This window comes from Janthinobacterium sp. (assembly GCF_009923995.1).
GTDB lineage: Bacteria > Pseudomonadota > Gammaproteobacteria > Burkholderiales > Burkholderiaceae_D > Janthinobacterium.
This window is the reverse complement of sequence record NZ_RFSK01000014.1, coordinates 1-52,846: the sequence shown is the minus strand read 5'-3', so window position 1 is coordinate 52,846 and position 52,846 is coordinate 1. Positions and strand designations below refer to the sequence as shown.

The following is a 52,846-nucleotide window of genomic DNA, read 5'->3' as shown; positions in this document are numbered from 1 at the left end:
ATACCCAGTACGGGCCATCTTCGGAGTCGTGAATAGACAGCGTGAACCAGCCATCACCGGCCGGTTCCTCCGGATGCCAGTCGGAGACGTCCGTTCCAGCCTGGTCGAAGTAAACAATATGGGCCGGATGCGTATCATGTTCGGCTTCAAGGGTGGCGTAGGCAGTGTCCAGGCCCTGGGCAGTAAGCCATGCGAGATACTCCGCCTCATGATCTTCATCGAACTCTGGCATATCTGGATGCCTATACCATCCCTCGGCATCGCGCACGACTGGCGCCCATTCAATAAGCTTGCTCATACTTTCCTTTCAGGTTGTCGCGGCCAGGACGCCCGCCAGGGTGGCTGCCACGTAAATCAGGATCAGGGCCGCCGCCACGCGTGCGGCGCCCGGGCTGCGCTCGCTGTTCGGCACTTCGTCGTTGTCGGTCACATTGCCTCCGTGGCTTCAGTTTCGTCGGCAGGCGGCGGATACAGCGCCCGGAAGGCAGGCAAGTCGTCGCCGTGCACCCGGAAGCCTTCTTCGCCGAACACAAACCGCCCTGGCCAGCAACCACCTGGAAAACTGAAGTCGGCATAAGCCCGCATGCCGCCTCCATATCCTGGCTCCAGTTGCCAGCCGTAGACGTACACCTCGGTCAGTTGGCAGCCTGGCAGCTTGGCCTCGACCAGTTCCTGCAGCGCCGCACGCGCCGCGGCATTCGCGCGCTGCCGGGCGAAGTAGCGTGCCATACAGGCTTCGCAGCAATACGGATCGCCGGCAGCGCTGAACGTCAATTCTTCCGTGTCCCGATTTGCCCAGTTGCCGCAGCCGTGGCGGCGGCATTCGAACTGCCACCCGGCCTCGATCAGCGCCCGGGCCGGCACAGGGCCAGGCGCATACTGGTCGTATTCCGGTTTGCGCACGCACGAATCGACCCCATCCCACTCACAGCCTATTTCGTTGCCGCCTTCGCGGCGCGCCGCCGCGCTGCTGGTGGCGTAGCGAATCACGGTCGTATCGTCGCCATCGCTGACCTGGTACGCCTTTAGGAGCTTCATGGCATCACCCGCTTGAAGGTGATTGCCCAGCACCACGGATTGGCTTCCCAGTCGCCGCCGGTCGATTCCCACAGCTCGCGCCAGGTCGTGCGCAGCGTAGCCCGGCCGGATGCGTTGCCATCCTTGGCAATCGCGTCGTAGCGCTCCTGCGATTCCGCCAGCGCTTCCATATCGATGCCTTCGGCAACAATGTCGGCATCGCTGATGTCCTGCAGGCGCTCGACGCGCACCGACACGATCTCCAGCAGGATGCGGCTGGCAGCGCGAGGCATGAAGATAGAGGGGCGCTTGTACCAGCCGGGTAGTGCGCTGCCGCGCCTGGCCGCCAGCGGCACGTCCGGGGATTCGACGTCGTACTGGTATGCGCGGTGGCATTCGGCGGTCATGTCGATGAAGTGCCATTCGTCGCGGCGCTTCTTCTCGCTATAGCGCGTCACCCAGCGGCCGTAGGCGAAAAACGTTTCGCGCACGCGCAGACCGTCACCATGCCCGCCGTGTGGACACGCGTCGCCGGCCATGCCGTGGGCGCCAGGTGCACGCGTATCTGCAACGCTCACCATCGACTGGAACGCGTTGCAAGGCCACTGGTAATCATCTGGGCGGTGCGGGCTGGGTTCCGGCTGCGGCTTCATGACCCGCCGCGTCTGCGTCTTGCTGCCGTCGAGCAGCGCGCGCACCATCGGGGCGCTGAACAAAATAGGGCGCTCTTTCATACTGCCTCCGGAAATTCATCATGAGTACGGCCGTACAATTCGCGGCCGGATGCCTTCTTGCCCACCAGGTACATCGGCTCAGCCTCGAAATGGATATCGTCTGGGCCGAAGCGTCCGAAATTCCAGGTCGTGCCGGCCCAAAGAGCGCAGAGATACTTGCTCAGGGTCGGGTTTGAATCCTTGATCGCCAGCTCGGTGGTGTAATGGCCACCTGGCAACCACTCGCCCCATTGCTTGAACAGGAACGGCACATCGGCGGCCGCGCACTGGTCGCGCAGTTCGCGCGCCCAGAATGGGTGCATTGGCCGTGCGCCGGGGCCGGACTCGCCGCCGACGATCACCCAGTCGATACGGGGCAGGTCAGGCATGGGATTGCCGTCTTCATCTTCGCAGCCGGTTGTGCCCGGGAGCGGGTAAATTTCGCGGTGGCCATCGATATCGATGCGTGTCAGGTTCACGGGCCCCAGTAACGGTTCGATGCTCAGGAACCGGTGCGCCGCCGGCACTGCCAGCAGCTTCGGGACATCACGGTCGGCCTCGGCCTGGTTCACGACAGTGGCGCCGAGCCAAACGTTTGGGAAGGCGTTGTCGCGCCAGTTCCAGCGGCCGTGGTTGATCGCCAGCACGGCCTGATCCAGCATTGCCGCAGCGTTGCCGATTCGTTTCGTCAGCAGCAGCCAATCCAGATTCGGCGTCTGCTCAATGAGGCGCATCAGGTCGAAGCGCCACTGCGGATCGACAGAGTTGTCGAACACATCGGCCAAACTGGCGCAAAACACGCGCTGACGGCGGCCGTGCGCGGCGAAAAACTCGGCGTGCGCCTTTTCCCACGCCAACGGCTTGCGCCAGTTCGCCGCACTGGTGCGCCGGCGCGGCGCGCCCGGACCCCAGTTCACGGCGGCGCCGCCGGCGAAGCGCGCGTTGCGCGTTTCGGCGTAGCAGTGGTCGCGGCCAGGTCCGACTTTCTGGCAGCCTTCCCACGGATTGAAGGTGTGGTCAGCCCACTCTATCTTTGTATTTTCGCTCATGATATTATTTCTATAAGGAAACTATGAAGTCACTATGAAAATCGAACCGGATAACATCGCCAAACTTATCGGCGGCATTTCTTTGTTGGTTGGGCTAGGATTCGCTGTCCCCGCCATCCTGGCCTATTGGACCAAGCACGAAGTCTGTCAGCGAGTGCTTCTAAAATATGCCAACGATGGCGACTCCTTGTCATGCGAAGCTGCTAAGGCGAGAGAGAGTAAGGAGCAACAGGCTGAGAAGAAGGCGAAGCAGGAAGCACCTGTCGTGAGCCATTCGAAGCCTGCGCAGTAACTACACCAGCAATCTCCATCGCCTCCAGCAGCCGCGCTACCCGGTTGTAGCCGATACGCAGATGGCGCTGCACCAGCGATATCGACGCGCGCTGATGAGTGCGCACGACCTCGACGGCATGGTCGTACAGCGGATCGGTCGTGCTGCCGTCACCGGGAGGCACGGCGTCGGCGGCGCTGGGCTCCATGTCGTGCATCGTGAGGCCTCGCTGTGCGAGTTGGCCGGCGATATGATCATTCAGCGACAGCACTTGGCGCTGTTCGCGCACTGGTTCGTGGCCTTTGGCCGGCGCCGCGTCAACGGCCGGGCCCGGCGGCCGCGCATCTACCTCGGCCTCGCCACCCAGCGCCTCCACCAGGTCGACCAGCAGCTTGGCCAGCTCGCCCGACATCAGGGCGAAATCACTGTCGAAACGCTCGTCGTCGTTGCGCGTGGCGCTTTCCTTGATAATTTCCAGCGGCTTGACTGACTTGATGGCCAGAGACTCGTCCAGCACGAAGCTGATCTTGTCGCTCCAGGTCATGGCCAGGCGGGTGCACTGCTTGCCGGCGGCGATGTGGCGGCGGATATCGTCGGCCTCCAGGGTGTGGCGCTTGTACGCCACCTGGGCCTTGCTCTCGCCGGTGGCGCGCATGATCGCGTCCTGGTCGACCGTGAAGCCGGCCGGCGCCTCGTCGCGCTGCAGCCAGCCCGTCATCATCGCCACGGGCGAGCGCATGACGCGCAGGCTTTCCAGCGGCAGCTTGTCGACGGATTTGAGCAGCAGCTTGACCACCTCGTCCGCCTTTGCCGGGCTGGCCGCGTCCACCACCAGCCAGCCATTCACCGGGTCGATCCACACAGCCGTGGTGCTGACCAGCGGGAACGCGCGCGGCAGCAGCTCGTCGGTGACGCGCTCCTTCAATTCCTTCATGGCCTTCTTGCCGGGCGCGAAGCCCTGGGCTTCTTCCATTTCCAGCGCGCGAGCGGCCGCCACCTGGTTGACCACGGTCGACGGCAGCAGCTTCTTCTCGGTTTTCAGCTGCAGCAGGAACTGGCCGCCGACGGCATGCACGAGCGGCTGGCCGGCGCCGCGCGGCGCGGCCCAGCCCTGGCGCACCAGGTCCATGCTGGTGGCGGGCGTGAACAGCTGCTGTGCCAGCGCCTGCTCGAGCACGGCGGCCGACATGGCCCAAGGGGCGGGCAGGCGGTAAATTTGGAGGTTCTTGAAAAACATGGCGCTTCCTTATTCTGAGAACACGACGCCGCGCGCGGCACCGAAGGCATACAAAAATTCAATGAACTGCGCGGCTTCCTTCACGTAGAAGTCGCTGGTCTGGACGCCCAGCTGCACGATCCGGCGCCCGTCGAAGCTGGGCGTCACGCGCCCGTCATGGTGCAGCGGCGTGCCGGCCAGGCGCATTTCGTCGGCAAACTCGTCCACCAGCAGCCGCTTCATGTCATCCGCATCCCACTTTCGCCCGATGTGCTCTACCTGCTTGGCGATCTCGCCGATCATCGCGTGGTACTTTTCTTCCTGGGCGCGCTTCTTCTTCGGCTCGGAAAACACCACCATCCAGCCGGGCGGTGCGGTCTTGGCAAATTCCACCGCCCGGCGCCGCGCCTCGTCGTGCACGAGGAAGTAGGTTTGCTTCGTCATGGTGGCGATCCTGCGGCGGTACTGGCCGCCGGCAGCGCCGTTACGCGTTCCAGGTCATAGCAGCCGCGAATGCCATCCAGCCAGATGACTGCGGTGTGGCCGCTGAGCACCTGCGCCTCGCTGACAGTGATCGTCTCGCGGACTTCGCCGCTATCCAGCTCGACACTGACCGCGACGCCGACCTGATGCGCGGCGTTGAACTTGTCGCAAGCCGCCTGGAGCTTTGCAGTCGCTTGTGCCTGGCGTTCGGCGCGGGTGGTCATACGGCACCGCCCAGGTCAGCCACGTCGATCACGATGCCGCGGCAGTACGGCTCGCCGTCTTCCACGATTTCGAAGGTGGCGTGCGGCACGTCGGTGCGGTAAGTCCAGCTGTAGCCGTCTTCCTTGCTCCACAGGGCGTCCACGGCGCGCACCTGTGGCGCCCGGGCGAAATAGTCCTTGAGGGCATCGTCGTCGTGCTCGATATCTTCGCGGAACGGCAGCAAGCCCTTGGCGTCGAGCAGGGCGATGGTCGGTGCGTCGCGCTCGTCGTGCACGAAGCCACGGAATTCGATCAGGTCATCGCTGCCGCCGAAAATAACGATCAGGCCGGCCGCCTTGGCCTGCTGCTCTTCTTCCTTGACCATTTCCTTACCGTATTCGCGGCCCGTCAGCATGCCGGCCAGCAGTTCCTTGCTCAGCTTGACCGGCGCCAGCTCGACGGCCGGCGTGCCCATGTTCGTGTACGGGTGCTTGTCGGCATGCGGCTTGATGTGCGCGTAGAAGTGCTTGCCGATGGATTCGGCGCCAGCGAAGGCGGCATATTCGGTGGCCGTGACGTTGGCGTAGTGGTACACGTCCGCCGGCGCGCCCTTGCGGAAGAACTGCACGGCCAGGGTCTCGGTTGCCGGGCAATGACCGATGGCGGCGATCTGCGAGGATTGAATGGTTTGCAGGGTGATGCGTGGTGCTGCGACTGCTGAATTCATTGGTTTCTCCAGGTGGTGGGCGGGGTGTTACGCGGCTTCGGTGATCAGGCCGGCGCGCGCGGCGGCGAAGTCGAACTTGGCCAGGCGGTCGATCGCTTCGGCTGGCGTCAGGCCGAACTGCTCGAACATCACATCGAGGATGTCGCTGTCGGATGGGTAGAGGTCATCGGCAGCGGCGTCGAGCAGGTCAGGTGCTGGCGCTGGGCGGCTCGGCGCCGGTGCGGCGGCTGCCGGCGCGCGGCGGAGACCGATAGGGGAGGCCGGCGCGGGCGCGGCAACCTGCGCGGCGGGCGCGGCGGCGCGCTCCGCAGCGATCTGCGAGGCTTGCTCCGCCAGTTGCCGCTGCGTGTCGGCTGCCGCGCGCTCGCGCTCGGCCTGCGCTACCTCAGCTGCCACGCGGTCCGATTCCACCTGGGCCAGCCGGATCCTCTCGGCGGCTGCCTTTTCTGCCTTGACGCGCTCCTCTTCGCGGATCCGTGCCCGCTCGGCTTCGGCCTTCGCCTCCTCGGCGCGCTTGTGATCAGCGATGCGGCTGGTGATGACGAGCTGGAAGTCTTCCATGGGCTTGCCGATGATGTTGGCCATGTCCATGAACAGGAAACCGTAGGTCGCGGCGTGCTTGCGGCACCATGCCTGCTTTGCGCGGTAGTCGGCAGCTTGCGTGTTGGCGGCAATCTTGGCATTGGCCAGCGTGGTGCTGACTGCGTCGCGCAGGCTGCCCAGGGTGCGCTTGTTCTTCATGGCGCCGGCGAAATCCGGCTGGGGCTGCTGCAGGCGCAGCGGCGTGATTTCGGTTTCGAGCGCGGCCACGTGCGCGGTGAAGGCGTGCCGGCCTTCGTTCAGGATGGTTTCCTTGATCTGTTCTTTGCGGGTCTTGACCAGCTTTTCCAGTTCCAGGCGCTTGGCGCGGAACTGCGCCTTGATGTGGTCGACCGTGCGCATCACTTCGTCAATGGTCGCGGTTTGCGCCAGGGCGGCGGCCTTGGCCAGTTCCAGCTTGTCTTCCGCCTCGCCGCAATATTTCACTGTGTTTTCGGCATTGGCGAAGTCTTCGTCGGTTTCCAGCTTGGTGTTGATTTTGGCAATGAACTTCTCGGCGGCGGCCTTGTATGCCACGAGGTTGCTGCTGACGACCTTGCCTTCGGTCTGGACGACCAGGGCGGGCAGGGCGGCGATAGGCTCGGCGGCTGGCTTCTCGACAATGTCCACCTGCGTGTAGTTGGCGACGTCGATATCGAACTGCTCCCAGCCAGCCACGATGCGCGAGAACCATGCGGTGTCCGGATATACCCACATCCACACCATGTTGTCCGCAGTGCCGTCGGACGTCATGAACAGCCACTTCTCGGCGCCGGTCACCAGCAGTTGCTGCTGGACCTGCGGCAGGTGCTCTTCCGGCAGCGCGCCGGCGCCAACCGACGCGGCCAGCTCGGCATTCCACTGCTTGTGCTCGAAGCCGATAGTTTCGGCCATGTTCAGGCCATCGCAGGATGCGCTTTCCTTGCCCAGCGACAGTGTGGCCGGGTAAAGGTCGTCGCCAATGATGCACTCTGCCAGCGGGCGCGCCAGCGCTTCGACTTCATGGCCGTAGTCCAGGATGTTTTCCTGTACCCAGTCGCTGAATTCCTTGGCCAGGCCTGTGGCCTTCATGCGCACCAGTTCGCTGCGAGTGACCTTCTTCGACAGTCCGAGCATTGCGGCCGCCTCGCTGGCGCCATGGTGATCGAAGCGGAAGGCGTGCCAGTCGTCGCTGCCCTGGAGCAGGTTGTGGATTTCGCGGGTGAGAGTATTTTCGCGTTGCATGATGTGTCCTTGGTGATTTTTTTGTGGTGTGGCGATTAGTCGTTTTCGTGCGCCCAGCTGTCGATCGTCATTTTTTGCGCCTCGGTGAAGGTCGCCCGGGTGCTGAGCATGGCAATCAGCTGCGCCGGCGTTTTCTTCTTGCTGTGGATGGTCTGGCGCCATTCCGGCGTTTTTTGCTTGAACAGCTCGTCAGTACATTCCGGCAGCTGGTCGATGGTGCGGTCATCCGTCGTCGCGGCAGCCGGCGTGATGTCGCGGGCCTCGCGGTTGCCTTCGTCCAACTCGTCCGGCGTGTACACGCCCAGGATCACGTCGGGGGAGTAAAGGCGGGTCCAGCGCTTCACGGCCAGGTACGCCAGTTGCTGTTTCGGGTCGGTCGCCCACAGCGGCGAATTGCGCACGCTGGCCTGTACCAGTAGCAGTTCGAGCACGCGCGGCTCAGCCTCGCCTCGTAACGTTGCCCAGATGCGTACGCCCAGGCCATCCTCGTCCTTGAGGTCGTAGTCCGGCACGCGGTACTGGTACTCCTTTTTGTAACCGTTCTCGCCAGGCTTGCCCTTGGCCGGTGCATTGCAGACGCGCGTCTTGCCGATGATTTTTTCCCACGGGCCATACCACTCATAGTTGAAGCGATCCCGTGTAACACCGCTCGACTGGATCACGGCATTGACCAGCTGTGCCTCGTAGCCCAGAGCGCCGTTGACCAAGTGCGTTTTCTGCGCCACCGCGAAGGGATTCATGCGCCACTGGATGGCCTGCATGATGACGGCGGCGCAGTCGGCCGGGCTACCGCGCAGGTGTTCCGGGATGGTGGCGCGGCCTTTGGCCATGATGTCGGCCAGGCGCATCATGCTGTCCATGCTTGCGCTGTCGAGGATCAGGGCGGCGCTGCTGGTGGCCACGACTGGCAGTTCGGCTTGCTCATTTTGCGAAACCTGCATCGCGGCGCTGCTTTCTTGCGTAACTGCGTTCATGACTTTTTCCTTGTTAGTTTTATGATTTCTGCCTTCAACAGCGCCAGGCGGACGGCGTAGACGATGGCGTGGCCGGCATGCCAGTTGCGCAGGGCCTGGCTGGCCACGTCCATCACGGCTTGACTTCCGACGTCCACCGTGCCTCCCGGTGGGCCCGGCCCAGCTGCTTCACGCGCGCGGCGGATGCGTCCAGGTCGATCAGCGCTTCGATCTGCGCGGTGATCAGTTCCTTGCGCATTTCTTCCAACCCGGCCAGTTCGCGGCGCACGCCGGTCAGGCGCATCTTGTTCATGTGGTGCTGGTGCTGTGCCTGGTAGTGGCGGTGGGCGGCCAGCAGGCGGTGGAAGAGGGCAATCATGGGCGCACCATCGCAGTCACGCCCAGGGCACCATCGTCATAGGCCGCGTCCTGCAGCGCACCCAGGTCGCCAATGGCGGGATAGCTGCGCACGCCGTCGGCGGTGCGGATGGTGATGATGTAGCTCACGATGCGCTCCCTTCACGGCCAGCCACCAGCACGCGGATACCGTTACGTGCGGTCGTGGCCTTGGCTCCGTAGCAGGCGCCGGCCGGGATATGGTCGGTCGCGTCCAGGCAGCCGCTGTTCAGCGCCGATTCGACGCCAGCGTCCTGGTGGGCAAAGGCGAGGGCGGCAGACACGGCCAGGCGTGACTGGCGGCCGGCGGTGACATTGCGGGCGGCGTTCACGCTGCGCTCCCTGCGAAAGCTGCGGAGATACCGGCGTCTTCGCCGACCACGTAGCGGCCAGTCGTCAGGCCGCAGAACGGGCAGTGGCTGGCGACGCACGGCATTTCCTTGCCCTTGGCACTGGTGAATCCCTTGCCGGTGCCACGGATGCGGAACGGGATATTGATCACGCTACGCATCCCCATGTCATCCGCCATGACGAAGCCGGTGGCTCGGCACTCAACCTGGATTTCGCTGCCAGCCTTGGCCACGATGAACGGGGCGCTGGCCAGCTTGGTTTCGATTGTTTTTACGCAGTCGCAATTCATGTTTCCGCTCCTCTGATTAATTGGCGCCCCGGCAGGGAATCGAACCCTGCTGATGCCGGCCGCACTGTCCGGCACCCAGTCCACTACGGGGCTTTCAATCCTGCGTACGCCAGGAAGCGCGGCCGGTGCGGGTCGTAACTCCGGCGCTTGATACATCGCGTGCCCGCTGACGCAATTCATGGTGCTGGCGGCCCTGTCGATCCGTCGGGCGTGTGATTCCTGCGGCTGGTGGGCCGCCAACAAAGCAAGGGGCTGGTCACAAATCCAGCTGCTTCAAGGCCGGCCTTCGCTTTTACTGCGCGAAGATCGAGGCGAAGTTCACGCCCATCCCTTGCTTTGTTGGCCGCCGGTTACGCCGGCGAGACGGGCCAGGGCGACTAGCCCGTGCTTAAAATCAGGCTGCCGACACCTGCGAAGGGCGGAAGCGCTGGCTTTGCGTCGAGCCGTCCAGCAGCACCTCGAGGAAGTCGCCGCGTACGCCCGGATGCGTCTTCACGAACTTGCCGGGGCGCGCCGCCGGGGCGGTTTTGGTGCCTTTGACGTTCACTTTCTGGTTTTCTTTGAAATTCGACATGCTGTATTTCCTTTAAGGTTGGTTGTGGCGCCGGGCTTCCCCGGGCGCCTGATCCTCACGAAGATCAATCGGGGCATGCTGATCCCACAGGGCATTTATCCGGCCCGCCGGCCTGTCCCGCCTTGCCTACGGCGGCGGGCGACCGCTAAACCTTTGCCAGCTCCGCGGTCCAGCCCAGCTCGCGGCCATAAAATGTGCCGCTGCACGACGCCATGCGCGCATCTACTCGCGCCAGCTCATGCGCTTGATTCGGGCTGCCCGCCTAAGCTGTCGCTTCAAAAATTCCGTCTGCAAACTTGATCGATACGTTGTACTTACGCAGCGTTGCGCGCGCCGGTAGGGCGGTGAACAGGCCGGGGAGGGCGTCTCGGGCGCTCATGGCGATTAGCCGCGTGCTGGAAGGACGATTGCTGGAATCACTTCGCCGTGGGCGATGAGGACCGCTTCGAGTGCTGCGAGCTCTGCTGGGGACATGTCGTACTCCTGTGTTTGCTTTTGATGGAGTTAAGTTTAGGCATTCCTAAATATCGTGTCAAGGTGTATTTTCGGGATACCTAAATAATTTAGGTGTAATTGACTCGCCTCCTAAAAATCGACCGGAACCCCGGACCAAATCTCGCCGGGTTGCGCAAGTCCTGATAGATGGAGTTGGCAGCGCCTCGCAGTACCCCAGGGGAAACCAGCGAAACGAGCAAGGCGTGTAGGGCGGCAAGAAGGAGTTGAGTGGCCGCAGGCGTGGGTGATAGAGGGTAGAGCGCCAATCGACGGGAGCCGGAAACGGCCGAACGTCTGCCCTATGTGAAACGCGTCCCTGGATACTTAGGAGGCATGTCGCACTTCACGGAGTCAAGTTTATTGCTTGTCTACTGGGAGGTGCTGTTCCCGGTCCTGAAGCCTAGGGGTATAGAGAAAAACGCGGTGCTCTTGACCTTGAAGTGCAAGATCAAAAGCTTACCTCAAGGGCAAGATAATGGACTTTTTTAGTCTATGCAGAGGAGAAATAAGAGTGGAAAGTAATTCAGCCCCACTCGGGCAAAAAACGACCCCGGCTGGCGGGGCGGTTGGCGATGAGGTGATCCATCCGTGATAGCCCATGCAACCATTTCGCGATTGCGAACGCGGGGCATTGCGAATTGATTATCGCGTCTGTAACAGGTGATCTAAATCCCTGCCCAAGCCTCTATTTTCTTTGCGACCTCGATTGGGTTTGGGTCGCAAAATTGTATCGCCCCCATGTCCTCAATTTCAAAAAGTAAGTCAGAACTACGTTTTGAAAGTAAAGATTCTAGCGGAGTCCCTTGCTCGGGCAGAACCACAAAAAGTGCGGGAAGTGCATGGCGGCCAGAGAATTTGTGAGCCGACATAACTTGGCGCAAAGACTTGAAAATATGCCGCTCGACGGTTTGGAACTGTGAATATCGCGCGGAAACAATATTGCCGTAACTGAGGCTATTATCCAGCGCCACTTTAAGGGTTTTCCCACCAAGAAAAATAGATCTAGCTGGCAAAAAAACATCCCTCGGGAGTTGTACTTCCGACAGTGCGTTGATCATCAGCGAATATGCCCAATCGTCGTCCATTGGGCTCTCTCTTGTTCCCCTCTCATCCCATAGAAAACCTGACTGCCTCTTGAGCAATTCGTCCAGTTCGAACTCAACGTCATTTGTCGCGAAGTATCCACAAGGCACAACGCGCACATGAGGTGTGCCACTATCAACTTTGGAAAATGAGCTGTGGGTGCTACCGGTCAGCGCGATTTCGGAGCCTCGCAGAAGCTCCTTCGTCTCTGATCCTGAGATGGCATCGCCATAGAGCGAGCATAGCTTTGAAAGGGATGGTAGCCACCTTACGAATGGCTTTCGTTCTCCCTTTATTGCTGCGGCGACCCCGATTATAAATTCCTGCTGACTTCCAAGGTCAGGTCGAAAGGCAAGCGTCGCCCACTCGCCGGTAGCCATGGGCTCAGGCGAAGGGGTGGCTTGTTTCAATAGCTCAAGAATATTCATTAAATTAGCTTTCCGCAGCTAACGGCAAACTTTGGGCCGTCAGCTCTTTCTTGCATGTATTCTACTATCATATCGATCTCGCCTGACTCTAGGATGCCTGTCAACGCGACCCGCAGTTTACCAAGGAATAGCGACCAAGCGTGTTGGGATCGTTCGTGCTCCATGATCGCCTCTGCCTTCCAGGCGGCAAAGTCAAGCGCGCTAAGCTCGCTCTGTGCAAAGTGGAAAAGTTCATTTCGCGCATGCCTATCTGGCCAAGTTGTATGCCATCGGAGGCCGCCGCCAACACAGCCCTGGTCTATTGCCAAATATTGCAGATCGTCTAGGTAGAGGTAGTTACCATCGTGCCGATCGTTATTTCCCGTCACATGATCTACTGCGGCAAGGATGCGACAAAATCGACTTTTGAAGAATGCCGTTAATTTTTTTGATGAGAAACTAGATAGTCGTCTGACGAACTTAAACGGTTGAGTGCCCTGCTCAAGCGAAGTTGCCCAGCACGCTGTCAGGCCGGTATGGGAGTCTAAAAAATCGTCTAGATCAATACCTAAGTCGGGCAGCTCTCTTTTTGACAGAAGAAGGATTGCGCTTTTTTTGGGTTGATTCACGGCACGCTCGGCATTTGCTGCGTAACCTATAACTTCGTTTGCTGGACCGCACGTATCGCTCCGGTATAGCTTAATTACCGCATCCTCGGGCGACGAACTGCCAGGCCACAGCACGCGGCCAATAAAGATTGGTTGAACCCCAACATTTACCGAGCCGCCCGCAGTTGTTAATGGAGCAGAAAACCCCCTATACGAATCCTGTGTAAGTACTGTAATCATGATTGTTTCTTGTTATGCCACATTTCCCGGCTTCCAGTTTTCAAAGTCGCAACTACCTTCAGCCACGCAATCGCGTCACCAGCCGCACACCCGCCGGCGCGAGCGATGCGGTGAGCTTGCTTTTGCGGTGGGGCGCGGCCTTGCGGGCGCCGCCGGCCAGGCACCCATCACACGGCGCGCATGGTGGGCGAGCATCGTTGCAGAATTTTTACAGAGTTTCTTTTGAGAAAATTTGACCCGTTTTAGTGCTGTACAGCCAAACTTGCGACAACCTCGTTACGATGGAGTCGCCGGACCAAACGATTTCAATAGGGCTATCCATTGTAGGCTTGGCGTAATCGCCATACCGTGCGATAAATGGCGAGTTAAGTGTCGCGATGTAAAGTACGCCAATAGCGCCCTTATTAGCCCTGGCATCATCAGCAGATATTTTGAACGAAAATTCCGATGGGATAACTACTGATCGACTTATGGAGTTTATGTTGATGAATGTAATGCCGCAAACTTCATAAGCCGTACTTCTAATCTCGACCTTTTTTCCGTATCCATTTTCACCCATATAGTTTCGCGAGTTCGACAACTCACTATTGATCAAGCCAGAAGCATAAAAATTTCCATCAACCTTGGTAGATCTACTGCCATGAGAAAGAATGCGAACATTCATAGTTTCAGTGTCGGCATCGTAACGCGGTATGAGCATTGGCTTGTCAGGCGAAAATGAAAGGATGCTGGAGCCGCTTAGCCCGCCATAGAGCACTTCAGTTTTGACGTGTTCGACGCGCTCGGCGTAGACCTTGGTTGCTTCAAATTCATCCTTTTCCAGTTTGAATGACTTAAGCCTCTTTGAAATTTCAATGCAGCTATGCCCACGGTAGCCAATTGGAAGGGAGTCGACATTCGTATCAAACGGCTCCTTGGAGAAGATTGCGAAGTCGCCTGCCTTTTTTTGAGGATGCTTTAGCTCTGAAGTCTTTTTGCCTGCGGTTGATTTTTTTGCGTTTGCGTTCGGCGCATCTTGTGCCTTCAGACGTTCGTGGTAACTACTCAAGAGTAGCAAAATAAGTAATATTTTTTTCATTTCCGTCCTAAATTCGGTAAAACGTGCCGTTGCACCGCATCATTATATGAAATTTCGACAATTGCAAATCTAGCAAATTGTCATTTATCTGTCATCGCCGACGAGCTTTTCTTCTGTGTTCCGCCATGACACCGATAATTTTCAGGGGCGTCTCATCACTGCGCAGGGTTGGGTAGTCCTCATTCAATGGAACCAATTCAAAAATATCGTTGCCGGCCGCATCGGTGCCACGTTGGCGATATTTCTTAAAGGTTGCCTCTTCCTTGCCATTTTTGGCCGCCACACACTCTCCTGGCCGTGGTTCCCACTCTGGCTCGATGATAACTATGTCGCCCGGACGGAAATCTGGGAGCATCGAATCGCCCTCGATCTCAAGCCCGAATGCCCATCCTGAATAGCTGTCATCTACGAATACGGTGGCATATCCACTACCAACTGGATATGGAACAGATATTTCCCTCATGGCCCCAGCCTGAATGGCCGAAATGATGGGTATAGCCCGACTTCCAAGCGCTGCTGGCGTAGCGTTTCGGTCGAAATTGCTAGGGGGCTCCATCGAGATCGCGAGCGCGTTGCTGCTCGGCTCGCCAATTCCATTGAGCAGCCACTCAGGTGAAATCGCCAATGCCGCGCATACCTTTATCAGGTTGGCGCCCTCGATCATCTTGGTATCGCCGTTTTCCCAATCCGTGACGGTGGGCGCGGACACCCCTACCAGCTTCGCAAAAGCTGATTTTTTGATTCCCTTGGCCTCTCGGGCCTGCGTAAGTCGTTTGTGCCAATTCATTAGGCAATCCTAACAATTATATGAAAAGCTATGCCTAAATATGTCTTGCAAATAAATTTAGGAATGCCTAAAATAAGGCATGACTAAAGAATTAACGCCCGATGAGATCATTGACGCCCTGGGCGGGACGTCGAAAACCGCGCGCCTTTGTGGCGTGAAAGACCCATCTGTCTCGGAGTGGCGGAAGGAGGGCATACCTCCAGCGAGGTTGATGTTTTTGCGCCTGGCGCGCCCAAAAGTGTTCGATTCTCTTGAGGCAGACCGCACAGCGAAACCTGAGGATGGCTCGCTTGCTCGCGCAATTACTCGCCGCGCCAGCGACCCCGCGCCCGACCCAGGCCACGTCGGCCACCAACCGCACACCAACAACGTCATCTTCGATGTGGGCGCCAAGCCATGATCCGCCTTATCCCCATTTCCCCGCCGCGCCCGGCGGACGACATCGTGCGCATCCCGCTGCTCGACCCGCACCAACTGCCGCCCGGCGTGCCGCTTGAGGGGTGCGCATTGCCTGCGAGTGAGCGTCCGCCGTAAGGCAGCACCAAGTACCAACCTGCATTTCGCTGTACCCAAACCCTGTAACACCGACCACCAGGAGAAAACCATGAAACAGAAGCAAAAACGCACCGCGCTCGTCAAGGGCTACATCACGGACGACAACAAGGATGCCTTGCAAGCCGCATGCACCGCGATGCGCAAGACCGTCAGCGACGTGCTGAACGAATGCACGATCGTGATCATCCGCAATCACCTGGACGCCAGGCCGAAACGGAATGATACGCCGCCGTTTTCCAGCGGAGCTAGGCCCAAATCAGTAAATAACAGGGCCCAAGTTTTGCCCGCACCGCGCCCGTGCTTTGGCGTCGTCCCGCGCGTCGTGCGGATGCGGGTTTAACGGCATGGAGGCAGCTATTGAATAAACCAGCCGAGGTCACAGCCGAGGAAAAGGAGCTGGTCTTCCAGCGTTCGATGATTTACCGCCAGGCCGAGAAAGAGCTGCAGGGCGCCAAGGACGGGGAGGGCGAGAGCGCGGCGAAGGCTGCGCACAAGGAAGCGCGCCAGAAATGGCGCGATGCCACCGACCGGGTGGCGAAGAAACACGAGGTGCCGCGGCGCGAACCGCCATAACGAACCCGCACCCGACAGCTACAGCATTGCATGGCCGGAATCGGCCACTTTAATCACCATCAATTAGGAATATGACATGACGCAAACAACAGCCACATCGCCGTATCGCTCGCTGGACGATGCCCACGGCAACAACGAATTGCTCGACATGCTGCTGGCCAAAGGCCCGAAGAACGATGCAGCACTGGCCCGCGCGCTGGAAGTGGCGCCGCCCGTGATTTCCAAGATTCGCCACGGCCGCCTGCCGATCGGCGCCTCGCTGCTGATTCGCATGCACGAGGTGTTCGACGTGTCGATCCGCGAGCTCAAGCGCATCGCGCGCGCCGAGGTGACGGCTTGACCTGGACGACATTGCGGCCGGCGCCCGGCGCAAGCACGACGCAGGGCGAGCAGGGCGGTGACGCCCAGCAAGATCCGCACGATGGCGCGTTGCCTGTTGATCCCGGCCACGTCCGGACGCGTCAGCACTACGAAGCAATGCTCGAAGAGCAGCGCGCCAGCCAATAAAAAAGCCCGCTTGCAGGCGGGCTTCCTTGAAACAACAAAAATTCGCGAAAGAATTTATGACCGAAATTGTACAACAGAAAAGTAGCAACATAGCGGATACGCTGAAATGTGTCGTTTGGAGCAGGTCATGAGGCGCCTGACGCCAGGCCACGCCTACGTGGTCGACGGTGGGCACGGACTGATAAAAATAGGGCGCACAAACACGCCTTCCGCCCGATTTAAGGCCATCCAAGCGATGGGCGGCATTCGTGAAATGCGCACCTGGCTCAGTCCTAAGATTGACGATTCGTCAGCCTTGGAGGCGCGCGCTCACGCGGCCCTCGCATCATGTCGAGTAGTTGGGGAATGGTTCGCTTGTGATTACTCAGTAGCCGTAACTGTGGTCGAGGCCATGCTCCCATCGTTTTCGCTGTTTGATGCCGTAGCTCACGCTGAGCGGCTTGTGCGCCAAAGGCAAATGTCCAATGCCATCTGCGAAAAGATGCTTAGTGGCGCGCGCATGGAAGGGATGATTGCTCGTGCTGCAAGCCATTTGCGTATGGCGCTATATGCGGCCGAAGTAATGAACTCCACTATGCAATACCTGGTTCGACTGTGGGGAGTCGCAGATGGTTGCGATGTTTCCTCTGCTCAATTCCTTTTCTTGCGCCTTGTTACTGATCAGCGCGTAACACACGCGCAGATGATTTCGCACATGGCTGCTGGCGCCGTCAACGAGCTTCATCAACTGCGCGGCGCCGAACTGCCAGCCGACAAATTCATTGAAATGGCATTTCTCGCTCTCGACAAAAACTTTGATGAGGCGGACATGCTGCTTTCCGTCACTGATGTGTGGAATTTTTGGCGTGAAATGGACGACGGTGCGCTTTATCTCGCACCAATTGAAGGCGTCGATATCGGATCTGGCGAGGTGGCCGTATGAATAGCCAAACTGATAATAGCCCGCGCCCGACTTTTAGCGTAAATAAGACAAAGCGCCGCCATTCTGGCGTCACGCTCCCGAAACAAGGCTCCCGGTCGTACGCCCTGCTGCAGGCGATGCTGGCCGGTCCCGGCACCTTCTACCAAATCTGCGAGCGCGCCGGCTTCGATATCGAAGAAGCGGGCATGGAGCACCGCTTGCGCATGATTTTCTCGCGCTTCATCCAGGGCAATGTGCGGATGGTGGGCATTCGCTACGTGTTGAAAGACGCCTCGCTCGCGGCTATGCAGGGCGCTGAGCCCGAACAGCCTGGCCAGGTGGCTACACCGCACTTTCGTGGCACGGCGGGCGCAATGCCTGTCGTGATAGTTCGCCGACCATCTCCGGAGGTGCGGCCGTGAAGTGCCCCTCTGAGAAGTCGAAAGCCGCGAGGGTATGCAACTTAGGAGAAGTCCTGAGAATGCAAAACGAGTTCAGAATCTGGGCGCCGTTGCAGAATCAATGTCTTCGCCACACTTTCGATTGCCGCACGATTCTCCTCAAATTTTGCGGGATACGCGCGCGCATCTCTTCCATTCAAGCCGAAGTGGTCTCTGAGGGCTTCTTCCGTGACGAAACAACTGATTACTTGATTATTCACTGTAGCGCGGAACCACACACTACATCTGTCCGGGTCATAAGAAGAGGTCCTTGGGAATTCAATGTCCATACTGCTCTTTCTGTTAATTGTTTTCTTGAACCGCTTAGGCAGCACTGCATCTTGCTATTTGCCAGTCAAATGGATGGTCTCGCCAACTTCGCGCATGAGCGCAAGATTGTGAGGGTGGCGTGACCCCATCAAGGTTCAGGGTAGAAATTCTTTCTTATTGTCTCGTGGCGATCTCGGATTATCAGCACGTGGTTGTATACATTCGCTCGACAGGACGAGAGGTACTGTCCTCGGAGGACTTTCCTAGCAATCGCGACATCAATATCATCAGCCTCAGTAGGTTGATCGAAAGCGTCTATGCATGGAATCAGAAAGCGCACTTGATCCTTCAGTTCGAGTGTAGCAATGACAGCATCGGCCTGGCCAATTTCATGGAGTGGGATTGCATCAAGTGCTGCAGCCACACCAGTCAGAAGAGAGTGGTCATAGTCAAAGAACCTTCGATCACGCTCAGTTTCTGTTCGACAGAATATGCGCTCGACCAATTCTGCGCGGTTCAATGCTGCGGTGCATATGGCAAAAATGGAATCGAGCTTTGTGCTTCGATCTTTGTCCCGAAGATTTATGGCTGCTTCGGCTGCTTTAGTGCTTTGGCGCTCTCCCAAAAAGTATGCTCCAAAGATTGCACCGATCGATCCCAGAGCTTGAACCCAATAGGCCCATTCCGACTTGTTGAGATCGCACAGCAAACCAGTAGAGATCAATGCCGTAATCAAGCAAATGACAATGAGTGTCCCAATCACAAAAGGGCTATTTGCCCACTTCTTAATAGTTTCCATCAAGGAATCTTATCATGATCGCCAATCCTGCCCAAATCACCCGCCATCATTTGTTGAACCAGGCCGCGCCCGCCTATTTGCTGATCCGCAAGGCCTGCGCCTGCGGCAAAGCCAGCACCGCCAAGCAACTGGCCCAGCACGGCAAATGCGCCGCCTGCGCGCTGGCTGCTATCCGCGACGCGATCATGCCAGGCGACTTCGCCAAGCTGCAGCACATGCTGGGCGCCGTGCCGAACAACCTGAAAAGACAGTGGGGCTTGCGTAATTACTATTGCGCGAACGCCACCGGCGCCGCACGGGAGGCCATGCAGCGCTTGGCTGATGCCGGGTTGGTCACTGCCGGCCACGAAAGCGAAACACAGGCCTACTTTCACGCCACCCGACTGGGCTGCAAGTCTGCTGGCCTCGACGCCGCTGGCATCAAGCGCGCCATGGAGGGTCAATCATGACAGCTCTTGCATTTGTCATTGACCTAACGAACCTTCAAGGCGTCAATTTGACTTCGCAGCACAGCCGCAATCGTGACATGCGCAACGTTGAAGTCGCTGAAAAGCATGTCTTTATTGGCCGGGACGGTTTGCCGCACTTTGCTGAGCCATCCGCCAGCGTATGTCTTGGGCTGGACAAGAATGGCGTATCCACTGGCGCAGTATTGCGTCAGGGAGTCGTGGTGGGCATCCACAAGCTCATCCCAGCAAGCGGTGCAGATTTCCCAGCCTTCATAGTAGGCTTTCATTGCCGGAATCATGTGATTCTCCCATGCAAAAATGGGATATTAGCATGAACCAAATTGATATTTTTTCGACAGGCACCACACGCCTGCAAATGACTGATTCCATCGATCTGACTATCCAGTCCCTGTTGGCCTATGGCGCCACGCATGAGCACTGGGGCATTGCTTGGTCGGGGGGCAAGGACAGCAGCGCAACGCTGACATTGATCACCAACCTGCTCGACACCGGCAAGATCGCGCACCCGAAGTCGCTGACGGTGTTTTACGCCGACACGCGCCAAGAGCTGCCGCCGCTGGCCATCGCGGCGCGCCAGATCATGGACGAGCTGGAAGAGCGCGGCATTCGCGTCGAGGTCGTCACGGCGCCGATGGACAAGCGCTTCATGGTCTACATCCTTGGCCGGGGCGTGCCGCCGCCGAACAACAACACGCTGCGCTGGTGCACGCGCCAGATCAAGATCGACCCGATGGAGCAGGCACTACGCGACCGTCTGGATGAACTCGACGGCCAGATCCTGATGATCACCGGCGTGCGCCAGGGCGAAAGCGCCATCCGCGACCGCCGCATCGAAATGAGCTGCAGCAAAGACGGTGCCGAGTGCGGGCAAGGCTGGTATCAGCAGGTGCTGCCGAACGCCAAAGGGCTGCGCGGCCGTCTGTCCACGCTGGCGCCGCTGCTGCACTGGCGCGTCTGCCATGTGTGGGAATGGCTGCGCCACTGGGCGCCACAGGCCGAGTTCGGCGACTGGAGCACGGCCATCATTGCCGACGCCTACGGCGGCGACGAGGCCGAAGAGGTCAATGCACGCACCGGCTGCATCGGTTGCCCGCTGGCGGCCGAAGACAAGGCGCTCGATACCATCCTGCTGAACCCGCAATGGGCCTACCTGGCGCCACTCAAAGGCATCAAGCCGCTGTGGCGCGAACTGCGCGAGCCGCAGCACCGCCTGCGCAAAGCGGGGCGCGAGATCCTCAAGTCCGGTGCAGTAGCAGCAAACCCGCAGCGCATGGGGCCGCTGACGTTCGAAGCGCGACTGATGGGCTTGGATCGCATCCTGACTATCCAGGCCACGGTCAACGCGGTGGCGCGCGCCACCGGCCGGCCGGAGATCGACCTGATCAATGCCGAGGAGGAAGCGCGCATCCGTGAGCTCATCGCGCTGCAGACGTGGCCGCATGGATGGGACGGTGACGAGCCGATCGCCACGACCATTATGGACACCGTCTACGCTAATGGCGCCGTACAGCCGCGGTTATTCGCTGAGGGCGACATATGAAGCGACAACTATCTCAGCGCGGCATTGAGCTGCAACAAGGTCTTGCCAATCTCTTCCTTGGTAAGCAGCCATTGACTCCTCAGCGACGGACCATACGACTCCAGTTCTTGCCGCGCATCCGCTTCTGCACGAACGTCCTCGGTATTTTGCGTACGACGCGCCTGCACATTCAATTGATTCCAAGCAATTGCGAGTCGATTGTTACAAGAGAAATTCATTGCAAGCCCGCTACATGCATGCGATGCGCGGACGATTTGAGCGCGCAACTCAGCGGGTTGGACAGCACCTATTTTGGGGAGAAGAGCGCTAAAGATCTCGACAGGGTTTGCAGGCACTGGATATTCGTTCAAGAAAGCTCCGTTCTGCTGGTTCGCCTCGAGGATTGGCCCGGCATTTTTTTGTATTGCCTCCAAATTCATCAGGAGTTCGATTTCCAAGAGCCCAAGCAAGGCACGCATTTCATTGGCGGCAATATGTTCAGCATTTTGGATAGCCAGGCGATGCTGATGCCAAGGAACCCAGACGGCGATGAAAATAGCAACTATAGAACCGACTGCTTGAACCCAAGCAGGAGCGTTACTGTGTGCCCAATTGAGATTCGCTGCAATGTACCCAACCCCAAAACTCGCGATTGCGATGCAGCAACATGTTTGCCAAGTCTTCATTTTGGTCCAATTTGTTATTGGCGTAATCGTAACATGGTAAAAGTCGGTGGCGGGAAATGAAACGATCACCTATGAAGCCCGGCAAGCCCTTGGCTTGCACGCCATTCAAGCGCACATCTCCCATGCCCAGCACCGGCATGCTCTCCGTGCAGTCGCACCAGCGCACGGCGTCGAAGCGCAAGGCCGGCTTGAAGACCAAAGGCCCGCGCTCGACGCCAATCCGGCGCGCCGCGCGCGGCCAGGACTGCACGCTGCGCCTGGCCGTCTGCAACTTTGACCCTGACACCACCGTGCTTTGCCACAGCAATTTCCTGGCGGACGGGAAGGGCATGGGCCTGAAAGCGCCAGACACGGCCGCCGCGTTCGGCTGCAGCGCCTGCCACGACGTGCTAGACGGCAGGCGCCCGCGCCCGGCCGATCTGTCGCAGGCAGGCCTGGAGGTCGCGTTTCGCACCGCCGTCGACCGCACACACGAAATCTTACGGTCGGCGGGCCTGCTCGATGCAGCGCCTGTCGCCATTCAACCTACATTGGAACACCCATGAGCGCCTTTAGCCCGCAAGAGCAAAAACACCTGAAAGAAGCCGCGTACAGCGAATTCCTGCGCGCCAAGATCAAGCTGGCCCAGCGCAAGGGCTTCGACGTGCCGCTGGCCGATATCCATCCTGGCTTGAAGCCACACACCCGCGACATCGTGCGCTGGGCCCTGGCCGGCGGCCAGCGCGCCATCTTCGCCTCGTTCGGCCTGCACAAGACCAGCACCAACTTGGAAGTGATGCGCCAGATCGGCATCCACCGGCCAGGCCTGCGCCTGATCGTACTGCCCCTGGGCGTGCGCCAGGAGTTCATCCGCGAGGCCGCGAAGCGCTTTACCGGCGAATTCGAAGTGAAGGTGCGCTTTATCCGCACGGACGCCGAGATCGACGGCCAGGATGTCGTCTACTTGACCAATTACGAATCCGTGCGCGAGGGCAAGATCGATGTACGCAAGTTCCGCGCCGTCGGCCTGGACGAGGCCAGTGTGCTGCGCAGCTATGGCAGCAAGACCTATCAGGAGTTCCTGCCGCTGTTCGAGCAAGTCGAGTTCAAATTCGTCTACACGGCCACGCCGTCGCCGAACCGTTTCAAGGAATTGATCCACTATGCCGGCTTCCTGGGTGTGATGGACACCGGCCAGGCCCTGACGCGCTTCTTCCAGCGCGACAGCGAGAAGGCCGGCAACCTGACGCTGTACCCGCACAAGGAGCAGGAATTCTGGCTGTGGGTGGCCAGCTGGGCTGTCTTCATCCAGCGCCCGAGCGACCTGGGCCATTCGGACGAAGGATACGACCTGCCGGCGCTCGACGTGCGCTTCCACGAGGTACCGAGCAACTACGACACGGCCGGCGCCGAGAAGAACGGTCAAGGCCTGCTGATCCCGAACGTGGCCATGGGCCTGTCGGCCGCCGCCGGCGAGAAGCGCGACAGCATGGCCGCGCGCGTCGCCAAGGTGGTCGAGATCATGGCCGAGGATCCTGAGGATCATTTCCTGATCTGGCACGACCTGGAGGACGAGCGCCACGCCATCCAGGCGTCCGTGCCCGGCGTGGTCAGCGTGTGGGGCACGCAGGACCTGGACCAGCGCGAGCAGCGCATCGCCGATTTCAGCGACGGCAAGATCAAGGATCTGTCGACCAAGCCAATCATCGCCGGCAGCGGCTGCAACTTCCAGGTGCATTGCCATCGGGAGATTTTCGCGGGCATTGGCTTCAAGTTCAACGATTTTATCCAGGCCGTTCACCGCGTGCAGCGCTTCCAGCAGCAGCGCGCCGTGCGCATCGACATCATCCACACGGAGGTCGAGCGCAAGGTGCTGGCCGACCTCATGGAGAAATGGCGCCGCCACGACGAAATGCAGGCCAAGATGGGCCAGATCATCCGCGCCTATGGCCTGGACCAGCTGTCGATGCAGGATTCCCTGGCGCGCACCATCGGCGTCGAGCGCGCCGCGGTGGCCGGTGAGCGCTTTTCGGTGGCCAATAACGACTGCGTGCTCGAAGCCATGCAGCAGGCGAACAACTCGGTGGGCATGATCATCACCAGCGTCCCGTTCGCCAACCATTACGAATACACGCCCAGCTACAACGACTTCGGCCATACCCAGGACAACGACCACTTCTGGGCGCAGATGGATTTCCTGACACCGGAGCTGCTGCGCATCCTGCAGCCGGGCCGCATCTATGCCTGCCACGTCAAGGACCGCATCAACTTCGGCAACGTGACCGGCGCGGGCATCCCAACGGTCAGCCCGTTCCACGCCGAGGCGCTGTTCCACGGTATCAAGCACGGCTTCGACTACATGGGCATGATCACCGTCGTGACCGATGTGGTGCGCGAGAACAACCAGACCTACCGCCTGGGCTATTCCGAGGTGTGCAAGGACGGCACGAAGATGGGCGTCGGCTCTCCGGAATACATTCTGTTGTTCCACAAGCCGCAGACGGATCGCTCGCGCGGCTATGCCGATACGCCCGTGACCAAGGCCAAGCCGATGTGTCTGGACGATGCCGGCGACCGGATCCCGTTTGATCGCAAGGCCGCGCCGATTCCCGGTACCGGTTACAGCGTGGCGCGCTGGCAGGTCGACGCGCATGCCTTCTGGCGCTCCAGCGGCGATCGCCTGCTGGGCGCGGCCGAGCTGGCCAGCTTCGGCCCTGGCAAGCTGGCAAAGCTGTTCACCAGTATGTCGCTGGAGAACGTCTACAACTACGAATACCACGTCGAGGTGGGCGAGGCGCTGCTGGCCGGCAAGGCGCTGCCAGCCGATTACCTCAGCCTGGCGCCGGGCAGCGCCGACCCGGCCGTGTGGCACGACATCGTGCGCATGCGCACCTTGAACGGTGAGCAGTCGGCGCGCGCGGTCGAAAAGCACGTTTGCCCCTTCCAGATCGATATTGTTGATCGCCTGATTGGCCGCTACAGCAACCCGGGCGAGGTGATCTACGACCCGTTCTGCGGCCTGGGCACCGTGCCCGTGCGCGCCATGAAACTGGGCCGCCACGGCCGCGGCAGCGAGCTGAACCCGGCATATTTCGCTGACCAGGTGCACTACTGCCAAGCGATGGAGCGCGAAGTCAGCATGCCTACGTTGTTCGATATGGAACTGATGGACGAGGAGAATGCGAAGTGACGCGCGCAAATTTCCGGGAAGCCGTGCTGGGCTCGATGCCTGACCCGAAATCTCGCTCAATTTCTTCTGGGATGTCAACGTCGCGTAACAAGCTTGTTTTGACAGCACCTCCCATTGCTGTGGCTGCTCGCGACATTGTGAGGTCAACGACAGGCGCCCGTGACGCCCCTCATTTTCTGGCATCTTTGACTTGCCTGCGCGCCGTTGGCGCCGCTAAAACAATAGGAGAAAGGCCATGATACCGACACCCCCCGTGAGCATGCGCCGCATTGTGGCCTGTACCACCACTCATGTTCTGCGCCTCAGGGACGACACCGAACTGTGTGACCGTCACAAGGCCCGTAGCCAGGCGCGAAAGCTCAAACCCGAGGGTGAGCCGCTAGTCGCTGCCTTGTTCGGCGCGGCGCATGCGCAGGAGGCTCGCTGATGGGCCGCATTCGCACTGTAAAACCGGAGCTGTTTAAGCATGAAGACCTGTTTGACCTTGAGCAGCAGTCCGGGCTTCCAATCCGCACCGCATTCATGGGCCTTTTCACCTGCTGCGACAAGGAAGGGCGCTTTAAATGGCGCCCGCGCGCGCTCAAGCTCGATATTCTTCCATACGACGAAATTGATTTTTCACGCGTGCTTGACGCGTTGATGACGCGTGGATTTGTAGTGAAATATGAGGTCGAAGGCGAGTTTTTCGGCTTCATTCCGACGTTTTCCAAGCACCAAGTCATAAATAATCGTGAATCTGACTCGGAATTGCCAGCACCGGACGAATCCTTATATATATCAATGACTTCGACGCGTGCGGCACGCGTGGATGACGCGACAGTCACGCCCCTTAAGCATGCTCAAGTGGAAGGGAAGGGAAAGGAAGGGAAAGGAAGGGAAGGGGAACAGGAAGGGAAGGAGACTCTTGTCGAGCAAACCCAGCTCGACCCCGTGACGACGATCTTCGCGTTCTGGCAAAAAGTCATGGACTCGCCCAAGTCAGTTCTGGACGACAAGCGCAAGCGGCTGATCGTCAAGGCGCTGAGGGGTTACTCGCCGGCCGACATCTGCAAAGCCATCCGTGGCTGCTCGAAGACGCCTCACAACATGGGCCAGAACGATGCTAGAACGAAGTACAACGGCCTGGGCCTGATCCTGCGCGATGCCGACCACATCGACCGCTTCATCCGCAACGATGCTGGCCAGGCCCGCGCCAACGCAGGCAACGAGACTATCGAGCAGACGAATGAGCGGGTCATGCGCGAGTTGATGGGCGCCTCCGCGCCAGCTGGCGACATCATCGACATGGTGCCGGCATGAACGCCGTCGACACGCCGCGCTTCATGCAGCTGCTGGCCGAGACCTTGGCTGCCTACGGCAAGCCATTGCCGGAGGCCGCGATGGCGCGCGCCTGGCTGGCCAATCTTGAACCGTACCCGCTGCCCACGGTGGCAGTCGCCTTGCAGGCCTATCGCGACGAGAACGGCGAATTTGCGCCGGTGCCGGCCGGCATCGCCAAGCGCTGCAAGCTCATGGACGGCCGCCCGGGCGCGGAGGAGGCATGGGCTATCGCGCTGACCAGCCAGGACGAAATGGCCAGCGTGGTCTGGACGGCCGAGATTGCTGAGGCCTTCCGCATCTGCCGGCCAGTGCTCGACTCCAGTGGCGCCATCAGCGCGCGCAAGCCGTTCCTGGAGGCATACGAGCGCATCGTCGCGGCGGCGCGCCTGGGTCGTCGCCCTGCGGAGTGGGTGGCCTCGGTGGGCTGGGACAAGACCCGGCACGTCGAGGTGCTGAGTAGTGCGGTGAGGGCAGGGCTGCTGCCGGCACCGGCCGTGGCGGGCCTGCTGCAGGGCAAGCAGGACCAGACGCCGGACGATGCCGCTCGCGCGCAACTCGCTGCGATCAAGAAATTGATTTCCGACGGCGCGGCCGCAAAGGAAGCGGCGCGCTTGGAGCGTGTCGAGCGGCAGCGCCTGGCGGACGAAGAATTCAAACGGTCGACCGCCGAGCGCGTGCAGCTTTACCTGGCTGGCGGAAGAAATGCACCCGGCCCGGCAAGCGCAAATGCCGCTCAGGATTTGCCAGAGGCACCGCCGCACTGCGCAAGGGCCATGGCTGCTACGAAGTGACGTACCCATCAGAAAAAACGGCTTAAAAGGCTTCAAATGAAAAATCAAGAAAACGAAATCGCAGCAAACAAACGCCTGGCCGAGCTGCTGGGCTGGACCAGGATTGTCGAGGTGGGCGGCGCCCTGGTCGGCACGCCGCCGGCCGGCGCCGCCGCAAGTCGCGGCCAGGCGCTGGCACCGGACTGGCTGGGCGACTGGGCGGCGGCCGGGCCGCTGCTCGCGCGATTCGAGATCCGCCTGACGCCCGCGTCGACGTGCGTCGATGCCAGCGGTTTTCTGGCGCGGTACCGTTGCTATCAGGACAGGGATGCTGCGGCGCGCGCCGCAATCGTCAAGGCGGTCACGCATCGCTTGGAGAAAGCGCAATGATGGCCCGTGGCTTGCAGGCCCTGGGCCGCCTCAAGGTCGGCGCCATGAACCAGACGGAGGCGGCGTACGCCAGGACGCTGGAGCTGCGCAAGGCTGCCGGCGAGGTGGCCTGGTACAAGTTCGAAGGCCTGAAATTCCGCCTGGCCGATAACACTTTTTACACGCCGGACTTTGCCGTGCAGCTGGCCGACGGCGCGCTGGAGGCGCACGAAGTGAAAGGGCACTGGCAAGAAGACGCACGCGCGAAGATCAAGATCGCGGCCGACATGTACCCGCTGCGCTTCATCGCCGTGCAGGCGCTGCCGAAGAAGCTGGGCGGCGGATGGAAAGTGGAGGAATTCTGATGGCTGCGAACAAGAAGCCGCGCAAGCGGTACGTGCAGAAGCCGGCCGTGCTGCCGGCAGGCCTGCGCAAGGACATCGCTTTCGAAATGCCTGGCTTCCAGGCCAGCGAGGCCGTGGGCAAGGGCCACTTCCAGGAGCAACACGTCTACGACCTACTGAGCAACGCCGATATGGCGCGCCGCATTGCGCCAGCTGGCCATGCCATCCTGCCGGTCGCCCAGGCCATGGTCGAGGCGATTGCCGAGATCCAGGCGCGGGCCCAGCGTACGGGTACCTTCGGCGTCAACGGCGACGAAATGCGCGTGCTGCGCTATGGCGTCGGTAAGACTATGGTCTTCCTGCGCGGCGTACCGAACGTAGCAATTGCGCGCGCTGGCCTAGCAGCGGTGCGCGAATTCAATCGGACCGGCGTGCTGCGTGTGTGAGCAGCCCCGAGGAGTGGCAGGGCTGGTGCAGGGCAAAAAAGGGTGTTAACGTTGACTTACGGAATGAAAGGGAATTCATGGGTTTCGCGGATAAATTTGTAGCATCGTTGCAATCGTCAAATCTCAGGGATGATGCGTTTCATCACGACTTGGATGCGATCGCGGCAGCAGCGATGGCCGGCGATCTCGGGTCGCTGCTTTGCCGCGTTAAGTACGCGGATGGCACGATCAACAAACTCTTCGAGGGTAATTCGGGAAATTTGGCGCAATTGCTGCGTATCTGGACAGCCCGTGTTGTGCAAAAGGGCCGTGAACGTAAATGGGTGAATGAGCGGGCCGCATGGGATGCGCAGGCTGCCCAAGCGTTGTATCGACGCGTAGCGGAGCGCTCACTGGCGTACTGGCTGGACGGCAAGTGCAACACATGCAATGGCACAGGGACTGCAAACCGAATGATCTGCCAGTCGTGCAAGGGGAGCGGTCGTGGCGAGATCGGTGGCGGTGGTTTCGAGCGCGAGAAGGCACTAGACATGGTCAGCGAATTGGAGGGATTGGTTCAATCGCATAGTGCGCGTGCATCCCGGCGGCTCGCTGATTTTTAGTCTAACTTAATAAATTTCGGTTTTGGCGAAATAATTTTTGGTGCCATTTTTTTTATGTGTAGCCAGTCAGGGGCATTTACACTTAAGAGCTTTTGGGTGTTGGTGACAAGGTCCTGTTGCGCCGCATCGTTTAACGCATCCTCAACCTCAAGTGCCGTTGCATCTGGGTACTTTTCGAGCTGCAGTTGGAGTCGCTCTGCCTTCGCGCTAGGCTTCGTGAAGTAGGGCGGTTTCTCATGTTTTCCCAAAGTGCAGATTGCACGCGCAACAGCATTGTACGCATCGTTGAAAAGACCCATAAATCCGTTTGGATCAGCTAATGACACTACCCATAAGCCAGTATTTGCGTCATGTATAACCCCAGATTTGTTTGCGAAGTGGGCTGATTCCGGGACAATGCCAATGCGCAAGCCTTTACCGCCCTCAAGTTGGAGCACATTTGATTTTACGGTAGCTGCAAGATGTTTTCGGCCGTCAAGCGTAGATAGAAAGAGATCCGTTTTCCAAATTTTTTTAATACGTTCGTTGAGCAAGTGCTCAGCAGTGTGACCTTGCGCTGCAACTGATACCCAGGGGCCGAAGTTAAACGGGCGGCCGTTCCCATGCGGAAGCAAAAAAGAGTCGGCTCCAGCTTCGTCAACAACCGCGTCGAGAAATCCAAGATACTTCGCACGCTCTTGTCCAAATAACAGGGAGGTGGGCACATCATCTTTCAGATATTTTGAAGCCCGACGCATTGCTTGTGAAATTGGATTTATGACGCTGGGTTCCTTACCTAAGATCGCCTCGTGAACAGCCCATTCGAAACCATCGCCTCGCATGCCTTTGTCGCGTTCGAGCCGTGCAATCTTTGATAATTGCCGCATATTTACTCGGTCGAGGGGGGTATTGATGTCACGTAAATCCTCATCGGACAGAGAGTCTATATGGGCTCTAAGTATTGAACGGGAAACAGCATAAAGGGCGCGCCCATATTCATCCACGGGAGCATTTTGCTCAATGAATGTTATCTCTGCCATCAATTACCCCAAAAAGTTATAAAAATATATTTTACCTCGCAGAAATTATTTCTTGTAATTTTGTTTTTTGTTTGTAAGACAGTCGAAAATACAGTATGCTTACATGAATACACTTCCTGCACTCGTAATGATCGCTTCGGCGGCACCGATAGCAGGGATTCGCCGAATACCCCACCCGTTGCTGGGTCTGTTCGAGCGAGTTTTTGCACGGCTCACTTCGCAGTTAGCAAGGGAGAAAAATCATTAGGCCCGGCGCGCAAGCGATGCGGGCTTTTTTGTTTTCTGGCGCCACGTTACGAGGCGATCATGTCCACTACCGAGTCTCTCAGCCGCTTCCGCTGGCGCCGCACACAGCAGGAAATGGCCGCCATTGTTGCAGACGCGGCGCCAGCCGAATCGCCTACACAGCAAGAGATCATCGACAAACTCGACGTTGACGTGGTGCGCCAGTTCCAGCGCATGCTGGATTCGGAGCGCGACTAATTGTGACAGCGCCAACATAGTGTTCTAGATCCATGTCGCTAAAGATTACGTTTTCTCGCTGCTATACACTAGCGTAAGGTTTCGCGCCGATTGGTCTGGTTCACCGCTATTCGTGTTGGCGCCAACGATGTTGATGAGGGCATTTGCCGTTTCTTTCCACTCGGGACTGATTTCCGGCTGTTCGGAAAAGTTTCGCAGGACGCGCAGCAACTCGTCTGGCAACTCAGGGAAAGTCGATGACAACTGATTAAAAAGAGCTAGAGAAAACAGATCAGGCAATGCGCTACGTGCGTCCAGTCTCGTTTCAAGCGCGGCTATCGACTGCGCCTGCTCGTTAATCGTCTCGCCTAAAGACGCCACAACACCCGAGATCAAAGCTACATTTTCGAGTAGCAGGTTATTCATTTCTTCTTGTGTCATCGTTGTATTTGGTTATTTAAGTAATAATTTAATTATATCGCAATAAGTCCAACATCCCGCTCCAATTCTCCTTGCCCGGCACGCCGGGTTTCGCCGCCGACCGCATTACTGCGCTGGCGGCTTTTCTATTTGAGGTGCCACATGTTCGATATCGACTTCCGCCAGATGATCATCACCTTGATTCTGATGGGCGCGCTGATCGGCGGCGCCATCGTCGCACTCGTGCTGCTGGCCTGGCCCTGGTTGTGGGCCATGGCCAAGCCGGCGCGGCACGCATTCACCGCATAAGGAGTCTCCATGCGTATCACAGTAGGCGACCCGGACGCATACCGGGCTACAGTATTTTTCAACGGCGCGCCGATCACCATGTGCACGATGGCCGATGAGGAGCGAGGCGAGGTCACCGTCTACGCGACGGATCGAACCGGGCGCATTCTCATCAGCGAGGCAACCGGCGATGCGCTGGCTGAGACCGCGCACGGGAGCGTGTCGGTATTTATCGCTCAATGCCACGCTGACGACGGCTTTGATGCCTGGATGCGCGAGCGCACCGAGGCTGCGCACCAAGCCATGATGAAGCACGCCCGGTTATGTCATAAGGCTAGATAGCGGCCTGCTCTTTTGCTCGCTCAGCCTGGGCAAGGTCAACTGCGCCGCCGCGAAAGACACATGCAAAAAATACGTAATAACTTGTTTCATCCTTGTATTTCGCTGATTTTGCTTTTTCGAAAAGCTGGTCTCCGGCTTTGTCCCAGAGTTCACTTTCCGAGCGTCCCGCAATTGATGCCAGCAAGAGGCCAACATCCTGCACAGCATTGGGCGCCTTCTCTGCGAGGTCATTGACCAAGAGCGCAAGTGCTAATTTAATATCTTCAATTCCAGGCATGATTTCCTCCAAATGGGCATTGATTAATTGATAAATGAAATCTTACCTTGCAGTTCGTGGTACGAAACTATTTATTTTTAGCTTATTTTGCGGCTGCCAGCGCGCTCCAGTGGCAGGGCTTACAAAAACGGGCGCAGCTCACCGACGTAGCAAAGATCCAGAGGACTCCAGCCGCGATGCATCGCGGCGCCTGCTGGGGGCGGGCGGTGACATATCGAAAGCCGAAATGCAGAAAATACAACACGCATCGAACAACGGTGTGCTCGGCGCACCTGCAGGCTGGGACCAGGCCGAGTTGCCGTGTGGCGCATTGCCGATCACGCGCACGCAAGTTGGCGATCTGCCTGCTGTGGTGTCGTACTGGCGCCCGAGCGTCGAGGAACTGGCCGTGCTGAATTCCGGCGGCTCTATCGCACTGTGGGTGCTGGGCGCGAGCATGCCACCGGTCAATTTAAGCATCGAAGGCGCGTGAGACACTACATTTAGTAGGTCGCGAGCAAAAGTGTCAAAAATTGCCGGGCTGAGACCGCTAGAGTTGCCGTCAAACACTACATCTAGTAGGTCGGAATGAAGAAAAGCCGAAATTCCGCTGCGCCCACCTCAGCGCGCCCGTTGCCACCTGCTGAATTTGTCGACCCGCTGAACAACCGTTACATGCCCGCGCCCGAGGTGCTCAAGTGGGCGCGCGCAACCATCCTCACCGAAGGCGGCACGCTGTACAACGAAGACCACGCGCACTTGGAATATGCCGACGTGCAGTTCCTGTGGGCGCCGATGGGCTTTGTGAAGGCCGGTCGCACGGTGCTGGGACAGTGCGAGGAAGTCACATTCCGCTGTGGGCCGTGGCAGAAAGGCCGCCAGCAACAGCAGATGGCCGACTGGTTCGGCGCGGTGCCGGACTTCCTCATTACTCTGGACGCATCGTATTGCCTTACCTGCAGTGACGCTGAGTTCTGCGCGCTGCTCGAGCACGAGCTTTACCACATCGCCCAGGAGCAGGATGAATTCGGCGCGCCGGCCTTCAACAAGTACGGGCTGCCGAAGCTGTGCATGCGCGGCCATGACGTCGAGGAGTTCATCGGCGTGGTCCGGCGCTACGGCGCAAGCGAGGACGTGCAGCGCATGATTGACGCAGCAAAGACACCGCCAGAAGTGGCGAAAATCAACATAGCGAGGGCGTGCGGAACGTGTCTGCTGAAGGCCGCGTAGGCTTTACGTTGCTTTACAGGAAACTAAAACATGGCCGCACTCAAGGACGAGGTGAAGCTGTACATCGTCACCGCGCTGGCCTGTTTCGACTCGCCGACGCAGGTTTCGCTGGCAGTAAAGGAAGAATTTGGCCTCGATGTGCCGCGCCAACAGGTGTCGCTCTACGATCCAAACACATACGTCGGTCGCAACCTGAGCCAGAAATGGCGAACGATCTTCGAAGAAACGCGGGCGAGCTTCCGTGCCAAGGCCGAGGAAATCCCGATCGCCAGCAAGGCATTCCGCCTACGCGGCCTGGCCAGGCTGGCGCAGAAGGCCGAAAACATGCGCAACTTATCTCTGGTGGCCAGCCTCTACGAGCAGGCCGCCAAGGAAGTGGGCGACATTTATGTGAACAAGGGCAAGGCCGAGCAGGCCGACCAGGCGCCCACACCTGTCGCCATTTCCTTCGGCGTGAAAGACGCCAAGCGCCATGACGACAATCCAGTTTGACCTGAACGTCCCGCAAGCGAGCTTCCTGCAGCTGCCGCACAAGTTCAAGGCTTACGTGGCCGGGTTCGGTTCGGGCAAGACGTTTGTGGGCTGCGCGGGCATCTGCGCCCACTTTTGGCAATGGCCAGGCATCAACCAGGGCTACTTCGCGCCGACCTATCCGCAGATCCGCGACATCTTCTATCCGACGATGGAGGAGGTGGCCTATGCGATGGGCCTGCGCATCAAGGTGAAGCAGGGCGACCACGAGGTCGAGGTGTACGAGGGCCGCAGGTACCGTGGCACGGTCATCTGCCGCTCGATGGAGAAGCCGGAAACCATCGTTGGCTTCAAGATCGGCCACGCGCTGATCGATGAGCTGGACGTGATGCCGCTGAAAAAGGCGCAGATGGCCTGGCGCAAGATCATCGCCCGCATGCGCTACAAGGTGCCGGGCCTGATGAACGGCATCGACGTGACGACGACGCCCGAGGGCTTCAAGTTCGTCTATCAGCAGTTCGTGAAGGCCATCCGGGACAAGCCTGAGCTGGCCAGCCTGTACGGCCTGATCCAGGCCAGCACCTTCGACAACGAGCTGAACCTTCCAGACGACTATATCCCGTCGCTGATGGCCAGCTATCCGCCGGCGTTGATCGATGCTTACCTGCGCGGCAAGTTCACCAACCTGACCAGCGGCAGCGTGTATGCCGACTTCGACCGCGCGCTGAACCACACGAACGAGATCATCTTGCCGGGCGAGCCGCTGATGGTGGGCCTGGACTTCAACGTCCAGAACATGACCGCCTGTGTCAACGTGGTGCGCGACGGCCTACCGCGCACACTGGCTGAGCGCGTGCAAGTGCGTGATACGCCAGCCATGGCCAAGCTCTTGAAGGAAGACTTCAAGGACAAGGGGCACCAGGTGAAGATTTTCCCGGATGCATCCGGCCAGAACACCAGCAGCAAGAACGCCAGCGAGTCCGACCTGTCCATTTTGCGCCAGGCGGGCTTTCTGCTCGAAGTGAACCACTCAAACCCTGCGGTCAAGGACAGGGTCAACGCCTATAACGCGATGATCCTGAATGCCCAGGGCGAGCGCCGCTGGAAGATCAACACCGATCAATGCCCGACGACGACCGAGGCGCTGGAGCAGCAGGTGTGGGGCGCCGACGGCCAGCCAGACAAGAAATCTGGCCATGATCACCCGAATGACGCGAACGGCTACTTCCTTGTGAAACGCTATCCGATCGTGAAGAGCACGACGACCACCGCGCCGCTGCGCATGTAACAACAAGGATTTCCATGACCGATGTACGCACACAATCAGCCGAAGCGGCCAAGCTGAACGAGGACTGCGCGTTGATTGCCGCGCTGCTGGGTGGCACGAAGACCATGCGGGCGGCCGGCAAGAAGTATTTGCCGCAGTGGCCGGGTGAGGACACCGGAAGCTACGATCTGCGATTGGCCGTGGCCACGCTGTTTCCGGCATACGCCCGCACCATCGACGTGCTGTCGGCCAAGCCGTTCAGCAAGCCGGTGACGCTAGGAGAGGACGTGCCGGAGCGGCTCAAGCCCTGGCTGCAAAATGTCGACCTGTCCGGCCGCGACCTGCATAGCTTCCTCTCGGAAATCACCCAAGAGGCGATGGGCTACGGCTTCGCTGGCATCCTGGTCGACTTTCCCAAGGCGGGCAATCTGGTCACGAAGGCCGACGAGCAGGCCGCCGGTGTGCGCCCGTACTTCGTCCAAGTGCACGTGCAGAACGTCCTGGGCTGGCTGCCGAAGAATGCGACCAGCCTGAACGGGCTGACCCAGTTGCGACTGTTGGAAAGCGTGTCCGAGCCGAATGGCGACTTCGACACCAAGGAAATCGAGCAGGTTCGTGTCCTAGGGCGTGGCACCTGGCAGACCTGGCGCCAGCGTGAGACTGGCAGCAAGAAAGAATGGGCGCTGCACGAGGAAGGTGTCACTACGCTGGGGACAATTCCCTTCGTGCCCGTCTACGGCAAACGCCTGGGTTATATGCAGGCCACGCCGCCGCTGCTCGAGCTGGCGCACAGCAACATCGAGCACTGGCAGAGCAAGAGCGACCAGCAGAACATCTTGCACGTCGCGCGCGTGCCGATCCTGTTCTCCAAGATGCTGGGCGAGGGCGGCATCTCGGTCGGCGCCGGGACGGCAGTAAAGTCGGATTCGCCCGATGGTGACCTGAAATTCGTGGAACACGGCGGAAAGGCCATTGAGGCCGGTCGCCTATCCATCCTCGACCTGGAAGACCGCATGCGCCAGGCTGGCGCCGAGCTGCTGGTGATCAAGCCGGGCAACGTGACCGAATCGCAGACCCTGGCGGACAACGAGCAGGGCGCATGCGCGCTGCAGAAGATCGCGGGCAACGTCGAGGACGCTGGCGACCAGGCCCTGCAGTTCATGGCTGAATGGGTGGGGGAGGCCGAAGGCGGTCACATCACCATTTTCAAAGACTTCGGCGCCGCATCGCTCGCCGAGGCCAGTGCAGAGCTGCTGTTCAAGAGCGCCGCTGGCGGGAAAATCTCGGGCGAGACGTACTTCAACGAGCTGCAGCGCCGCGGCATCCTTTCTCCGGATCTGGACTGGGAAACGGAACAGGAGCGCATTCAGTCGGCTCCGCCCGACTTGGCGGGGGCATAAATGGGCGCGCTCGAAGAGTGGATTGCCGAGATGTTCCTCGTGCACTCGCTGAACCTGCTGCGATTCTCGGCGGATGTGCAGGGCAAGATCGTTGCGCTGATGGGCGCCATGTCGAAGGAGCTGGCTGCCAAGCTGGGCGAGGGGGAGGTGTCGAGTTATGGGAAACAGCGGCTGGCCGCGCTGCTGCGCGAATCGAATGCGGTGATTTCCTCGCATTACAGCGGCATGGAAGCGGAAGCCATGCGCAACCTATTGGGCATGACCCGCATCGAGGCGGACTACACGGCCAAGGTGCTGACGCAGGGGCTCAAGATCGAGTTGGGCGCCAAGTTGCCGCCGGCCACCTATCTCGAAAAGCTGGTCGGCGACACCCTGATCAAGGGCGCGTCGTCAGCCAACTGGTGGAAGCGCCAGGCACTCGACACGCAATTCCGCTTCGCCAGCCAGGTCCGGCTCGGCGCGGCACAGGGTGAAACGACATCAACGATCGTTGCGCGCGTTGTCGGTACCAATGCCAAGGCCGCCGGCGGTGATACGGAGGTCATGCCCGGCATCTTGAAGACGTCCGAAGCGAATGCGCGCGCGCTGGTGCACAGTTCGGTGCAGGCCGTGGCCAACGCGGCGCGGCTGGCCTCATTCCAGGAGAATGCAGACCTGATCGAGTGCCTGGTCTGGCTGGCCACGCTGGATTCGCATACCTGCCTGTTATGCGCGATGCGCGACCTGCACGAGTACTCGCTGGACGATCAGGAACCGATCAACCATACCCACGAGTGGGCGGGTGGACCGGGCACCATCCATTTCAGTTGCAGATGCGTGCTCAGCACGCGAACCAAGACATTCAAGGATCTGGGCATCGAACTGGACGAGCCGGGCGAGAGCACGCGGCCGAGCGACGGCGGCGCGGTCAGCAGCAAGATGAACTTCAAAGATTTCCTGGCCAGCAAGGACAAGGCCTGGCGGGCTGAGTATTTGGGGCCGGGTCGCGCCGAGATGTATGAGGCTGGCAAGATCACGCTGAACGACCTGATGAATCTCAAGGGGCGCAAGTTGACCTTGGAGGAATTGCAGGCGAAGTATGCTCGATAAGTTAAGATATGTTTTTAATCATCAATTTGGCTGTAAAGACTGGCGAAATTGATCTATTACAAACGAGTCGAAAATTGATTGAGCAGATTATTGAGCAGGATATGGCTGCAGTTGAGCGGTATAACCTAAAGGCTAAGGCGCATCATGTTTTGCAAACCAACATGGGGCCAAGTCCATTCGAGGGCAATATCCATAGCAGCCCAGTAGTTTTGCTTTTGGCAAATCCAAGCTTTGATAAAAATTCATCTGTCGACGATCACCATTTTAAGGTCGACGGCTGGCCACTTGCCGGAATGCATCCAAGTGCCCCTTCTGGCATGCGTGATTGGTGGCGGCCACGATTACGAAAGCTCTGTGAAATACATGGAGAGCGAACTATTGCGTCTAACGTTGCAGCGCTTCAAATTAATCCTTGGGCGAGTACGGAGTACGACGAGAGACTGAACTTACCAAGTCGAAAAGGTCAGATTGCCTTGGCGGAAGCAGCTGTGAATCGTGGGGCAGTGTTGATTATCATACGTGCTGAGAAGCTATGGCGTTCCAGCGAAGTGATCGATAAATATAGTAAGACATTCCGCACAAACTCTTATCAAAACTCGTATATAACGGAGGGCAATATGCCTGCCGAGGCCTGGCGTGAGTTAAACGAGCAGATATCGCGCGCCTCTCGCGGGCAGGTCAGTAGCCCGACGCGCGTTTCAAATCGTGCAGCGGACGAACAACAGGAGTTGCCAAAAGTTGCCGGTGATGTCGAATTTTTATCGTTGCGCATGCGTTTGAATGGCGGTATCCCGGCGCTATCTAAAGTACAGCTCGGAAATGGTAGTCTTCAATTTGACGTTAAGGGCGATATTGACGAAGTAACATGGGCGCGCAAACAGATTGAGGCGGGTGAGTGTATTGTGCGAATTCAGGGCGCGTTGTTCCGCGTGAAAAGCACTTTGGGATTCCTATTCCCTGAATGGCTCAGTATCAGCGCAAAGCTTGAGCCGCTGACTACAAAGTAAGCACAAGCAAATATTAGATCAATGATTTTGAGGCCGCCCGGGCAACCTGGCGGCTTTTTTTATGCCGCAAGCGGACGCGACGCGGTGCATGGCCAGAAGGCCACTCACAAGGGCGGATGCCCAGAAAGCCACCAAATGAAACTCAAACTCGATGCAAATGGCAATGTCGTTGTCCAGGATGGCAAGCCGGTCTACGTACATGACGACGGGAAGGAAGTCCCGTTCGATGCGGTTGCCGCCGTGCAGAAAATCCAAGGCCTGAACGGTGAGGCAAAGTCTCATCGCGAAGCAAAGGAGGCTGCCGAAGCAAAGCTGCAAGCGTTCGTTGGCATTGACGACCCTGCCGCTGCAACGAAAGCGATCGAACTGATGAAGAACGTCGATGAAGGCAAGTTGGTCGCGGCCGGCAAGGTTGAAGAAATCAAGCTGGCAGCGAAGAAGGCAGCAGAAGAGCAGGTCGCCGCCGCCAACAAGGCCCACGCCGACGAGCTGGCCCGAACCAAGACCGAACTGGACGCCATCACCGGCAACCTGTATTCGGAAATGATCGGCGGCAGCTTCAATCGCTCGAAACTCATCTCCGAAAAGTTCGCCATCCCGGTCGACCTGGTCCAGGCGCGCTTCGGTCAGGCCTTCAAGGTGGAGGCCGGCAAGATCGTTGCGTATGACGGTGCCGGCAACAAGATTTTCTCGCGCGCCCGGCCTGGCGATGTAGCCGACTTTGACGAAGCGCTCGAAACCCTGGTGGATCAGTATCCCTACAAGGATCAGATCCTCAAGGGCTCGGGCGCATCCGGCGGTGGTGCGCAACAACCGAATGGCGCCGGTGGCGGCCAAAAACAAACTGGCAATCTCGGTGGTACACGCGAAGAGCGTGCCGCTGCTTTTGCTGCTCAATATCCTGAATTAGCGAAAGGCTAAAAATGTCCCTCTCCCAAATGCAAGTTTTCAACAAGTACATCATGCCGGCGACCATCGAGACGCTGGCGCAGATGGTGGAAAAGTTCAACGCGGCCAGCAATGGTGCCATCCGCTTGACCACCGAAGGCTTTGAAGGCGACTTCCTGCAAGAATCGTTCTTCGCTGCCATCCATTCGGCGCAGCGCCGTGTGAATCGCTACGGCACCAACAGCGCGGCTGCCGCGACGGATTTGACCCAGCTGAAACACAGCTCGGTCAAGATCGCGGGTGGCTTCGGCCCGATCCGCTTCGAGCCATCGCAAATGACCTGGCTGCACAAGCCGACGGCTGAAGGTATCGAGGTCGCCTCGCGGAATTTCGCCGAAGCGATGATGGCGGACCAGCTGAATACCGCCATTGCAGCACTGGTTGCGGCCATCAGCAACAACGCCAACACGGTCAACGACGTGAGCGCGACCCAAGGCGTGGACTATATCGCCATGAACGAAGCCCATGGCAAGTTTGGTGACCACAGCGGCAACCTGGTTGCGCAGATCATGAACGGTACGACGTTCCACAAACTGATCGGCGCCAACCTGGCCAATGCCAAGCAGCTGTTCCAGGCCCAAAACGTCCGTGTTGTCGATATCCTGGGCAAGGCAGTGGTCGTTACCGACGCCCCGGCGCTGTACTCGGCCGCCGTGGGCGCATCGCCCGGTCCTACCGCCCCCGCGAAGCTGCGCGTCTTGTCGCTGGCTGAAGGTGCTGCAACCGTTACCGACGGTTCCGACATCATCAGCAACATCGAAACGACCAACGGTAACCAGCGCATCGAAACCACGATGCAGGTCGACTACACCTTCGGCCTGGGCTTGAAAGGATATACCTGGGATGAAGCCTCGGGCGGCAAATCGCCAAGTGATGCAGCCCTTGCCACCGGCTCCAACTGGGACAAGGTTGCCACCAGCGATAAGCACACGGCTGGGGTGATCACCATCGGCGACGCGACCAAGTAAGTCGGCGCCGCGCCTCCAAGCGGGGCGCGGCATCTTCCATCAAGCAGAAAATGGAGTATCAAATGGAAAATGATCAGAACAACATCTGGTATCTCGCGGGACCGATGTTCCAATATAACGAGGACGTCAAGGCGCTTGCGCGCCAGGCTGGCCTCAAGATCATCGATGCAAACGTGGCTATTGGCCGGGCCAATGCCGCTGACGACGTGCCGGAAGTCACGATCAAGGCCGAATATATTGATCAAGGCGCGGGCGAGCGCGTGCCGACCCCGGCCGAGTTGATGGCTGCTCGCGCTGATCTTCTGGCTGCGCACGATGATTTGCAGCAACGCGAACGCGAGCTGGCGGCCGAGAAAGAGCGCGTTGCTAAGCAGGCGCAAGAAAATGAGTTCGCTGCCGCCCGCAACGCGGAGCAGGCCGCCGCAAACCAAGCCGAGGCCAAGCGCCTGCGCACCGAGGCCGTAGGCCTGGAGGCCATCAAAGAGGTGGCTGCTGCAGCGGCGTTAGCGTCGACTGAAAAACCTGCCAAGCCTGGGAAAACCACTTAATCGCTCGTTAGTGGCCAGAGTTATACCATTCACCTCAACACCGTAGGATTATCATGCCAAAATTTGTCGCCTGCCGCACGTAGTAAACCATCACGCTTGCCGCGGACAAATTCCTGAATATCAGCGTTATCGCTGGTATCCGGTTCTAAATGTTAACTCTTGTCGACCTTGGCCTTGGCAGTTTTTTCAGAATAACGACGCTGAAGTTCAAAAATCCGAAGTTGGCCAATTAAAGTCGCATTGTCGGCATGTTTGAAAGCGACCTGCGTAACCTCGGCATCAGGGCGCATCTTTGATTTATGCCACTCGATGTCCTCCCCGGTTGGAGGATGTAGTTGAATCAATCCGTGATACTTAGAAAAATCTGAGGGAGATTGGTCAAAAGGACTTACGCTGGAACTTTCCAGTCTAGTGCTAAATATCATGAAGTCCAGATTCTCAATGCCGATGATTGTCTTTTGAGAATTTGCCTCTAGAACCAGCGGCATATTATCCACGCGAAACGCATTGTATCCGAGGTGAAATAGTCTGCATTTCCAAGAACCCCCACTGTGCCTCCCTACAAAAATTCTCCATTCTCCTTGCGGTGGAAGTCGCAGGCTACGGAACCAAAACCGCTCCGTTTCTAGTATCGCCATGGTATCTGGATCGTCGAATTCATATGTCATTGCTGTCATGGTCGCCCAAGCAGCAAGGATTGCTTGATCCTTTGTCGTAATTAAAAAATTCACATCCTCTAGCATTTTTGTAATGATCGATGATGTTCGATCCTGAAGCACACTCATCCACTCATTGTTGCATTTGGTGCAAACAACTTTAAGGCGCTTTGATCTTGGGCTACCGTTTCTTTGCTTAACCACTGTAGAGCTCACACCGCTGGCCTTGGTACTTATTTTGCATTGAAAAGTGCGATCCTCGTGTCTACGAGGGGCTAGTACTTTATCGAACCACTGCGGGAGTACATGCTCATCGCTGTTCGCTTCGCTTTTGCAAAAAGCACATTGTTGTCTATGTACATACTGTGATGACGTGGCGGACATTCATTGCTCCTAGAGTTGAACTTGCTATTTAAACATATTCTCAAATGCTAAATCAAAGGAGCACAAATATGCTGGTCGAACCTGGCGTTGGACTGCCCGACGCCGAATCCTATGCCAGCGTCGCCGCGGCAGACGCGCGCTGCGCCAGCCTGGGCCTGACCGCCTGGGCGGCGCTGATCGAAGCCGACAAGGAAATCGCCCTGCGCAAGGCGATGATCTTCATGGCCACCTACCGCACGCGCTGGGCCGGCCGTCGCGTCTATCAACACCAGGCGCTGGACTGGCCGCGCTACAACGTCGTGGTTGACGGCTTCACCGTGCCCGGCACCATCGTGCCGGTGGAAGTGGTCAATGCCTGCATCGACCTGGCCGTGCGGGCGGGGCGCGGCGAGGATCTGCTGCCGGACCTTGATACCGGCTCGAACGCGATCAAAAAAGACAAGACCGGCCCGCTGGAGACGGAGTACTTCCAGAATACCACTGATGCGCGCGAGCGCTTTGTGGCAGTGGATGCGCTCCTGACGCCTTACTTCGGCTCGGCCGGCGGCGGCAACTCGATAAAGGTGATACGAGCATGACAATCATCGCCTGGGACGGCCAGACCCTCGCCGCAGACAAGCAGGGCACCAATTACGGCTGTGCTTACGCTGTCACGAAAATCCATCGGGTACCAGGAGGCCTGGTGGCGTTCAGCGGCTCCGGCTCGCATGCCGCCGAGCTTTTGAAATGGTTCGAGGCTGGCCGGCCTGCCGATGCTTATCCAGTTGGCACCGAAGAAAACGGAGCGGGCAGCATGTTCATCGCCTCGGATCGGAAAATATTCATATTTGCCCACAACGGACCGCACCCTGAATTAATCGAGGAGAGGTTCTTCGCGCGTGGTGCCGTTCGCGACTACGCCTTGGCTGCAATGCATTTAGGGAAAAGTGCACGCGAGGCGGTGGAAGTAGCATGCTTTTTTGATACGTCCTGCGGCAAAGGCATCGACGTGCTGGAGATCGAATGATCGACTACACCAAAACCGCCGCGCGCGCCGACCAGTCCCTGCGCCGCAAGGGCGGCATCGTGGTTCTGCGCCAGGTCGTGACCGGCGAATACTACCCGGACCTGGGCGCGGCGCCCACCATCACCACGGACTACGAAGGTACGGGCGTGAAGACCGCCTACGAGGCCGAGAACATCGATGGCACGCTGATCCAAGCTGGCGACCAGAAGCTGCTGCTGTCGCCACTGCAGCGCAATGGCCAGGCCATGCCGGCGCCGACGGCGGCCGACCTGGTGCTGTTCGGCGGCGCCAGCTACACAGTGAAGGCAGTCGAAACCACGGCACCGGTCGACGTGGCCGTGCTGCACACGCTGCAACTCAGGGGGATTTGATGGCCAGTATGTCGTTTTCCATGCAGATCGCCGAATTCATCGCCAAGACGAAGGCCAATCAGGATCTGGTTGTGCGCGCCATCACCATGAAGATCGACAACAAGCTGGTCCAGCGCTCGCCAGTAGGTGATGCCAAGTTCTGGAAGCACAAACCACCGCCTGGCTACACCGGCGGCCGCTTCCGCGCCAACTGGCAGCTTTCCATCGGCTCGCCGGCTGCGGGCGTGCGGGACCTGATCGACAAGGACGGCAGCGCCACGATTGCCGCGCACGGCAGCACGATCAACGCGGCGAAGGCAGGTGACGTGATCTACCTAGTCAACAACCTGCCGTATGCGAAGCGCATCGAGGAGGGCTGGTCTCGCCAGGCGCCCGTCGGTGTGGTTGCCCTGACGGTCGTGGAATTTCGCACCATCGTGGACAACGCGGTGAACGGCGTGCGCGACGGCACCACCGCTAGCGAGTTCGCACAAGGATATTCGACATATAAATTATGAGCCAACCAACAATACGCGCGGCGCTGGAAGCAGCGCTGGCCAGCCTCGCGCCGACCATCGATACCGCTTGGCAGAACGTGCCGTACGCACCAGTCACCGGCCGGCCGTATCAAGCCGCTTACCTGCTGCCAGCGGAGCCGAACAACCATTCCATGGGCGATGGCGCACGCCAGGAGCGCGGCATCTTTCAGGTCAGCTTGCTCTATCCGCCAGGGCAGGGCACCGCGGCGGCCGGTGCGCGCGCCGAAATGATCGCGGCGCTATTTAAGCGCGGCGCAAGCTTCACGAAGGGCGATGTGACCGTGCAGATCGAGCGCACGCCCGAAATCGCGGACGGCCGCGAGGACGGCGACCGCTGGATGGTCCCTGTCAAGATCAGGTATTTCTGCAACCTGTAACCCGCATCACCCCACACAGATCGCCTCGGCGGTCTTTTTTTCGACCAAAGAAAGGCAATCCACACCATGACCACTGCAAACGGCATCGACAGCCTGCTCGTTATTGGCAAGCAACCAGCGGAAGGCACGAAGGCCTTGGCCGCCGCCGGCCGCCTTTATCCGCGCGTGACCGCTACGTTCGACACGGACGCCGACAAGTACTCGAGCAATGAGATCGACCCAAGCCAGCAGCAAAGCGATACGCGCCTGGGCAACTTCCGTACTTCCGGCGCCATCAAGGGCGAGGCCAGCTGCGGCACCTACGCCGCGCTGCTGGCTGCACTGCTGCGCCGTGACTTCACGGCCGGCGGTACCACCGCAGCGCAAAATACCATCGCATCGGGTGCAACGGGCCTGACGCGCAGCGCTGGCTCCTGGCTGGCTGATGGCCACCGCGCCGGCACAGTGGTGCGCATCGGCGGCTTTCTGACCACTGGCGCGGCCAACAACGGCAAGAACTTCTTCGTCACCTCGGCCACGGCGCTGAAGCTGACGGGGCAGTTCATGGATGGCAGCGCCATGACGGTGAAGGTAGAAGGCGATCCGGTGACCGTGACCGCAACCGGCAAGCGCAGCTTCACGCCGCTGACCGGGCACACCACGGACTGGTTCACCGCAGAAGTGCAGGATCCGGGCATCGCCGTGAATCGTTGCTTCATCGACCAGCTGGTGAGCAAGGTCGATATCGCCGTTCAGCCGAACGGCATCACGAGCATGGACTTTACCCTGATGGGCAAGCTGGAAGGCCCGACCACGCCGGCGGCGTATTTCGCGGCGCCAGCGTCCACGCCCGGTACCGGCAAGTTCTCCGGCGCCACCGCAATGCTGTCGGTTGGGGGCATCCCGTCGCAGATCTGCACCGGCATGTCGCTGTCGCTGGATGGCCAAGTCAAGATCGATCCCGTGATCGGCTCCAAGTTCGCTACGGCCGCCTCGCGCGGCAAGGTGCTGGGCAGTGGCCAGTTCACGGTGTTGATGCAGGACTCGGCATACATTGACTACTTCAAACAGGAAGTCGAACTGTCGCTGGCCTATGCCATGGCGGCCAGCACGGCGCCGTTGGCCGAGGTTATGACGATCGCCATGGGCCGCATCAAGATCACTTCGGCGAAAGTCGATGATGGCGAGAAAAACAAGATCGTCACCTGCGCGTTCGACATCCTGCGCTATCAGGGCGCCGACGCGCAGCACGAGGCGACGACCGTGGCGTTTCAAGACACCAGCCTGTAACCCTCCCGCCCGGCCGCGCGCCGGGCTTTCTTTTTGGCGCAAGCGCCACCCCAGCACCGACCGGTCGCTGTCGCCTTCGTGGGCGCGGCGGCCGGCACGGGCACATATCTCCACCCCACGAAAGGCATTACCCATGAACACCACCCAAACATCCCTGAACGCCGCTCAAGCCTTGGCAGTCGTCGGTTTCGATATCGCCAACCTGTCCGCGCCAGCCGCGCGCGTGACCTTCGACGTGCCCGTGATCTTCGACGCCGACGGCGAGCCTGTGGCCGGTATCCGCATCGTCGGCAAGAACTCCGACGAGTACCGCAAGGAAAGCCACGCCGTGCGCGCCGAAGGCTACAAGAAGTCGGCCAAGCGCAAGACCGCCATCGATGCCTCGACGGACGAAGGTGCGGATCAGCTGGTGCACGTCATCGATGACAACCAGAAGCGCCTGGCGCTGGCCGTGGCCGTCGACTGGTACGGCTTCACCAGCAACGGCGCCGTCGTGCCGTTCGACAAGGGCCTGATCGCCACGGCGTTCGACAAATACCCGACCTGGCAGGACCGTGTTACGGCCGCCCTGGAAAACGACGCCAATTTTTTGAAGGTCTAACCCAGGCCCTGCTGCTGTACGCCGATCACTTGTTTGATCGTGCGGCAGCGGCAGGCGATGGCAATGCCAAGGGCGACCACCTGGATACGGCCCGGCAAAACCCGCTTTACCGGGCGCCCGAGGCGCCAGCGGTGCCGCAGCTGCCGCCCGAGCTGGCCTACATCTGGACCTGGTTCACCCAGATAAACCAGAAGCGCCAGTGCGGTATGGCCGTGAACGCGCTCACCAGCGCTGAAATACTAGCCTGGCAGGCGCGCCACGGTGTCCGCTTCGATCCGTTCGAAGAGGGCGTGATCGATCGCCTCGATGCGCTGTTTATTTATCACCAAAACAAGAAGGAAAAATAATGCCTGATATCGCCGAGCTTGGCCTTTCGATTGACACGCGCCAACTGGAGCAGGGCGCCCAGGCCATGGATCGCCTCGGCGCCGCCAGTGAGAGTGTCGAGAAGAAGGTCGACAGCGCGACGACGGCCATAGACAAACTTGGCAAGGCGAGCGCGGACGCCAAGGGCAAAACTACGGAAGGCGCAGCCGCTGTCGATGCTGTGGGCGAGGCAGGCGCGCGCGTGGTCCAAAAGGTGGATGCTGCGACCGCTTCTATCGACGCGATGGGCGCTACCGCCACCCGCATTCGCACTGTCTTCCTCGGCGGCAGCAACACGCTCGACGGGTTCATGGGTTCGTCGATGGGAGTCTGGCGTAGCAGCGAGGCGGCCGCCGCTGGAATTGATGGTCTCGGTAACGCAGCTGAACGCACCTGGAAGAAGCAGGCTGACTACAACGGTGCGATGGCCGACACGACCCGCATCATGCGGCAGGCCGCCGACGCTGCGCGCACTCTGGAAGAGTCCAACCACCGAATGTTGCTTGAGCTGCAGCGCGAGATCGACACTTTCGGCATGGCGCGCGGCGAACTGGAGCGCTATCGCGCCGCCGAATTGGGCTTGGGCAGCGCAGCTCAGACCAAGGCGGCAGCCCTGGGCAATAGCATCGATGCGATGCACCGCGAAGAGCGGGCTGCTCGCGATGCTGCCGGTGCGCAGGACCGCGCCGCCCAGGCAGGTGATCGCTTTATCAAAAGCCTGCAAGACCAGGTTGCCACGCTAGGCATGACGACCCAGCAGCTACAGATCTACCGTGCCGCCCAGTTGGGTGTATCCGAAGCCGCTTCACCGCTGATCAATAAGCTGGCCGAGGCGGGCGCCGGCGCGAAGTCGGCGGGCGGCCACATGGAGGGCCTGAGTTTTCAATCGGCGAGCGCTAAGCGCGAACTGCTGGTGCTCGCCCATGAGCTGAGCCAGGGGCAATTCCAGCGTTTCGGCGGGTCGATGATGGTGCTAGGTGAGCAGACCGGCGCTGCAGGCCTCCTGTTCAGCGCCGCCGGCTTGGCTGCGCTGACCTTTGCTGGCGCACTTGGCACGGTTGCCTACGCGATGATTAAAGGTGCCAGCGAGCAGCGCGAAATGAACAATGCCCTGATCTCGACCAACAACTATGCCGGCGTGACGAGCGATAGGCTGAATGAGATGGCGCATGCGGCGACCGAGGCTGGCGGAAGTATTCGCGAAGCAAAAAAGGTCGTCACTGAGCTGGCTGGTACCGGTAAATTTACCGGAGACCAGATTGCCTATATCTCCGATGCCGTCATTGCACTTGAGCATGCCGGGAGCAGTTCCATTAAAAAGACCATTGCAGAATTTGAGTCGCTGGCTGTGCAAATGACGGGCAATGGTGCCCGCTCGACGGAAGCAATTACTCGTGCTGCACTGAAGCTTGACGACACTTATCACTTTTTGACCATCGAAGTATTTGCGCATATTCGCGCCTTGGAAAAAGAAGGGGAGCAAAAGGCAGCATCCGCTTTGGCAACAGAAGAATTTGCAAAGGCAACAAAAGACGGTGCTGAGAAGATGGTAAAAAATCTTGGATCGGTGGCAACCGCTTGGCATGGTGTCACCGAGGCTATTGGTGAGGCTATGTCCGCAATCGGTGACTTCGCCAAGAAAGGTTCATTAGCCAAGGATGTGGACGCTTACAGTTTCCGCCTGAGTCACTTCGACCAGCAACTGGAAGAAAGCAATGTTCGCCTTGGCCGGGCGCCGGGAACCATCTCGCCAGAAATGGATGCGACGCGCACTAAAATTGTCCTGGGATTAACGGCAGCTGTTGAAAAACTGAATATTGCCGAAGCGCAAGCTATTGCGCAGGGCGATGAGCAGCAGAAAAAATCGGCTCTGATGCATGACATGCAACGTATGCAAGCCGCTGACGATAAGCGCAAAGAGGAGTCGCTTGGACGGCTGAATGTCGAACTGGAGAAAAATCGGAGGACTGAGCAAGGGCTCATCGATTTGAAATCGAATGATCCGCTTATTCAAGCGATGATCACGCCGGAAGCCATCGAGGCGCGCCGCTTTGCCACCATCAAGGAATTCTCCAAAAAGCCCACCGCAACGAAGGTCAATCAGGTCGAGAACACCGAAATGGCGGATCGCTTGGCGCGCGTCCAGGATGATGTCAATGCCGAAAAGGCCATGATTGACCAACTGGCCAAATATAACGAGATGTTCCACAACGCCGGTCGTTTGGGCGATGAGGAATATTTTAAAAATAAGCGCGATTATGCAAAAGCTACCGCCGCCGAGGAAATTGGCGGCTACACGGTACAGATTGCCGCTTTGCGCGCGCATCACAGTGCAACGGAAGCTGAGGCTGCAAAACATGCCAAGCAGATCAATGACCTGATCGGCAAGCGCGCGGCTGCCGAGGCGCAATCGGATAGGGCGATCCAGTTGCTCAACGCAGAAGAAATGCTGCGCAAGGAGGCCATCGGCGAGGCATCTGATGCAGCCATTAATAAATACATTTCCGGCCTGAGCCAGGAAGCGCAAAAGATCGAGGAGGCAAATCGTGGCCGCGAAGTCTCGCGCGGCTCAATCGAGCGCGAGGCGGTAGCGCAGCTGGACCTGGCCATCGCATACCAGAAGCAGTTCATGGCCGGCCAAGCCGCAGCAGGTGCGACGGACGCGGAGCTGGCGCAGGCGCCTGCCATCTTGAAGTATCTGGAGGACCAGCGCACTGCGCGCGCGCGTCTGGCGCAAGGGCTGGACGCGCAAAGCGACGCAAAGCACATGGAAAACCTCGCCAACCAAGCCATCAAGGACTGGGACCGCGCTGGGAAGTCTATTGCTGACAGCCTGTCCACGGCATTCGGCAGTGGAGGTAAGGCAATCGGCCAAATGTTCAAGGCCTATAGCGAAGGTGTCGCAGGGCAATTGCGTGCGCAGAAAGAGCTGCGCGAGGCTAAGAAACTGAGCGACGACAATCCAGACAAGATCGATGCTATTAACCAGGCGCACCTGTCCGGCACCACTGCGCAACTGAAGTCGTACGCGGATATGACCACGGCGGCTCAAGGCTTTTTCAGCGAGGGATCAAAAGGCTACCAGGCTATGGCGGCTGCCTCGCAGGTAATGCATGCGGCGGAAGTGGCATTGACGGTCGTCAAGGGTATTAATGCCGTGCTGACGCAAGGGGAGGGCGATCCTTACTCGGCCTTTGCCCGAATGGCGGCCATGGCGGCAATTGTTGCCGGGCTCGGCGTCGCCATCGGCGGCGTCAGCGGCGGATCGGACACGACAGCCAAGGACCGTCAGGCTGCCACGGGCACCGGCACGGTGCTGGGCGACTCGTCCGCAAAATCGGAATCGATTGCCCACTCGCTGGCCATCATGGAGAAAAACAGCGGTCTTGGCCTGGCGCACACCATTTCGATGGATTCATCCCTCAAGCAGATGGTGGCCGGCATCGGCAACCTGGCCGGACTTTTGGCGCGCTCCGGTGTGGTTGCCGAAGGCGGTGGTGCCGCTGCTGGCGTGCAGACAGGCACGAATGTGCTTGGCGGCACGGTCGGTACGTTACTTGGCGCCGCCGGCGGTGCGTCGATTGGCGGCGGCCTGGGTTCGGTGTTCGGGCCAGTAGGTACCATTGCCGGCACGATTGCAGGCGCGTTGATCGGGTCTGTCGTATCGAAACTATTCAATACCAAGACGTCGATACTCGACCAGGGTATTACCGGCAAGGCAACGTCGCTTGGCAATGTAGATGCCGTTGGCTTCACTGCCCAGGCCTACGCCGACGTCAACAAAACAAAAAAGGCGTTTGGTATTTCGTACAGCAGCAAAAATAGCACCGAGACCACCGCGCTGTCGGATGAAATGAATCAGCAGTTCAGCATGATCATCAGCAGCATGGGCGACACCATCCGCAGCGCGGCCGGCGTGCTGGGCCTGGGCGGCGAAGCCTTCAACGCCAAGCTCAATACCTTTGTGGTCGACCTGGGCAAGATCAGCCTGAAGGATTTGACTGGCGAGGAACAGCAAAAAGCCCTGGAAACGGCCTTTTCCAAGCTGGGCGACGACATGGCCAAGTTTGGTGTGGCCGGCCTGCAGCAGTATCAGGCGGTGGGCGAGGGCTACCTGGAGACGTTGGTGCGCGTCACCAACGATTACATGCAGGTGTCCGACGTGCTGGTCGTGTTGGGCAAGTCGTTCAACACCACCGGCCTGGGCGCGGTGGCCCTCAGCGAAAGCCTGATCGCTGCGGCCGGCGGTCTCGACAAGCTGACCAGCGGTACCGGCTTCTTCGTCGAGAACTTCCTGACCGAGGCCGAGCGCATGGCGCCGATTACCAAATCGGTGAACGACGCCATGGGCAAGCTGGGGCAGTCGGGCGTGACCACGGTCGAGCAGTTCAAGGCCCTGGTGTTGGCGCAGGACCTGAATACGGCCGCAGGCCAGGCGATGTATGCGCAGCTGATCTCGTTGGCTGAACCATTCAAAAAATATGCTGAATATACCGCCGCGCTTGCTGCGGCGACTGGTGATTTTGTTGCCGTTGAGAAAACAGCCAGTGAAATCGCCAGCGAGCGGCGCGACCTGCAGCAACAGCTGAATGAATTGACGAAAAGCGAAACGCAGCTGCTGGCCATCCAGCGCGCCGGCATCGCCGACGTCAACCGTGCACTGTTCGACCAGGTGCAGGCAGCCAAGGCCGTGGTATCGGCCAAGGATGCACTGGCCAAGGCCTACGACACGGAATCGGCGGCGGCCAAGACGGCGCTGGACAAGTCGAAGTCGTGGGTGACCACGCTCAACGGCCTGAACGCCAGCATGGCCCTGGGTGCGCAGTCGACGCTGACGCCGGAGCAGAAGTATGCCGAGGCACGGGCCCAGTTCGAGAAGACCCTGGCGGCAGCGAATGCCGGCGACACGACGGCGCAGTCGGGCCTGTCGGCTGCCGAACAGGCGTTCCTGACTGCCTCGCAGGTGGTCAACGCCTCGGATGCCAAGTATGTGGCCGATTACGCCCGCGTGATGGCGGCCAACGACGAGGCGCTGAAATGGGCGGGCATGCAGGTCGACGTGCAGCAGGCCAGCCTGGATGCCCTGACGGCGCAGGTATCGGGCCTGATCACCATCAACGACAGCGTGCTGACGGTGGCGCAAGCCATCGCCAACCTGCATGCGGCGATGGGTACGGCGACTGGCCTCGGCGTGCAGTTCGACGGTTCCCATGCCGGCGGCCTGGCCAGCGTGCCGTTCGATGGGTATGCGGCCGAGCTGCACCGGGGCGAGGTGGTGGTCGATGCGCCAGCGGCGGCGGCCATGCGCCGCTATTTCGGTGGCGCGCCAAGCCAGGGCGGCGGCAATACCGATGCCCTGGTAGTCGAGATCAAGAGCCTGCGCGAGGAGGTCAAAGGCTTGCGTGCCGACCAGGATAAGCAGACTGGCGCCGCAATCCGCGCCACCGTCGAATCGAACGACAAGGCCGCCAATCGCGTGGTCGCCGGCATCGACAAATCCACCAAGGCATATGCCTGGGCAAAACAACCGGAGTATGAAAAATGACGGAAATGCAGTTTTTGGAGTGGCTGCAGCACCCGGCTGCCGCGCGTATGGTGCTGATCGAGGCGCAGGTCAACGTGGCGGGCCAGGAAACGACCCGCTACCTTTCCTCCAAGCCGTACGTCACGGGGGAGGGCGACGTGCCGGCCAGCATCGAGTACATGCCGTGGGCCACCGGCGGCCTGGCTTTCACCGAACAGGTCAGCCTGTCGGGCGAGGCGGGCCTGTCCGGCGGCGATATCGAGCTGGACAATGCGGATGGCGGACTCGACTGCTGGCTGGCCGATGTGTGGCGCAATCGCGCGATCAAGGTCTGGACCGGCGACCCATCCTGGCCGCGTGCGGACTTCCGCCTGGTTTTCGATGGCATCCTCGACAGCGTGGTCAGTACCAGCCGCGAGTCGTTGACCATGGTGCTGCGCGACAAGCTGCAGCGCCTCAATACGCAGATCACGGAAGCAAAGCTGGGCGGCGCGTCGCCCAACAAGGACGCCATCCTGCCTATCCCGTTTGGCGAATGCCACAACGTGTCGCCGCTGCTGACCAATCCGGCCACCCTGGAATACGGCTTTCTCGGCAGCGTGGAGTCCATCGCCGAGGTGCGCGCCAATGGCAAGCCGGTCGCTGTGGCCGTCGACAACGCCACCGGGCGCTTCCAGCCCATCACCAACCCGCAGGCCCAGGTGATCACCGTCAGCGTGCAGGGCGATAAGGGCGCTGGCTACGCGCCACGCATCGCCCCGCTGGTGCAGCGCATCGCCACGGGCTTTGGCAAGGAAACGGACCGCTTCACCCTGGACGACCTGGACCTGGCCAATCTGGCCGCCTTCGACGCGGCGCACCCGCAGTTGGTGGGCCTCTACCTGGCGGACCGGGGCAACCAGGCGCTGGCCATCCAGCAACTGGCGGCCAGCGTGGGCGCCCAGGCGATCATGTCGCGCGCCGGCCAGCTGCGCCTGGTGCAGATCGCGCTGCCGGGCACCGGCGTGCCCGTGGACATCGGCCCGGACCAGATGAAGGAGCATTCGCTGCACCCGGTGCAGTGCCTGCCCGTCGTGGCGGCCGTGAAAATCGGCTTCGACAAGAATTGGACCGTGCAGGCTGGCCTGACGACCAGCATCCCCCCGGAGCATGCCGACCTGTATGCCACCGAGTGGCTGACGGAGACGGTGGTCGACGAGGCGGTGCGCACGCGCTACCGGCTGAGCGACGACCCGGTGCAGATCGACACCTGCCTGAAAACCCGTGCCGACGCGCATGCGGAAGCGGCGCGGCGCCTGGCGTTGAACAGCGTGCCGCGCACCATTTATGAATTTGACGGAGAGCCGGAAATGATGCTGCTGGAACTGGGACAGGCTGTGACCCTGCGCGACGAGCGCTTCGGCCTGCAGGAGGGGATGCCGGGCGTGGTGGTGATGCTGTCGCGCTTCTGGCTGACGGGCCGTGTCACCGTGGGAGTGCTGGTATGAGCGTCATGGGCGGCACGCGCGACACCCTCATCATGAACACGGTACCACGCTATGCAGCGCCAATCGACCGGGCGCTGCTGCTCACGCC

General features: G+C 59.5%; 67 protein-coding genes and 2 pseudogenes (1 of these 69 cut by a window edge). 40 read left to right on the top strand and 29 right to left on the bottom strand.

The features are described 5' to 3' along the window. The 21 genes and pseudogenes from EBS11_RS09840 to EBS11_RS09740 all read right to left on the bottom strand — a co-directional run. On the bottom strand, nt 1-298 hold the 5' portion of the coding sequence (locus tag EBS11_RS09840) for a hypothetical protein (RefSeq protein ID WP_290602371.1). It extends 29 nt beyond the left edge of the window; only the first 298 of its 327 coding nucleotides appear in the window; it begins with the start codon at nt 296-298; the stop codon falls past the left edge of the window. A gap of 9 nt (nt 299-307) precedes the next feature. After that, nucleotides 308-430 carry a hypothetical protein gene (locus EBS11_RS09835; protein ID WP_257224801.1) on the bottom strand — a complete coding sequence of 41 codons (123 nt, stop codon included), beginning with the start codon at nt 428-430 and terminating at the stop codon, nt 308-310. Beyond that, entirely contained in the window at nt 427-1,038 is a 612-nt protein-coding gene (locus tag EBS11_RS09830; RefSeq protein WP_290602368.1) for a hypothetical protein, read from the bottom strand. The genes EBS11_RS09835 and EBS11_RS09830 overlap by 4 nt, the downstream gene beginning before the upstream one ends. Further along, on the bottom strand, nt 1,035-1,751 hold the full coding sequence (locus EBS11_RS09825) for a hypothetical protein (RefSeq protein WP_290602367.1): 717 nt from the start codon (nt 1,749-1,751) through the stop codon (nt 1,035-1,037). The genes EBS11_RS09830 and EBS11_RS09825 overlap by 4 nt, the downstream gene beginning before the upstream one ends. After that, nucleotides 1,748-2,779 carry a phage Gp37/Gp68 family protein gene (locus tag EBS11_RS09820; RefSeq protein ID WP_290602366.1) on the bottom strand — a complete coding sequence of 344 codons (1,032 nt, stop codon included), beginning with the start codon at nt 2,777-2,779 and terminating at the stop codon, nt 1,748-1,750. The genes EBS11_RS09825 and EBS11_RS09820 overlap by 4 nt, the downstream gene beginning before the upstream one ends. Before the next feature lie 203 nt (nt 2,780-2,982). Continuing rightward, a complete protein-coding gene (locus tag EBS11_RS09815) occupies nt 2,983-3,258 on the bottom strand; it encodes a DNA translocase FtsK (RefSeq protein ID WP_290602444.1) in 276 nt (91 codons plus the stop codon). 141 nt (nt 3,259-3,399) lie between these two features. Then, nucleotides 3,400-4,287: pseudogene (locus tag EBS11_RS09810) on the bottom strand (recombination-associated protein RdgC); the annotation flags it as partial. A 9-nt stretch (nt 4,288-4,296) separates the two neighbouring features. After that, entirely contained in the window at nt 4,297-4,710 is a 414-nt protein-coding gene (locus EBS11_RS09805) for a recombination protein NinB (RefSeq protein ID WP_099376061.1), read from the bottom strand. Beyond that, complete coding sequence (locus EBS11_RS09800; RefSeq protein WP_290602364.1) at nt 4,707-4,973, bottom strand: hypothetical protein; 267 nt, start codon at nt 4,971-4,973, stop codon at nt 4,707-4,709. Before EBS11_RS09800 ends, EBS11_RS09805 begins: the two co-directional genes overlap by 4 nt. Beyond that, nucleotides 4,970-5,680 carry a KTSC domain-containing protein gene (locus tag EBS11_RS09795; protein ID WP_290602363.1) on the bottom strand — a complete coding sequence of 237 codons (711 nt, stop codon included), beginning with the start codon at nt 5,678-5,680 and terminating at the stop codon, nt 4,970-4,972. The genes EBS11_RS09800 and EBS11_RS09795 overlap by 4 nt, the downstream gene beginning before the upstream one ends. A 27-nt stretch (nt 5,681-5,707) precedes the next feature. Then, nucleotides 5,708-7,483 carry a YqaJ viral recombinase family protein gene (locus EBS11_RS09790; protein WP_290602362.1) on the bottom strand — a complete coding sequence of 592 codons (1,776 nt, stop codon included), beginning with the start codon at nt 7,481-7,483 and terminating at the stop codon, nt 5,708-5,710. 35 nt (nt 7,484-7,518) lie between these two features. After that, nucleotides 7,519-8,457, bottom strand: coding sequence for a RecT family recombinase (locus tag EBS11_RS09785; protein WP_290602361.1), 939 nt, complete (start codon nt 8,455-8,457; stop codon nt 7,519-7,521). 112 nt (nt 8,458-8,569) lie between these two features. Beyond that, on the bottom strand, nt 8,570-8,815 hold the full coding sequence (locus EBS11_RS09780) for a hypothetical protein (protein WP_290602360.1): 246 nt from the start codon (nt 8,813-8,815) through the stop codon (nt 8,570-8,572). Beyond that, complete coding sequence (locus EBS11_RS09775; protein ID WP_277346671.1) at nt 8,812-8,943, bottom strand: hypothetical protein; 132 nt, start codon at nt 8,941-8,943, stop codon at nt 8,812-8,814. The genes EBS11_RS09780 and EBS11_RS09775 overlap by 4 nt, the downstream gene beginning before the upstream one ends. Further along, nucleotides 8,940-9,164: a hypothetical protein gene (locus EBS11_RS09770; RefSeq protein ID WP_290602359.1), complete on the bottom strand. Its 225-nt coding sequence runs from the start codon at nt 9,162-9,164 to the stop codon at nt 8,940-8,942. The genes EBS11_RS09775 and EBS11_RS09770 overlap by 4 nt, the downstream gene beginning before the upstream one ends. Further along, nucleotides 9,161-9,472, bottom strand: coding sequence for a hypothetical protein (locus tag EBS11_RS09765; protein ID WP_290602358.1), 312 nt, complete (start codon nt 9,470-9,472; stop codon nt 9,161-9,163). Before EBS11_RS09765 ends, EBS11_RS09770 begins: the two co-directional genes overlap by 4 nt. A 394-nt stretch (nt 9,473-9,866) precedes the next feature. After that, complete coding sequence (locus EBS11_RS09760) at nt 9,867-10,046, bottom strand: hypothetical protein (protein ID WP_290602356.1); 180 nt, start codon at nt 10,044-10,046, stop codon at nt 9,867-9,869. 1,160 nt (nt 10,047-11,206) lie between these two features. Beyond that, nucleotides 11,207-12,052, bottom strand: a complete 846-nt coding sequence (locus EBS11_RS09755; RefSeq protein ID WP_290602354.1) for a hypothetical protein — start codon at nt 12,050-12,052, stop codon at nt 11,207-11,209. Then, nucleotides 12,052-12,879: a hypothetical protein gene (locus EBS11_RS09750; RefSeq protein WP_290602352.1), complete on the bottom strand. Its 828-nt coding sequence runs from the start codon at nt 12,877-12,879 to the stop codon at nt 12,052-12,054. Before EBS11_RS09750 ends, EBS11_RS09755 begins: the two co-directional genes overlap by 1 nt. Before the next feature lie 208 nt (nt 12,880-13,087). Then, nucleotides 13,088-13,957 (bottom strand): hypothetical protein, encoded by an 870-nt coding sequence (locus EBS11_RS09745; protein ID WP_290602351.1) that lies wholly within the window; start codon nt 13,955-13,957, stop codon nt 13,088-13,090. 91 nt (nt 13,958-14,048) lie between these two features. Continuing rightward, nucleotides 14,049-14,744, bottom strand: coding sequence for a S24 family peptidase (locus tag EBS11_RS09740; protein ID WP_290602350.1), 696 nt, complete (start codon nt 14,742-14,744; stop codon nt 14,049-14,051). A 79-nt stretch (nt 14,745-14,823) separates the two neighbouring features. On the opposite strand from EBS11_RS09740, the gene EBS11_RS09735 reads away from it, so the two are divergent. The 7 genes and pseudogenes from EBS11_RS09735 (at nt 14,824) to EBS11_RS09705 (ending at nt 17,702) form a co-directional block, all read left to right on the top strand. Further along, entirely contained in the window at nt 14,824-15,144 is a 321-nt protein-coding gene (locus tag EBS11_RS09735; protein WP_290602348.1) for a hypothetical protein, read from the top strand. A gap of 204 nt (nt 15,145-15,348) precedes the next feature. After that, entirely contained in the window at nt 15,349-15,639 is a 291-nt protein-coding gene (locus EBS11_RS09730; protein WP_290602347.1) for a hypothetical protein, read from the top strand. A gap of 17 nt (nt 15,640-15,656) precedes the next feature. After that, nucleotides 15,657-15,872 (top strand): hypothetical protein, encoded by a 216-nt coding sequence (locus EBS11_RS09725; RefSeq protein WP_290602345.1) that lies wholly within the window; start codon nt 15,657-15,659, stop codon nt 15,870-15,872. Nucleotides 15,873-15,948: 76 nt separating this feature from the next. Next, nucleotides 15,949-16,182 (top strand): annotated as a pseudogene (locus tag EBS11_RS09720) (helix-turn-helix transcriptional regulator); the annotation flags it as partial. A gap of 26 nt (nt 16,183-16,208) precedes the next feature. Further along, on the top strand, nt 16,209-16,379 hold the full coding sequence (locus tag EBS11_RS09715; RefSeq protein WP_290602344.1) for a hypothetical protein: 171 nt from the start codon (nt 16,209-16,211) through the stop codon (nt 16,377-16,379). A gap of 127 nt (nt 16,380-16,506) precedes the next feature. After that, nucleotides 16,507-17,301, top strand: a complete 795-nt coding sequence (locus EBS11_RS09710) for a GIY-YIG nuclease family protein (protein ID WP_290602343.1) — start codon at nt 16,507-16,509, stop codon at nt 17,299-17,301. Then, nucleotides 17,298-17,702 carry a hypothetical protein gene (locus EBS11_RS09705; RefSeq protein ID WP_290602341.1) on the top strand — a complete coding sequence of 135 codons (405 nt, stop codon included), beginning with the start codon at nt 17,298-17,300 and terminating at the stop codon, nt 17,700-17,702. Before EBS11_RS09710 ends, EBS11_RS09705 begins: the two co-directional genes overlap by 4 nt. 41 nt (nt 17,703-17,743) lie before the next feature. Here EBS11_RS09705 and EBS11_RS28370 read toward each other — a convergent pair whose 3' ends face one another. Then, nucleotides 17,744-18,010, bottom strand: coding sequence for a DUF1488 domain-containing protein (locus EBS11_RS28370; RefSeq protein WP_365955150.1), 267 nt, complete (start codon nt 18,008-18,010; stop codon nt 17,744-17,746). 128 nt (nt 18,011-18,138) lie between these two features. Then, nucleotides 18,139-18,789, bottom strand: a complete 651-nt coding sequence (locus tag EBS11_RS09700) for a hypothetical protein (protein WP_290602339.1) — start codon at nt 18,787-18,789, stop codon at nt 18,139-18,141. 14 nt (nt 18,790-18,803) lie between these two features. On the opposite strand from EBS11_RS09700, the gene EBS11_RS09695 reads away from it, so the two are divergent. Continuing rightward, nucleotides 18,804-19,238, top strand: a complete 435-nt coding sequence (locus tag EBS11_RS09695; RefSeq protein WP_290602337.1) for a hypothetical protein — start codon at nt 18,804-18,806, stop codon at nt 19,236-19,238. A 23-nt stretch (nt 19,239-19,261) separates the two neighbouring features. Here the strand turns inward: EBS11_RS09695 and EBS11_RS09690 are convergent, their stop codons facing one another. Then, nucleotides 19,262-19,537: a hypothetical protein gene (locus EBS11_RS09690; RefSeq protein ID WP_290602336.1), complete on the bottom strand. Its 276-nt coding sequence runs from the start codon at nt 19,535-19,537 to the stop codon at nt 19,262-19,264. Between the two features lie 32 nt (nt 19,538-19,569). Here EBS11_RS09690 and EBS11_RS09685 point away from each other — a divergent pair, with 32 nt between their 5' ends. Continuing rightward, complete coding sequence (locus tag EBS11_RS09685) at nt 19,570-20,799, top strand: phosphoadenosine phosphosulfate reductase family protein (protein WP_290602334.1); 1,230 nt, start codon at nt 19,570-19,572, stop codon at nt 20,797-20,799. Nucleotides 20,800-20,807: 8 nt separating this feature from the next. Here the strand turns inward: EBS11_RS09685 and EBS11_RS09680 are convergent, their stop codons facing one another. After that, nucleotides 20,808-21,464 carry a hypothetical protein gene (locus EBS11_RS09680; RefSeq protein ID WP_290602332.1) on the bottom strand — a complete coding sequence of 219 codons (657 nt, stop codon included), beginning with the start codon at nt 21,462-21,464 and terminating at the stop codon, nt 20,808-20,810. A 122-nt stretch (nt 21,465-21,586) separates the two neighbouring features. On the opposite strand from EBS11_RS09680, the gene EBS11_RS09675 reads away from it, so the two are divergent. The 8 genes from EBS11_RS09675 (at nt 21,587) to EBS11_RS09640 (ending at nt 28,484) form a co-directional block, all read left to right on the top strand. After that, nucleotides 21,587-22,009 (top strand): nuclease domain-containing protein, encoded by a 423-nt coding sequence (locus EBS11_RS09675; protein WP_290602331.1) that lies wholly within the window; start codon nt 21,587-21,589, stop codon nt 22,007-22,009. After that, a complete protein-coding gene (locus EBS11_RS09670; RefSeq protein ID WP_290602329.1) occupies nt 22,006-24,633 on the top strand; it encodes a DNA methyltransferase in 2,628 nt (875 codons plus the stop codon). The genes EBS11_RS09675 and EBS11_RS09670 overlap by 4 nt, the downstream gene beginning before the upstream one ends. A 426-nt stretch (nt 24,634-25,059) precedes the next feature. Continuing rightward, nucleotides 25,060-25,932, top strand: a complete 873-nt coding sequence (locus tag EBS11_RS09665; RefSeq protein ID WP_290602328.1) for a hypothetical protein — start codon at nt 25,060-25,062, stop codon at nt 25,930-25,932. After that, nucleotides 25,929-26,744 (top strand): hypothetical protein, encoded by an 816-nt coding sequence (locus EBS11_RS09660; protein ID WP_290602327.1) that lies wholly within the window; start codon nt 25,929-25,931, stop codon nt 26,742-26,744. Before EBS11_RS09665 ends, EBS11_RS09660 begins: the two co-directional genes overlap by 4 nt. Before the next feature lie 36 nt (nt 26,745-26,780). After that, complete coding sequence (locus tag EBS11_RS09655; protein WP_290602325.1) at nt 26,781-27,113, top strand: hypothetical protein; 333 nt, start codon at nt 26,781-26,783, stop codon at nt 27,111-27,113. After that, nucleotides 27,110-27,457 carry a DUF1064 domain-containing protein gene (locus EBS11_RS09650; protein ID WP_290602324.1) on the top strand — a complete coding sequence of 116 codons (348 nt, stop codon included), beginning with the start codon at nt 27,110-27,112 and terminating at the stop codon, nt 27,455-27,457. Before EBS11_RS09655 ends, EBS11_RS09650 begins: the two co-directional genes overlap by 4 nt. Beyond that, entirely contained in the window at nt 27,457-27,882 is a 426-nt protein-coding gene (locus EBS11_RS09645) for a hypothetical protein (RefSeq protein WP_290602323.1), read from the top strand. Before EBS11_RS09650 ends, EBS11_RS09645 begins: the two co-directional genes overlap by 1 nt. 77 nt (nt 27,883-27,959) lie before the next feature. Beyond that, entirely contained in the window at nt 27,960-28,484 is a 525-nt protein-coding gene (locus EBS11_RS09640; protein WP_290602321.1) for a hypothetical protein, read from the top strand. Here EBS11_RS09640 and EBS11_RS09635 read toward each other — a convergent pair. Next, nucleotides 28,481-29,503 (bottom strand): hypothetical protein, encoded by a 1,023-nt coding sequence (locus EBS11_RS09635; protein ID WP_290602320.1) that lies wholly within the window; start codon nt 29,501-29,503, stop codon nt 28,481-28,483. The two genes, EBS11_RS09640 and EBS11_RS09635, sit on opposite strands and share 4 nt — an antisense overlap. A 306-nt stretch (nt 29,504-29,809) precedes the next feature. Between EBS11_RS09635 and EBS11_RS09630 the strand changes: the two genes are divergently transcribed. Continuing rightward, a complete protein-coding gene (locus EBS11_RS09630) occupies nt 29,810-29,986 on the top strand; it encodes a hypothetical protein (protein ID WP_290602319.1) in 177 nt (58 codons plus the stop codon). 45 nt (nt 29,987-30,031) lie between these two features. Here EBS11_RS09630 and EBS11_RS09625 read toward each other — a convergent pair whose 3' ends face one another. Further along, on the bottom strand, nt 30,032-30,406 hold the full coding sequence (locus EBS11_RS09625) for a hypothetical protein (RefSeq protein WP_290602318.1): 375 nt from the start codon (nt 30,404-30,406) through the stop codon (nt 30,032-30,034). A gap of 141 nt (nt 30,407-30,547) precedes the next feature. On the opposite strand from EBS11_RS09625, the gene EBS11_RS09620 reads away from it, so the two are divergent. Both EBS11_RS09620 and EBS11_RS09615 read left to right on the top strand, forming a co-directional pair. After that, nucleotides 30,548-30,694 (top strand): hypothetical protein, encoded by a 147-nt coding sequence (locus tag EBS11_RS09620; RefSeq protein WP_290602316.1) that lies wholly within the window; start codon nt 30,548-30,550, stop codon nt 30,692-30,694. 9 nt (nt 30,695-30,703) lie between these two features. After that, nucleotides 30,704-31,015, top strand: coding sequence for a hypothetical protein (locus EBS11_RS09615; RefSeq protein WP_290602315.1), 312 nt, complete (start codon nt 30,704-30,706; stop codon nt 31,013-31,015). Here EBS11_RS09615 and EBS11_RS09610 read toward each other — a convergent pair. Further along, nucleotides 31,008-31,292: a hypothetical protein gene (locus EBS11_RS09610; protein ID WP_290602313.1), complete on the bottom strand. Its 285-nt coding sequence runs from the start codon at nt 31,290-31,292 to the stop codon at nt 31,008-31,010. The two genes, EBS11_RS09615 and EBS11_RS09610, sit on opposite strands and share 8 nt — an antisense overlap. A 34-nt stretch (nt 31,293-31,326) precedes the next feature. On the opposite strand from EBS11_RS09610, the gene EBS11_RS09605 reads away from it, so the two are divergent. The 10 genes from EBS11_RS09605 to EBS11_RS09560 all read left to right on the top strand — a co-directional run bounded on the left by EBS11_RS09605 (nt 31,327) and on the right by EBS11_RS09560 (nt 40,199). Beyond that, nucleotides 31,327-31,764, top strand: coding sequence for a hypothetical protein (locus EBS11_RS09605; protein ID WP_290602312.1), 438 nt, complete (start codon nt 31,327-31,329; stop codon nt 31,762-31,764). A gap of 182 nt (nt 31,765-31,946) precedes the next feature. Further along, nucleotides 31,947-32,501, top strand: a complete 555-nt coding sequence (locus tag EBS11_RS09600) for a putative metallopeptidase (protein ID WP_290602442.1) — start codon at nt 31,947-31,949, stop codon at nt 32,499-32,501. A 30-nt stretch (nt 32,502-32,531) separates the two neighbouring features. Then, nucleotides 32,532-32,993, top strand: coding sequence for a DUF2280 domain-containing protein (locus EBS11_RS09595; RefSeq protein WP_290602310.1), 462 nt, complete (start codon nt 32,532-32,534; stop codon nt 32,991-32,993). After that, nucleotides 32,974-34,260, top strand: a complete 1,287-nt coding sequence (locus tag EBS11_RS09590) for a terminase family protein (RefSeq protein WP_290602309.1) — start codon at nt 32,974-32,976, stop codon at nt 34,258-34,260. The genes EBS11_RS09595 and EBS11_RS09590 overlap by 20 nt, the downstream gene beginning before the upstream one ends. A gap of 14 nt (nt 34,261-34,274) precedes the next feature. Further along, a complete protein-coding gene (locus tag EBS11_RS09585; protein ID WP_290602308.1) occupies nt 34,275-35,639 on the top strand; it encodes a DUF4055 domain-containing protein in 1,365 nt (454 codons plus the stop codon). Then, nucleotides 35,640-36,728: a hypothetical protein gene (locus EBS11_RS09580; protein ID WP_290602307.1), complete on the top strand. Its 1,089-nt coding sequence runs from the start codon at nt 35,640-35,642 to the stop codon at nt 36,726-36,728. It abuts the gene before it with no gap. Nucleotides 36,729-36,736: 8 nt separating this feature from the next. Further along, nucleotides 36,737-37,735, top strand: a complete 999-nt coding sequence (locus tag EBS11_RS09575; RefSeq protein ID WP_290602306.1) for a hypothetical protein — start codon at nt 36,737-36,739, stop codon at nt 37,733-37,735. 135 nt (nt 37,736-37,870) lie between these two features. Then, nucleotides 37,871-38,656 carry a DUF6651 domain-containing protein gene (locus tag EBS11_RS09570; protein ID WP_290602305.1) on the top strand — a complete coding sequence of 262 codons (786 nt, stop codon included), beginning with the start codon at nt 37,871-37,873 and terminating at the stop codon, nt 38,654-38,656. Between the two features lie 2 nt (nt 38,657-38,658). Next, nucleotides 38,659-39,651 (top strand): major capsid protein, encoded by a 993-nt coding sequence (locus EBS11_RS09565; RefSeq protein WP_290602304.1) that lies wholly within the window; start codon nt 38,659-38,661, stop codon nt 39,649-39,651. Nucleotides 39,652-39,713: 62 nt separating this feature from the next. Continuing rightward, nucleotides 39,714-40,199: a hypothetical protein gene (locus EBS11_RS09560; protein WP_290602302.1), complete on the top strand. Its 486-nt coding sequence runs from the start codon at nt 39,714-39,716 to the stop codon at nt 40,197-40,199. 152 nt (nt 40,200-40,351) lie between these two features. On the opposite strand, the gene EBS11_RS09555 is transcribed toward EBS11_RS09560, so the two are convergent. Then, nucleotides 40,352-41,239 carry a hypothetical protein gene (locus EBS11_RS09555; RefSeq protein WP_290602300.1) on the bottom strand — a complete coding sequence of 296 codons (888 nt, stop codon included), beginning with the start codon at nt 41,237-41,239 and terminating at the stop codon, nt 40,352-40,354. 68 nt (nt 41,240-41,307) lie between these two features. Here EBS11_RS09555 and EBS11_RS09550 point away from each other — a divergent pair, with 68 nt between their 5' ends. The 10 genes from EBS11_RS09550 to EBS11_RS09505 all read left to right on the top strand — a co-directional run bounded on the left by EBS11_RS09550 (nt 41,308) and on the right by EBS11_RS09505 (nt 52,758). Continuing rightward, entirely contained in the window at nt 41,308-41,817 is a 510-nt protein-coding gene (locus tag EBS11_RS09550; protein ID WP_290602299.1) for a DnaT-like ssDNA-binding protein, read from the top strand. After that, entirely contained in the window at nt 41,814-42,245 is a 432-nt protein-coding gene (locus EBS11_RS09545) for a hypothetical protein (RefSeq protein WP_290602297.1), read from the top strand. Before EBS11_RS09550 ends, EBS11_RS09545 begins: the two co-directional genes overlap by 4 nt. Beyond that, a complete protein-coding gene (locus tag EBS11_RS09540) occupies nt 42,242-42,616 on the top strand; it encodes a hypothetical protein (protein WP_290602296.1) in 375 nt (124 codons plus the stop codon). The genes EBS11_RS09545 and EBS11_RS09540 overlap by 4 nt, the downstream gene beginning before the upstream one ends. Further along, entirely contained in the window at nt 42,616-43,113 is a 498-nt protein-coding gene (locus tag EBS11_RS09535) for a hypothetical protein (protein ID WP_290602295.1), read from the top strand. Before EBS11_RS09540 ends, EBS11_RS09535 begins: the two co-directional genes overlap by 1 nt. Continuing rightward, the gene (locus EBS11_RS09530) at nt 43,110-43,511 is read left to right on the top strand and encodes a phage tail terminator-like protein (RefSeq protein ID WP_290602294.1); all 402 of its coding nucleotides are present in this window, start codon (nt 43,110-43,112) and stop codon (nt 43,509-43,511) included. The genes EBS11_RS09535 and EBS11_RS09530 overlap by 4 nt, the downstream gene beginning before the upstream one ends. 66 nt (nt 43,512-43,577) lie before the next feature. Beyond that, the gene (locus tag EBS11_RS09525) at nt 43,578-44,780 is read left to right on the top strand and encodes a phage tail tube protein (RefSeq protein WP_290602293.1); all 1,203 of its coding nucleotides are present in this window, start codon (nt 43,578-43,580) and stop codon (nt 44,778-44,780) included. 133 nt (nt 44,781-44,913) lie between these two features. After that, nucleotides 44,914-45,381, top strand: a complete 468-nt coding sequence (locus EBS11_RS09520) for a hypothetical protein (RefSeq protein WP_290602292.1) — start codon at nt 44,914-44,916, stop codon at nt 45,379-45,381. Nucleotides 45,382-45,410: 29 nt separating this feature from the next. After that, nucleotides 45,411-45,728: a hypothetical protein gene (locus EBS11_RS09515; protein WP_290602291.1), complete on the top strand. Its 318-nt coding sequence runs from the start codon at nt 45,411-45,413 to the stop codon at nt 45,726-45,728. After that, nucleotides 45,728-51,292, top strand: a complete 5,565-nt coding sequence (locus EBS11_RS09510) for a phage tail length tape measure family protein (protein WP_290602290.1) — start codon at nt 45,728-45,730, stop codon at nt 51,290-51,292. The genes EBS11_RS09515 and EBS11_RS09510 overlap by 1 nt, the downstream gene beginning before the upstream one ends. Beyond that, entirely contained in the window at nt 51,289-52,758 is a 1,470-nt protein-coding gene (locus EBS11_RS09505) for a hypothetical protein (protein WP_290602288.1), read from the top strand. Before EBS11_RS09510 ends, EBS11_RS09505 begins: the two co-directional genes overlap by 4 nt. The last annotated feature ends 88 nt before the right edge of the window (nt 52,759-52,846 follow it).

Coding starts and splice junctions, on each gene's coding strand:
- EBS11_RS09830 (WP_290602368.1), bottom strand. CDS start 1,038: ATGAAGCTCCTAAAGGCGTACCAGGTCAGCGATGGCGACGATACGACC.
- EBS11_RS09825 (WP_290602367.1), bottom strand. CDS start 1,751: ATGAAAGAGCGCCCTATTTTGTTCAGCGCCCCGATGGTGCGCGCGCTG.
- EBS11_RS09820 (WP_290602366.1), bottom strand. CDS start 2,779: ATGAGCGAAAATACAAAGATAGAGTGGGCTGACCACACCTTCAATCCG.
- EBS11_RS09815 (WP_290602444.1), bottom strand. CDS start 3,258: ATGGAGCCCAGCGCCGCCGACGCCGTGCCTCCCGGTGACGGCAGCACG.
- EBS11_RS09805 (WP_099376061.1), bottom strand. CDS start 4,710: ATGACGAAGCAAACCTACTTCCTCGTGCACGACGAGGCGCGGCGCCGG.
- EBS11_RS09800 (WP_290602364.1), bottom strand. CDS start 4,973: ATGACCACCCGCGCCGAACGCCAGGCACAAGCGACTGCAAAGCTCCAG.
- EBS11_RS09795 (WP_290602363.1), bottom strand. CDS start 5,680: ATGAATTCAGCAGTCGCAGCACCACGCATCACCCTGCAAACCATTCAA.
- EBS11_RS09790 (WP_290602362.1), bottom strand. CDS start 7,483: ATGCAACGCGAAAATACTCTCACCCGCGAAATCCACAACCTGCTCCAG.
- EBS11_RS09785 (WP_290602361.1), bottom strand. CDS start 8,457: ATGAACGCAGTTACGCAAGAAAGCAGCGCCGCGATGCAGGTTTCGCAA.
- EBS11_RS09780 (WP_290602360.1), bottom strand. CDS start 8,815: ATGATTGCCCTCTTCCACCGCCTGCTGGCCGCCCACCGCCACTACCAG.
- EBS11_RS09765 (WP_290602358.1), bottom strand. CDS start 9,472: ATGAATTGCGACTGCGTAAAAACAATCGAAACCAAGCTGGCCAGCGCC.
- EBS11_RS09760 (WP_290602356.1), bottom strand. CDS start 10,046: ATGTCGAATTTCAAAGAAAACCAGAAAGTGAACGTCAAAGGCACCAAA.
- EBS11_RS09755 (WP_290602354.1), bottom strand. CDS start 12,052: ATGAATATTCTTGAGCTATTGAAACAAGCCACCCCTTCGCCTGAGCCC.
- EBS11_RS09750 (WP_290602352.1), bottom strand. CDS start 12,879: ATGATTACAGTACTTACACAGGATTCGTATAGGGGGTTTTCTGCTCCA.
- EBS11_RS09745 (WP_290602351.1), bottom strand. CDS start 13,957: ATGAAAAAAATATTACTTATTTTGCTACTCTTGAGTAGTTACCACGAA.
- EBS11_RS09740 (WP_290602350.1), bottom strand. CDS start 14,744: ATGAATTGGCACAAACGACTTACGCAGGCCCGAGAGGCCAAGGGAATC.
- EBS11_RS09735 (WP_290602348.1), top strand. CDS start 14,824: ATGACTAAAGAATTAACGCCCGATGAGATCATTGACGCCCTGGGCGGG.
- EBS11_RS09730 (WP_290602347.1), top strand. CDS start 15,349: ATGAAACAGAAGCAAAAACGCACCGCGCTCGTCAAGGGCTACATCACG.
- EBS11_RS09710 (WP_290602343.1), top strand. CDS start 16,507: ATGAGGCGCCTGACGCCAGGCCACGCCTACGTGGTCGACGGTGGGCAC.
- EBS11_RS09705 (WP_290602341.1), top strand. CDS start 17,298: ATGAATAGCCAAACTGATAATAGCCCGCGCCCGACTTTTAGCGTAAAT.
- EBS11_RS28370 (WP_365955150.1), bottom strand. CDS start 18,010: ATGGACATTGAATTCCCAAGGACCTCTTCTTATGACCCGGACAGATGT.
- EBS11_RS09700 (WP_290602339.1), bottom strand. CDS start 18,789: ATGGAAACTATTAAGAAGTGGGCAAATAGCCCTTTTGTGATTGGGACA.
- EBS11_RS09695 (WP_290602337.1), top strand. CDS start 18,804: ATGATCGCCAATCCTGCCCAAATCACCCGCCATCATTTGTTGAACCAG.
- EBS11_RS09690 (WP_290602336.1), bottom strand. CDS start 19,537: ATGATTCCGGCAATGAAAGCCTACTATGAAGGCTGGGAAATCTGCACC.
- EBS11_RS09685 (WP_290602334.1), top strand. CDS start 19,570: ATGAACCAAATTGATATTTTTTCGACAGGCACCACACGCCTGCAAATG.
- EBS11_RS09680 (WP_290602332.1), bottom strand. CDS start 21,464: ATGAAGACTTGGCAAACATGTTGCTGCATCGCAATCGCGAGTTTTGGG.
- EBS11_RS09675 (WP_290602331.1), top strand. CDS start 21,587: ATGCCCAGCACCGGCATGCTCTCCGTGCAGTCGCACCAGCGCACGGCG.
- EBS11_RS09670 (WP_290602329.1), top strand. CDS start 22,006: ATGAGCGCCTTTAGCCCGCAAGAGCAAAAACACCTGAAAGAAGCCGCG.
- EBS11_RS09665 (WP_290602328.1), top strand. CDS start 25,060: ATGGGCCGCATTCGCACTGTAAAACCGGAGCTGTTTAAGCATGAAGAC.
- EBS11_RS09660 (WP_290602327.1), top strand. CDS start 25,929: ATGAACGCCGTCGACACGCCGCGCTTCATGCAGCTGCTGGCCGAGACC.
- EBS11_RS09655 (WP_290602325.1), top strand. CDS start 26,781: ATGAAAAATCAAGAAAACGAAATCGCAGCAAACAAACGCCTGGCCGAG.
- EBS11_RS09650 (WP_290602324.1), top strand. CDS start 27,110: ATGATGGCCCGTGGCTTGCAGGCCCTGGGCCGCCTCAAGGTCGGCGCC.
- EBS11_RS09645 (WP_290602323.1), top strand. CDS start 27,457: ATGGCTGCGAACAAGAAGCCGCGCAAGCGGTACGTGCAGAAGCCGGCC.
- EBS11_RS09640 (WP_290602321.1), top strand. CDS start 27,960: ATGGGTTTCGCGGATAAATTTGTAGCATCGTTGCAATCGTCAAATCTC.
- EBS11_RS09635 (WP_290602320.1), bottom strand. CDS start 29,503: ATGGCAGAGATAACATTCATTGAGCAAAATGCTCCCGTGGATGAATAT.
- EBS11_RS09630 (WP_290602319.1), top strand. CDS start 29,810: ATGTCCACTACCGAGTCTCTCAGCCGCTTCCGCTGGCGCCGCACACAG.
- EBS11_RS09625 (WP_290602318.1), bottom strand. CDS start 30,406: ATGACACAAGAAGAAATGAATAACCTGCTACTCGAAAATGTAGCTTTG.
- EBS11_RS09620 (WP_290602316.1), top strand. CDS start 30,548: ATGTTCGATATCGACTTCCGCCAGATGATCATCACCTTGATTCTGATG.
- EBS11_RS09615 (WP_290602315.1), top strand. CDS start 30,704: ATGCGTATCACAGTAGGCGACCCGGACGCATACCGGGCTACAGTATTT.
- EBS11_RS09610 (WP_290602313.1), bottom strand. CDS start 31,292: ATGCCTGGAATTGAAGATATTAAATTAGCACTTGCGCTCTTGGTCAAT.
- EBS11_RS09605 (WP_290602312.1), top strand. CDS start 31,327: ATGAAATCTTACCTTGCAGTTCGTGGTACGAAACTATTTATTTTTAGC.
- EBS11_RS09600 (WP_290602442.1), top strand. CDS start 31,947: ATGCCCGCGCCCGAGGTGCTCAAGTGGGCGCGCGCAACCATCCTCACC.
- EBS11_RS09595 (WP_290602310.1), top strand. CDS start 32,532: ATGGCCGCACTCAAGGACGAGGTGAAGCTGTACATCGTCACCGCGCTG.
- EBS11_RS09590 (WP_290602309.1), top strand. CDS start 32,974: ATGACGACAATCCAGTTTGACCTGAACGTCCCGCAAGCGAGCTTCCTG.
- EBS11_RS09585 (WP_290602308.1), top strand. CDS start 34,275: ATGACCGATGTACGCACACAATCAGCCGAAGCGGCCAAGCTGAACGAG.
- EBS11_RS09580 (WP_290602307.1), top strand. CDS start 35,640: ATGGGCGCGCTCGAAGAGTGGATTGCCGAGATGTTCCTCGTGCACTCG.
- EBS11_RS09575 (WP_290602306.1), top strand. CDS start 36,737: ATGTTTTTAATCATCAATTTGGCTGTAAAGACTGGCGAAATTGATCTA.
- EBS11_RS09570 (WP_290602305.1), top strand. CDS start 37,871: ATGAAACTCAAACTCGATGCAAATGGCAATGTCGTTGTCCAGGATGGC.
- EBS11_RS09565 (WP_290602304.1), top strand. CDS start 38,659: ATGTCCCTCTCCCAAATGCAAGTTTTCAACAAGTACATCATGCCGGCG.
- EBS11_RS09560 (WP_290602302.1), top strand. CDS start 39,714: ATGGAAAATGATCAGAACAACATCTGGTATCTCGCGGGACCGATGTTC.
- EBS11_RS09555 (WP_290602300.1), bottom strand. CDS start 41,239: ATGTCCGCCACGTCATCACAGTATGTACATAGACAACAATGTGCTTTT.
- EBS11_RS09550 (WP_290602299.1), top strand. CDS start 41,308: ATGCTGGTCGAACCTGGCGTTGGACTGCCCGACGCCGAATCCTATGCC.
- EBS11_RS09545 (WP_290602297.1), top strand. CDS start 41,814: ATGACAATCATCGCCTGGGACGGCCAGACCCTCGCCGCAGACAAGCAG.
- EBS11_RS09540 (WP_290602296.1), top strand. CDS start 42,242: ATGATCGACTACACCAAAACCGCCGCGCGCGCCGACCAGTCCCTGCGC.
- EBS11_RS09535 (WP_290602295.1), top strand. CDS start 42,616: ATGGCCAGTATGTCGTTTTCCATGCAGATCGCCGAATTCATCGCCAAG.
- EBS11_RS09530 (WP_290602294.1), top strand. CDS start 43,110: ATGAGCCAACCAACAATACGCGCGGCGCTGGAAGCAGCGCTGGCCAGC.
- EBS11_RS09525 (WP_290602293.1), top strand. CDS start 43,578: ATGACCACTGCAAACGGCATCGACAGCCTGCTCGTTATTGGCAAGCAA.
- EBS11_RS09520 (WP_290602292.1), top strand. CDS start 44,914: ATGAACACCACCCAAACATCCCTGAACGCCGCTCAAGCCTTGGCAGTC.
- EBS11_RS09510 (WP_290602290.1), top strand. CDS start 45,728: ATGCCTGATATCGCCGAGCTTGGCCTTTCGATTGACACGCGCCAACTG.
- EBS11_RS09505 (WP_290602288.1), top strand. CDS start 51,289: ATGACGGAAATGCAGTTTTTGGAGTGGCTGCAGCACCCGGCTGCCGCG.